This is a genomic window from uncultured Roseobacter sp., from assembly GCF_947495275.1.
GTDB lineage: Bacteria > Pseudomonadota > Alphaproteobacteria > Rhodobacterales > Rhodobacteraceae > Roseobacter.
In genome coordinates this window covers 111,075-168,258 of record NZ_CANLYL010000010.1, presented here as the reverse complement: position 1 = coordinate 168,258, position 57,184 = coordinate 111,075, and the positions used below count along the sequence as shown (strand labels likewise).

53 protein-coding genes and 1 tRNA gene (1 of these 54 running past the window's edge) are annotated in these 57,184 nt (G+C 57.9%); 25 read left to right on the top strand and 29 right to left on the bottom strand.

Translation table 11 applies throughout. The features are described from left to right. Both Q0802_RS17965 and Q0802_RS17960 read right to left on the bottom strand, forming a co-directional pair. Positions 1-990, bottom strand: the 5' portion of a protein-coding gene (locus tag Q0802_RS17965) for an iron ABC transporter permease (RefSeq protein ID WP_298920813.1). 1,224 nt of this gene lie to the left of the window's left edge; 990 of the gene's 2,214 nt are visible here — the first part of the coding sequence; it begins with the start codon at positions 988-990; its stop codon lies off the left edge, out of view. A 2-nt stretch (positions 991-992) separates the two neighbouring features. Then, a complete protein-coding gene (locus Q0802_RS17960) occupies positions 993-2,018 on the bottom strand; it encodes an ABC transporter substrate-binding protein (RefSeq protein WP_298920812.1) in 1,026 nt (341 codons plus the stop codon). 257 nt (positions 2,019-2,275) lie between these two features. Between Q0802_RS17960 and Q0802_RS17955 the strand changes: the two genes are divergently transcribed. Beyond that, complete coding sequence (locus Q0802_RS17955) at positions 2,276-3,367, top strand: hypothetical protein (RefSeq protein ID WP_298920810.1); 1,092 nt, start codon at positions 2,276-2,278, stop codon at positions 3,365-3,367. A gap of 99 nt (positions 3,368-3,466) precedes the next feature. Here Q0802_RS17955 and Q0802_RS17950 read toward each other — a convergent pair whose 3' ends face one another. From Q0802_RS17950 to Q0802_RS17940, 3 genes are read right to left on the bottom strand one after another with little or no spacing between them, the layout of a single operon-like run. Continuing rightward, positions 3,467-4,060, bottom strand: a complete 594-nt coding sequence (locus tag Q0802_RS17950; RefSeq protein ID WP_298920808.1) for a polyphosphate polymerase domain-containing protein — start codon at positions 4,058-4,060, stop codon at positions 3,467-3,469. Then, entirely contained in the window at positions 4,057-6,312 is a 2,256-nt protein-coding gene (locus Q0802_RS17945) for a hypothetical protein (protein ID WP_298920805.1), read from the bottom strand. The genes Q0802_RS17950 and Q0802_RS17945 overlap by 4 nt, the downstream gene beginning before the upstream one ends. Then, on the bottom strand, positions 6,312-6,950 hold the full coding sequence (locus tag Q0802_RS17940; RefSeq protein WP_298920854.1) for a DUF4956 domain-containing protein: 639 nt from the start codon (positions 6,948-6,950) through the stop codon (positions 6,312-6,314). Before Q0802_RS17940 ends, Q0802_RS17945 begins: the two co-directional genes overlap by 1 nt. Positions 6,951-7,532: 582 nt before the next feature. Here Q0802_RS17940 and Q0802_RS17935 point away from each other — a divergent pair. Continuing rightward, complete coding sequence (locus Q0802_RS17935) at positions 7,533-9,266, top strand: type I secretion system permease/ATPase (RefSeq protein WP_298920802.1); 1,734 nt, start codon at positions 7,533-7,535, stop codon at positions 9,264-9,266. Further along, positions 9,263-10,576: an HlyD family type I secretion periplasmic adaptor subunit gene (locus Q0802_RS17930; protein ID WP_298920800.1), complete on the top strand. Its 1,314-nt coding sequence runs from the start codon at positions 9,263-9,265 to the stop codon at positions 10,574-10,576. Before Q0802_RS17935 ends, Q0802_RS17930 begins: the two co-directional genes overlap by 4 nt. A gap of 276 nt (positions 10,577-10,852) precedes the next feature. Here the strand turns inward: Q0802_RS17930 and Q0802_RS17925 are convergent, their stop codons facing one another. Next, on the bottom strand, positions 10,853-12,979 hold the full coding sequence (locus Q0802_RS17925; RefSeq protein ID WP_298920798.1) for a BTAD domain-containing putative transcriptional regulator: 2,127 nt from the start codon (positions 12,977-12,979) through the stop codon (positions 10,853-10,855). A 429-nt stretch (positions 12,980-13,408) separates the two neighbouring features. Here Q0802_RS17925 and Q0802_RS17920 point away from each other — a divergent pair, with 429 nt between their 5' ends. From Q0802_RS17920 to Q0802_RS17910, 3 genes are read left to right on the top strand one after another with little or no spacing between them, the layout of a single operon-like run. Then, the gene (locus tag Q0802_RS17920; protein ID WP_298920796.1) at positions 13,409-14,050 is read left to right on the top strand and encodes a hypothetical protein; all 642 of its coding nucleotides are present in this window, start codon (positions 13,409-13,411) and stop codon (positions 14,048-14,050) included. Between the two features lie 24 nt (positions 14,051-14,074). Beyond that, a complete protein-coding gene (locus Q0802_RS17915) occupies positions 14,075-16,390 on the top strand; it encodes a hypothetical protein (RefSeq protein ID WP_298920794.1) in 2,316 nt (771 codons plus the stop codon). Further along, positions 16,383-18,464 carry a hypothetical protein gene (locus Q0802_RS17910; RefSeq protein WP_298920792.1) on the top strand — a complete coding sequence of 694 codons (2,082 nt, stop codon included), beginning with the start codon at positions 16,383-16,385 and terminating at the stop codon, positions 18,462-18,464. Before Q0802_RS17915 ends, Q0802_RS17910 begins: the two co-directional genes overlap by 8 nt. A gap of 227 nt (positions 18,465-18,691) precedes the next feature. Here Q0802_RS17910 and Q0802_RS17905 read toward each other — a convergent pair whose 3' ends face one another. Next, a complete protein-coding gene (locus Q0802_RS17905) occupies positions 18,692-20,392 on the bottom strand; it encodes a winged helix-turn-helix domain-containing protein (RefSeq protein WP_298920791.1) in 1,701 nt (566 codons plus the stop codon). Between the two features lie 186 nt (positions 20,393-20,578). Between Q0802_RS17905 and Q0802_RS17900 the strand changes: the two genes are divergently transcribed. Further along, positions 20,579-21,052, top strand: coding sequence for an SRPBCC family protein (locus Q0802_RS17900; protein ID WP_298920788.1), 474 nt, complete (start codon positions 20,579-20,581; stop codon positions 21,050-21,052). A gap of 127 nt (positions 21,053-21,179) precedes the next feature. On the opposite strand, the gene Q0802_RS24750 is transcribed toward Q0802_RS17900, so the two are convergent. Together Q0802_RS24750 and Q0802_RS17895 are read right to left on the bottom strand one after the other, a co-directional pair. Further along, entirely contained in the window at positions 21,180-21,836 is a 657-nt protein-coding gene (locus tag Q0802_RS24750) for a GNAT family N-acetyltransferase (protein WP_366523333.1), read from the bottom strand. Next, positions 21,769-22,959 (bottom strand): ABC transporter substrate-binding protein, encoded by a 1,191-nt coding sequence (locus Q0802_RS17895; RefSeq protein ID WP_298920786.1) that lies wholly within the window; start codon positions 22,957-22,959, stop codon positions 21,769-21,771. The genes Q0802_RS24750 and Q0802_RS17895 overlap by 68 nt, the downstream gene beginning before the upstream one ends. Before the next feature lie 423 nt (positions 22,960-23,382). On the opposite strand from Q0802_RS17895, the gene Q0802_RS17890 reads away from it, so the two are divergent. Further along, a complete protein-coding gene (locus Q0802_RS17890; protein ID WP_298920784.1) occupies positions 23,383-23,832 on the top strand; it encodes an Lrp/AsnC family transcriptional regulator in 450 nt (149 codons plus the stop codon). A gap of 106 nt (positions 23,833-23,938) precedes the next feature. Here Q0802_RS17890 and Q0802_RS17885 read toward each other — a convergent pair. Further along, positions 23,939-24,013: transfer RNA gene (locus tag Q0802_RS17885), tRNA-Phe, on the bottom strand. 127 nt (positions 24,014-24,140) lie between these two features. On the opposite strand from Q0802_RS17885, the gene Q0802_RS17880 reads away from it, so the two are divergent. Next, positions 24,141-24,365, top strand: coding sequence for a hypothetical protein (locus tag Q0802_RS17880; protein ID WP_298920855.1), 225 nt, complete (start codon positions 24,141-24,143; stop codon positions 24,363-24,365). Here Q0802_RS17880 and yacG read toward each other — a convergent pair. The 5 genes from yacG to Q0802_RS17855 form a co-directional block, all read right to left on the bottom strand. Beyond that, positions 24,279-24,479, bottom strand: a complete 201-nt coding sequence (yacG, locus tag Q0802_RS17875) for a DNA gyrase inhibitor YacG (protein WP_298920782.1) — start codon at positions 24,477-24,479, stop codon at positions 24,279-24,281. The two genes, Q0802_RS17880 and yacG, sit on opposite strands and share 87 nt — an antisense overlap. Continuing rightward, the gene (locus Q0802_RS17870) at positions 24,476-25,498 is read right to left on the bottom strand and encodes a ribonuclease E/G (protein WP_298920780.1); all 1,023 of its coding nucleotides are present in this window, start codon (positions 25,496-25,498) and stop codon (positions 24,476-24,478) included. The genes yacG and Q0802_RS17870 overlap by 4 nt, the downstream gene beginning before the upstream one ends. Next, positions 25,495-26,070 (bottom strand): Maf family protein, encoded by a 576-nt coding sequence (locus Q0802_RS17865; protein WP_298920779.1) that lies wholly within the window; start codon positions 26,068-26,070, stop codon positions 25,495-25,497. Before Q0802_RS17865 ends, Q0802_RS17870 begins: the two co-directional genes overlap by 4 nt. Positions 26,071-26,074: 4 nt before the next feature. After that, positions 26,075-26,293 carry a translation initiation factor IF-1 gene (infA, locus tag Q0802_RS17860; protein ID WP_005978431.1) on the bottom strand — a complete coding sequence of 73 codons (219 nt, stop codon included), beginning with the start codon at positions 26,291-26,293 and terminating at the stop codon, positions 26,075-26,077. Between the two features lie 79 nt (positions 26,294-26,372). Beyond that, a complete protein-coding gene (locus Q0802_RS17855; protein WP_298920777.1) occupies positions 26,373-27,248 on the bottom strand; it encodes a carbon-nitrogen hydrolase family protein in 876 nt (291 codons plus the stop codon). Positions 27,249-27,427: 179 nt separating this feature from the next. Here Q0802_RS17855 and Q0802_RS17850 point away from each other — a divergent pair, with 179 nt between their 5' ends. Both Q0802_RS17850 and Q0802_RS17845 read left to right on the top strand, forming a co-directional pair. Further along, positions 27,428-28,384, top strand: a complete 957-nt coding sequence (locus Q0802_RS17850) for a LysR family transcriptional regulator (protein WP_298920852.1) — start codon at positions 27,428-27,430, stop codon at positions 28,382-28,384. A 69-nt stretch (positions 28,385-28,453) separates the two neighbouring features. Next, positions 28,454-29,146: an NAD-dependent deacylase gene (locus Q0802_RS17845; RefSeq protein WP_298920775.1), complete on the top strand. Its 693-nt coding sequence runs from the start codon at positions 28,454-28,456 to the stop codon at positions 29,144-29,146. Between the two features lie 66 nt (positions 29,147-29,212). Here Q0802_RS17845 and rpmB read toward each other — a convergent pair whose 3' ends face one another. Both rpmB and meaB read right to left on the bottom strand, forming a co-directional pair. Then, a complete protein-coding gene (gene rpmB, locus Q0802_RS17840) occupies positions 29,213-29,512 on the bottom strand; it encodes a 50S ribosomal protein L28 (protein ID WP_298920773.1) in 300 nt (99 codons plus the stop codon). 139 nt (positions 29,513-29,651) lie between these two features. Continuing rightward, positions 29,652-30,641 (bottom strand): methylmalonyl Co-A mutase-associated GTPase MeaB, encoded by a 990-nt coding sequence (meaB, locus tag Q0802_RS17835; RefSeq protein ID WP_298920771.1) that lies wholly within the window; start codon positions 30,639-30,641, stop codon positions 29,652-29,654. 94 nt (positions 30,642-30,735) lie between these two features. Here meaB and hrpB point away from each other — a divergent pair, with 94 nt between their 5' ends. Then, positions 30,736-33,174 (top strand): ATP-dependent helicase HrpB, encoded by a 2,439-nt coding sequence (gene hrpB, locus Q0802_RS17830; RefSeq protein WP_298920769.1) that lies wholly within the window; start codon positions 30,736-30,738, stop codon positions 33,172-33,174. Positions 33,175-33,366: 192 nt separating this feature from the next. Continuing rightward, positions 33,367-33,822 (top strand): NUDIX hydrolase, encoded by a 456-nt coding sequence (locus Q0802_RS17825; RefSeq protein ID WP_298920768.1) that lies wholly within the window; start codon positions 33,367-33,369, stop codon positions 33,820-33,822. A 7-nt stretch (positions 33,823-33,829) separates the two neighbouring features. Here the strand turns inward: Q0802_RS17825 and argF are convergent, their stop codons facing one another. Both argF and Q0802_RS17815 read right to left on the bottom strand, forming a co-directional pair. After that, positions 33,830-34,756 (bottom strand): ornithine carbamoyltransferase, encoded by a 927-nt coding sequence (argF, locus tag Q0802_RS17820; protein WP_298920766.1) that lies wholly within the window; start codon positions 34,754-34,756, stop codon positions 33,830-33,832. A 51-nt stretch (positions 34,757-34,807) separates the two neighbouring features. Continuing rightward, a complete protein-coding gene (locus Q0802_RS17815; RefSeq protein WP_298920763.1) occupies positions 34,808-35,983 on the bottom strand; it encodes an aspartate aminotransferase family protein in 1,176 nt (391 codons plus the stop codon). A gap of 257 nt (positions 35,984-36,240) precedes the next feature. Between Q0802_RS17815 and Q0802_RS17810 the strand changes: the two genes are divergently transcribed. The 8 genes from Q0802_RS17810 to mdoH all read left to right on the top strand — a co-directional run bounded on the left by Q0802_RS17810 (position 36,241) and on the right by mdoH (position 47,020). After that, complete coding sequence (locus Q0802_RS17810; RefSeq protein WP_298920761.1) at positions 36,241-37,143, top strand: DMT family transporter; 903 nt, start codon at positions 36,241-36,243, stop codon at positions 37,141-37,143. A 111-nt stretch (positions 37,144-37,254) separates the two neighbouring features. Beyond that, positions 37,255-37,821, top strand: a complete 567-nt coding sequence (locus tag Q0802_RS17805; protein ID WP_298920760.1) for a GcrA family cell cycle regulator — start codon at positions 37,255-37,257, stop codon at positions 37,819-37,821. 145 nt (positions 37,822-37,966) lie between these two features. Next, a complete protein-coding gene (locus tag Q0802_RS17800; protein ID WP_298920757.1) occupies positions 37,967-39,589 on the top strand; it encodes a thiamine pyrophosphate-binding protein in 1,623 nt (540 codons plus the stop codon). Beyond that, entirely contained in the window at positions 39,576-40,781 is a 1,206-nt protein-coding gene (locus Q0802_RS17795) for a CoA transferase (RefSeq protein ID WP_298920755.1), read from the top strand. Before Q0802_RS17800 ends, Q0802_RS17795 begins: the two co-directional genes overlap by 14 nt. 172 nt (positions 40,782-40,953) lie before the next feature. Further along, positions 40,954-42,303: a tetratricopeptide repeat protein gene (locus tag Q0802_RS17790; RefSeq protein ID WP_298920753.1), complete on the top strand. Its 1,350-nt coding sequence runs from the start codon at positions 40,954-40,956 to the stop codon at positions 42,301-42,303. Between the two features lie 48 nt (positions 42,304-42,351). Further along, positions 42,352-43,593 (top strand): OpgC domain-containing protein, encoded by a 1,242-nt coding sequence (locus Q0802_RS17785; RefSeq protein WP_298920750.1) that lies wholly within the window; start codon positions 42,352-42,354, stop codon positions 43,591-43,593. Then, positions 43,593-45,116, top strand: coding sequence for a glucan biosynthesis protein G (locus Q0802_RS17780; RefSeq protein WP_298920748.1), 1,524 nt, complete (start codon positions 43,593-43,595; stop codon positions 45,114-45,116). Before Q0802_RS17785 ends, Q0802_RS17780 begins: the two co-directional genes overlap by 1 nt. Beyond that, on the top strand, positions 45,113-47,020 hold the full coding sequence (mdoH, locus tag Q0802_RS17775; RefSeq protein WP_298920744.1) for a glucans biosynthesis glucosyltransferase MdoH: 1,908 nt from the start codon (positions 45,113-45,115) through the stop codon (positions 47,018-47,020). Before Q0802_RS17780 ends, mdoH begins: the two co-directional genes overlap by 4 nt. A gap of 102 nt (positions 47,021-47,122) precedes the next feature. Here the strand turns inward: mdoH and Q0802_RS17770 are convergent, their stop codons facing one another. The 4 genes from Q0802_RS17770 to Q0802_RS17755 all read right to left on the bottom strand — a co-directional run bounded on the left by Q0802_RS17770 (position 47,123) and on the right by Q0802_RS17755 (position 49,944). Continuing rightward, positions 47,123-47,959, bottom strand: a complete 837-nt coding sequence (locus tag Q0802_RS17770; RefSeq protein ID WP_298920741.1) for a polyhydroxybutyrate depolymerase — start codon at positions 47,957-47,959, stop codon at positions 47,123-47,125. Continuing rightward, positions 47,960-48,454 carry a rhodanese-like domain-containing protein gene (locus Q0802_RS17765; RefSeq protein ID WP_298920739.1) on the bottom strand — a complete coding sequence of 165 codons (495 nt, stop codon included), beginning with the start codon at positions 48,452-48,454 and terminating at the stop codon, positions 47,960-47,962. A 2-nt stretch (positions 48,455-48,456) separates the two neighbouring features. Continuing rightward, the gene (locus Q0802_RS17760; protein ID WP_298920738.1) at positions 48,457-48,981 is read right to left on the bottom strand and encodes a YHS domain-containing (seleno)protein; all 525 of its coding nucleotides are present in this window, start codon (positions 48,979-48,981) and stop codon (positions 48,457-48,459) included. A 168-nt stretch (positions 48,982-49,149) separates the two neighbouring features. Beyond that, positions 49,150-49,944 (bottom strand): SseB family protein, encoded by a 795-nt coding sequence (locus Q0802_RS17755; protein WP_298920736.1) that lies wholly within the window; start codon positions 49,942-49,944, stop codon positions 49,150-49,152. A gap of 302 nt (positions 49,945-50,246) precedes the next feature. Here Q0802_RS17755 and Q0802_RS17750 point away from each other — a divergent pair, with 302 nt between their 5' ends. Beyond that, on the top strand, positions 50,247-50,687 hold the full coding sequence (locus tag Q0802_RS17750; protein WP_298920734.1) for a cupin domain-containing protein: 441 nt from the start codon (positions 50,247-50,249) through the stop codon (positions 50,685-50,687). Between the two features lie 18 nt (positions 50,688-50,705). Here Q0802_RS17750 and Q0802_RS17745 read toward each other — a convergent pair whose 3' ends face one another. Further along, positions 50,706-51,083, bottom strand: coding sequence for a hypothetical protein (locus Q0802_RS17745; protein ID WP_298920732.1), 378 nt, complete (start codon positions 51,081-51,083; stop codon positions 50,706-50,708). Positions 51,084-51,167: 84 nt separating this feature from the next. Between Q0802_RS17745 and Q0802_RS17740 the strand changes: the two genes are divergently transcribed. Then, a complete protein-coding gene (locus Q0802_RS17740) occupies positions 51,168-51,896 on the top strand; it encodes a Crp/Fnr family transcriptional regulator (protein WP_298920730.1) in 729 nt (242 codons plus the stop codon). A 141-nt stretch (positions 51,897-52,037) separates the two neighbouring features. Then, on the top strand, positions 52,038-53,162 hold the full coding sequence (locus Q0802_RS17735; protein ID WP_298920850.1) for a beta-ketoacyl-ACP synthase III: 1,125 nt from the start codon (positions 52,038-52,040) through the stop codon (positions 53,160-53,162). Positions 53,163-53,169: 7 nt separating this feature from the next. On the opposite strand, the gene Q0802_RS17730 is transcribed toward Q0802_RS17735, so the two are convergent. After that, a complete protein-coding gene (locus tag Q0802_RS17730; protein ID WP_298920728.1) occupies positions 53,170-53,634 on the bottom strand; it encodes a hypothetical protein in 465 nt (154 codons plus the stop codon). A gap of 286 nt (positions 53,635-53,920) precedes the next feature. On the opposite strand from Q0802_RS17730, the gene Q0802_RS17725 reads away from it, so the two are divergent. Continuing rightward, complete coding sequence (locus Q0802_RS17725; RefSeq protein WP_298920848.1) at positions 53,921-54,502, top strand: thymidine kinase; 582 nt, start codon at positions 53,921-53,923, stop codon at positions 54,500-54,502. A 4-nt stretch (positions 54,503-54,506) separates the two neighbouring features. On the opposite strand, the gene Q0802_RS17720 is transcribed toward Q0802_RS17725, so the two are convergent. Genes Q0802_RS17720 through Q0802_RS17705 form a run of 4 tightly spaced genes read right to left on the bottom strand, consistent with a single transcriptional unit; the run spans position 54,507 to position 57,145 of the window. Continuing rightward, complete coding sequence (locus Q0802_RS17720; RefSeq protein WP_298920726.1) at positions 54,507-55,460, bottom strand: D-glycerate dehydrogenase; 954 nt, start codon at positions 55,458-55,460, stop codon at positions 54,507-54,509. Further along, a complete protein-coding gene (locus tag Q0802_RS17715; RefSeq protein ID WP_298920724.1) occupies positions 55,457-55,795 on the bottom strand; it encodes a tRNA-binding protein in 339 nt (112 codons plus the stop codon). The genes Q0802_RS17720 and Q0802_RS17715 overlap by 4 nt, the downstream gene beginning before the upstream one ends. Beyond that, complete coding sequence (gene proC, locus Q0802_RS17710; RefSeq protein WP_298920723.1) at positions 55,788-56,603, bottom strand: pyrroline-5-carboxylate reductase; 816 nt, start codon at positions 56,601-56,603, stop codon at positions 55,788-55,790. Before proC ends, Q0802_RS17715 begins: the two co-directional genes overlap by 8 nt. 41 nt (positions 56,604-56,644) lie before the next feature. After that, the gene (locus Q0802_RS17705) at positions 56,645-57,145 is read right to left on the bottom strand and encodes a YbjN domain-containing protein (RefSeq protein WP_298920721.1); all 501 of its coding nucleotides are present in this window, start codon (positions 57,143-57,145) and stop codon (positions 56,645-56,647) included. Positions 57,146-57,184 lie beyond the last annotated feature (39 nt).

Genomic DNA, 57,184 nt, shown 5'->3' with positions numbered 1-57,184 from the left:
CAGAAACGCGATGGGTGTGAACGCCAGCGTCTGGGCGATGAGCACCCCCGGCAGACCGTAAAGCCACCGCGTCGGCTGAATGCCAAAAACGTCGGAGAAAAACACGGTGACGGACCCCGACAGCCCGAAGAGCAGAATAAGCGCGAGGCCGATCACGAAGGGGGGCGTGATGATCGGCAGGACCGTGAGCGCCCGCAAGGCGCGTTTATAGCGAAAGCCCGACCGGGTCACCACCAATGCGAAAATGAGGCCCAGCACCGTTGTGATCAGCCCGACAAGCACCGCAAGGAAAAGCGAATTCCACGCCACGCCACAGCGCCCGCCCGAGAGGCACCCCAACCCCCAAAGACGGTCATCAAAGAACTTGGCAGCAAAGACGCTGGCGGAATAGCCGCCCTCTTCCGTGATGAATGCGGCTGTCAACATCTTGGCGATCGGGAAGAAAACAAATGCGGTGACAATTACGATCACGCCGCCGATCGCACTGACAACAAAGACGTCGCCATTGATCGCGCCGCGCGCAGCAATGCCTTGCGTAAATAGAAACAGAAAAGCCGAGGCACAGATCAGCGCGCCATATCCCATCCCGAACTGACGGTCGCCCAAATCGCCAAAAACCGCTTCGGCCCAGTCGAAGTTCCAGCCGCGGATACCAATGCTGAAGCCCTGAACAATCAACCACCCAAAGCCGAAAGCCCCTGCAAGGATCAGTACTTTGGCATAAAGAGGATCGGTTTTTCGCTTTTTGATCACCCAGAGCGGGGCTAGAAGCGCCACAAACATTGGCGCAAGCCACAGCTTTTCGCCCTGGCCGATCAGAAACGCCGCAGGTGCGTAATCCGTGTCAAACGGGTAGCCATCTAGCAGCCATTCAAACGCAAAAAATTCCTCCACCCCGTACCACGGGAGGAGGAAGAAACCGACCCATCCGGCGATGATCCAGAAGATCAGGACCGGATGAGTTGTTTTCTCAGATGCCAGCTGGCGCATGTTTATTGCGGCAGAACTGACACCTCATCATCCCACTTCTTCAGCAGGCGTTTGCGCTCATCGGACGACCCGTATTTCTTGAAATCGTAGTCAATCAAGGTGATCTGGGACATATCAGGCGCAGAGGCGGAAGTTTCAGCGCCCTTGTTCGACGGCACCTGGAACGCATTAACCTGCAGCGCGAGGTTTTGCGCTTCGGCACTTAGCGCCCAATCATAGAACTTTTTAGCTTCGTCCATGTTACGCGCACCGTCGATGATCGACATGGACCCGATCTCATAGCCTGTCCCCTCACAGGGTGCCACGACCTTGACCGGGAAGCCCGACACAGCCTGTTTGACAGCGTCATGCATGAACACGATGCCAATGGTGTTCTCGCCGCGTCCGGCCGCTTTGATGGGGGCGGATCCGGATTTCGTGTATTGGTTGACGTTGGTATGCAGGCCTTTCATGAAATCAAAGCCTTCGTCTTCTCCAAAGAGCTGCATCATCGTGGCCAATGTTGTATAGGCCGTACCGGACGAATTGGGGTTCGCCATCTGAACATGGCCTTTATATTCAGGCTTGAGCAGATCCTTCCAGCAGGCTGGTTCCGGTAGGTTGTTCGCCGCCAGCAAATCAGCGTTGTAGCCGTAACCCAAGGCGCCGGAATAAATCCCAATGGTTTTGTTACCGGCACTTTCGGCCTGTGAGATCGCCCAAGGATGCAGTTGGTCCCGCATTGGTGACAGGTATTCCGCGGTCAGCCCTTCCTCAGCGGCCTGAAGATGCGGGTCACCCGTGCCGCCCCACCAGACATCGCCCTTTGGGTTGGCGCTCTCCGCCTTGATTTGCGCAAAGGTTTCGCCTGACGATTTGCGCGTCATTGCCACGTCTATGCCCGTGGCATCCTGAAAACTGTTGGCCATCAACTGGCACCAGTCCTCTTGCGCGGAACAATAGAATGTCAGCTTATCCGCTTGCGCGGCACCGGCTGCGGCAACCAGTGCAAGCGCGGATGCACCGCACAGTGTCTTTAATGAAGTCATGTAATCCCTCCCAGAACCATCTGCTTTGTAACAGTTTTGTAAAACAAGCCTAGAAAGGGAATTCTGTTCTTGCAAATGAATTCGCGCCCCAAGGTGACCCGGCGCCCCTCTTTTGAAACGATCTGGAATGCGGCGCATGGGGTCCGGCCTTCGCAAAGGATCACAGCGGGGTCGACAAATGGTTGGACAACTGCAACCAGAGGTTTAGGCTAAACCGTCAGAAAGCTGCATTGGCACTTGGATATTGCGAGCGTTTGATGATGTTGAAACCCCTCCTGATCGCTTGGTTGTTTACAGTATCCACCGGCTATATTTCAGCCATGTATTTCATGGCCGATATGCTCCAGACGAGCAAAAGCAACGCACAGCAGGAACACCGTGCCCGGCTTGACCCGACGGCTGATGAAACCGGCCGCACGGGCGTTGATGCGCGCGCACTGGACGGCATCGATCATTCCGAGCAAATCTCCGTCGAAACAGGTATTTACGTGGACCGTATCCCACGTCTGTCGATGCCGGATACCAATTGGACCGTTGATTTCTACCTATGGTTTCGATGGTCAGATCGCGAAATCTCGCCCGGGCAAAATTTCCACGTCATAGATGGCGAGATTCTCAAAAAGGAACTCAAGACGCGCTATGACGATAGCGTGACACGTTACGAACTCTATCGTGTCACGGCACGCATCTCCAAGTTTTTCAATGTTGCCAGGTTTCCGCGGGATGACCATTTGCTGGCGCTTCGCATCGAAGACGCGCAAAACCAGATTGGGAAAATGATCTTTGTGCCCGATGTCAGCGGCAGCGCGGTCAGTTCCCGAGTTAAGATTCCGGGCTACGAAATCTACGACAGCACAATCGTCCAGAAACCGCATTCCTACAAAACCAGAAGAGGCGACCCGCGCCTCGCAGAAGGCTACCAGGCGACCTACTCGCAGCTCGTCTACGGGATCGCCATAAAAGAGCCCGGTTGGGCGCTCTACATCAAGATGTTTCTCGGAACATTTGCCTCCGTGGCCATTTGCCTTTTGTCATTTCTTATTGGCCCCGCACATACCGGGCCTCGCTTTTCGGTCAGTATCGGTGCCTTCTTCGCAGCGATCGCAAGCACCTATGTGGTCTCGCGCCTTATCCCCAAAACCGGCACTGTCGGCTTAACCGATTTCGTGACAGGTGCTTCATTGGTGACTATTTTCCTCGCGGTCCTGACCTCTACGATGACGCTGAAAATTGGCGAGGTGACCGGCGAAGCCCAGTTGCAACGGCGTTTTGACATCGCCGCGCTGCTGGTTTTCCTGATCGGCTACATCTCATTGAACATCGTGATCGCGCAAGCGGCCTCAATCTGATCGTCCACATGGGCAATTCAGGCTAGTTTTCCCGATCACGCAAATTCGGGTGGCCAGGATTGCTCGATGCTCACTTTTGGAGAATCCAGGGAACGGTTGTCAGATCGCGTTTTCTCGGTGCAGGAAAGATCGCGCATACTTTGAAAACCGGGACGAAGGCACCGGCACGATGGTTTCAAGATAATTGTCCGGCACCTCGAAGGGTGCCTTGATCTCAACCACCTCCTCCAGATCGCGGAACTGCCTAGCGCTGCCACTGTAGCGGTATCGAATATCGCTATCGAAGGTTATTCTAAGGTCTTCGTAATTGAAGTAGGATCGCCGGTATTCGATGCAAACTGAGGGAATTAGGTTTCCATAAGACTGATCCACGATGCCATTTCTTATGAAATTAGCGAATTCTTCCGCTTTAACTGCCTTGGTCGTTTTGAAACGCCCTTCGACGGAAGACGTTTTTCGCTCCAGCGACAGACTCGATTGATCATCATTGTACCAGCGAACCCTGATTTTGAACCGTGGCAATACGCCTTCTTCGGAGTCGCGAAAGGCTTGAAGATCCCGGGTATCAAAATATTGGCTGGCAATCTTGCGATTGGGATGCAGCAATGACATTCCTCGCCCCAAAAGAAGCGCTCTGAACTTCTTTGCATCGCTTGAGGTCAACCGAAATTTGCGTTCTTTCCGAAAGCTCATTGCGTGAGTTCGTTAACAGCGATGTCTGAAAATGCATCCACGTTGACATCCCCCTCGCAATCGTAGGCATCCAGTTTCAGCGTCCCACCGCCATATTCCTGCTTTTTCTGGAACGCCTCAGCACAGATCGGGATTTCCTTACCCACGAAGCGAACAACATGAGAACGGGAAAAGTCTTTTGATGATACGCCTATCGCGGCTGTGTCGATGACAACGTCATCCGCTTCAAACTGAGAATTTTCCCCGACCGAAATACCTTTATCGCCACAGTCCTCGAGAACAGCCGAGGTAATTTCGAATTTGCCCGAAGACACATCAAAGCAATCATTGCCCGTGCGCGTCACCTTGAGGTTACCAATCGAGATCTCAGAAAAATCAATATCGATCGCGTCGGCGAAGCCATCCTCTACCGTCAGGCTGGTGAGGACTCCCTTGGACGAGACGATGTTGACACTGTCTTCGCACTGCCCCCCCGCGCCGGAAACCGTACTCGCATCGAAAGTCACATCAAAGAAATTCAGACATCCGGTCAGCCCAAACTTGTTAAATCGCTGTGTGCTGAGTATCGCCGTGCTTTGCGCATTCCCATCGAATTCGATCGTCCAGCCTTGAAGATGCACACCGCGCACAAGAACCCAGTCATCAGCTTCGGTTTGCGTGACAATCATTTTGCTTGCTGCAAGGTCGAGATCAACCTTGGCACCGGTCGAAAGAACCAGTTCCCCACTCAAAAACGGCAGTATTCGGTACTCGTCCTCGATTGCCTGATCTGGCTCAGACAAGAGCAGCAGCCGATCATCTTCGAATTCATTGTCGCTGATCAGATCGATCAACTCAGTAGACGACAGCGAGACCCTCTCAGCCTCCCCAGATGCCGATACCCGTTGCCCGATGTAATCCCCAGTTTCGGTGCGTCCTTCGAGATCAAAATAGCGGTAGTTAAATCCGAAATCGGCCGCACGATCTGCCAGTCTTTGACGTTTTTCCGCAAAGGCAAGAACCACTTTCTGATCAGTGTCCTGCGCATATGGACGCTGCATCTCCCGAAGGGTGGCAATTCCCGAGAGCATCGCTTCAAGGCTTTGGTTCATCATGGCATCTGCGGCCTCTCTCTCCATCCTTGCCCGCTTGAAAAAGGCCTCCTTGAATGCATCATCGTTTTGCAACGCCTCAACTCGTGTCGCCATTTCCTCAATGGCTTCTGGGGATGCATGTTTGAGAAAGAACTCCAGCGACTTGGCCTCACCAAGACGCTCGAAGGGTTTTAGCTCATTGAGAAACTCAAGATTGCCATCATAGTAGATCGGTTCAAAGGTCTGCGTGAAACTATTGAAGTAAAACTTGCGGTTGTGGGGCCGCAATGCGTGCCGACCGGTCATCGCCAGCAAGGCGATCGCATATGTTTCGAATACGTGATCTTCAGCGTTTGGGTTTGGCGCCAACTGCATGCCATAGTACCTGAATTCGACATCGTCCGCGTAAGCTAGGAAAGCAGCTTGCAGCCGTTTGAAAGCCTCCAGCGAGATCTGCGTCGAAATCTCGCCCTTCTCGGCCCATTTCCCATTGGTCAAACGGGCCAGAGAGACACTTTCCAGCTCCAGATTGTCAAACCCGTCGACATCCCACGTCAGGTCTTCATCCCCTTCAAAAATCGGACCTTCGCGGCGGTTGTTCCGTTCCAAAAGTTCTTTCTGAGCGTTTTCCTGAAACAGCAATTGAACCGAAATTCCATTGATCGACGCAGGAACCATGAATGTCTCCGGCGCGATGAACCCAAGTTCGCGCAAGATCAACGTGCCCAAAACCTCATTCACACCCATGCGCGTGTGCGGCAGTAGCAGTTTGAACCGCGTAGCGTTCAGGACATTCCCTTCCCGAAGCCGGACATCGAGACTGGAGATGATATTGCCGCCGGGCAGCAAATTTATGTGGTCCTTGATGTCACCGCTCTGCCGGACCCGTGCTTTGTAGCTGCAGTTTCCAAACGGATAACGGACCAGCAGGGTCGCATCCACCTTACGCTTGAATTCATCTCCTATGGTGATCTTGTCGGTCGCAAGGATCGAGATACTATTCTTGAACCATTTCCTGCTTTTGCGAATCTCGACATCAATGCTCTCGATCTGAGCAGGATTGGCAAGTTCATCGCGGTAAGCGTAGGTCGCAAAATCGCAAGCTGCCATCGACGCGGTGGCAAAGCCGCAGAAGCACAAGGCCCAGATGATAACTCTTTTGAACGGTCGTCCCAGCATCACTTGTTTAAGCGCGCTTCGATGACAGACGGATTGCCCTCTAATTTTCGCAAATCGCCTTGGAGGACCGTAAACTTGTTAGATGCAAGAATGTAGGAATAGGCGCCGTCGCGGCGCACTTCGGAAATCAGATCTTCGCTATCCTGAAGAGCATGCAAAGCGGCACTGGCCTCAACCTCCAGCGTACTCAGGCGATTGCCCTCGCTAAAAGACGTCTCAAAATAGGGCCGTCCGAGAATGCGCGGAGCAAGGATGCTCGCAACCACCATCACCACGAGTGCCAGTCCCATGGCGGCAACAAAAAAGACGAGCCACTTGACTGAAACCGATGCGGCAATCCCCATGGTGATCGCTGCAAAATAGACGGAAAGCTCAAAGGGCGATTTCACCGGATTTCTGAAACGAACGATAGACAAAGCGCCGATCATGCCCAGCGACAAGGCGATATTACCGGAAATGACCTTGGTGATCACAAACGTAATAATCGGCAATGTGGTAAGCGTGGCGGTATGCGCGAAGGTCCCAACCCATCGCTGCCCCGCCATGATGAGAGCAGCCCGCCCAGCCAAAGAAATGGAAATCAACAGGCAGACAATAAGAACTTCTTGAACAATAGACTCGAACATAATTGACAGCATTCCCAACAGTTAACACTCCTAAACAGCAGATTTTTTTCCTTATATCAAGTGACTTACAACTCCTGGGCGATTTGCCTGATGGAAAGACCGGGCTTAGCACAGGCGCCCGGAGCGGCAGTCTGTTGCCCTTGAATGGTCTTTTGATCGCCCGTTGAGGTAACGCATCTGGCCACAGCTTTGGCCTCCAACCGGTGGCGAAACACTCGAAAGAAAATCGCAACATCCGAGTGTGCTTCTGGCACTTTAGCGAAATCTCGTGCTGCCGAACGATCCAAGGCTTAGCGCTAAATTTGATGCGCGGGCATCAAAAATTCGCCCTAGAGTATCGGCATCACATTTCTTACTGTTCGGAAAATTCACCTCAACTAACGACCGCCGGTTGGGTGGCCTTCTAGTGCAATCGGTGGTTTACCAAATGGGCTTCAACTATCTTTGCGCAGGTTCAATGGAAGCGAATGTGTGACATGAAACAAATGCCGACTCTCGAAATAAGTCGAGCAGACGCTGAACTGGTACTCTAAATATATCCGTTCATGGAGGATTGAGAATTATTTTTTCCGCTCATTTTCAAGGTGTTGAAGGGTGACCGACAGAACTCAACCTGGTCTTCAGGAGCTGCGCCGCGCGCGGCGGGCTGGCGCTTGGCTTTTGTGGGCGGTGTTTGGGTTCAGCATCTTTGTGAACCTTCTGATGCTGACCGGGCCTCTTTTCATGCTTCAGGTGTACGACCGGGTTTTGGGGTCTCGTTCGGAAGAGACGCTTGTCGCGCTTTTTCTTTTGGTCGCAGTACTCTTCGCTTTGATGATGGTTCTTGATTATGCGCGCGGCCGGGTGCTGGCGCGGTTTGGCGCGCGGTTTCAGTCTCAAATGGATGATCGGGTGTTTGAGGCCATTCTCAGGCGCGCAGTGGTCCCGTCCGAAAGGGCGGCCCCCGCCAGTGGGTTACGGGACCTCGAAACGGTTCGGACGCTCTTCGCCTCGCCGGTGGTGATCGCGCTTTTCGATATTCCCTGGACCCCTGTCTTCCTTGCAGCGATTTTCATCTTTCATCCCTGGTTGGGGTGGCTGGCGGTTGTCGGTAGCGCGACACTGGCGATCATCACGTTGCTGAACAATTGGCTGACGAAATCCAAAACGCTGGAAGCACAAGTCGTTTCGCAACGCGCCCAAAGCTTCGCCGAACAAGCGCGCCGCGCGGCAGAAGTCGTGCGCGCGCAGGGCATGAGTGCGTCGGTCGCAGACCGTTGGCATGACCTTCGGGACGCATCGCTTGAAACCTCCATGCGCGCCAGCGACTGGACGGGCATTTTCACCGCAATTTCGAAGTCCTTCACGCTGTTTCTGCAATCGGCGATGCTGGCGTTGGGAGCCTATCTGGTATTGCAGGGCGAAGTGACCGCCGGTGCGATGATTGCCAGCTCGATCCTGATGGGACGCGCCCTTGCCCCGGTCCAGCAGGCGCTAGGACAATGGAACATGGTCCAGCAGGCGCGCGCGGCGTGGTACTCCTTGGCTCAATTGCTGGAAAAAACGCCGGAACTGCGTGAGGCTCATGCGCTCCCGCAACCCCATGCCAACATCTCCGTTGCCGGGGTTTCCGTGATGGCAGCTGGTGCAAAATTTCCCACTTTAAAGGCGGTATCCTTTTATCTGGGCGAAGGGGAAGCTCTCGGCGTGATCGGCAAAAGCGGATCAGGCAAGACAACACTTGCAAAAACCCTCTTGGGCCTCACACGGATCACCGCAGGAGAGGTTCGGTTTGGCGGCGCAACGCTGGATCAATATGACCCTGATGCTTTGGGCTCTTACATCGGCTACCTGCCGCAGAATGTCGTGCTCTTTTCCGGTACGATCGCTGAGAATATTGCGCGCATGTCGACACAGCCGGATGATGCAAAGGTGGTTGAAGCCGCCAAGCGTGCCAATGCGCACGAGATGATCCTTTCACTCCCCGATGGGTACAAAACAATTGTCCATGGCGATGACGGACAACTGTCGGGTGGGCAACGCCAACGCATCGCTCTGGCGCGGGCGTTCTACGGAGACCCCGTTCTGCTCATCTTGGATGAGCCAAATTCTGCATTGGACAATGATGGCTCAATCGCCCTGAATTCGGCAGTACGTGACTTCAAAGCCAGAGGTCGCGCTGTGGTGATCATGACCCACCGCCCCTCAGCCATTTCCGAATGCGACCGGTTGCTGGTCATCGAAGGCGGTCAGATCAAGGCAGATGGCGCGCGTGACGAAGTCCTCAAATCGATGGTGAGCAATGTGGAAACGATCAAGCAATCGCTCACCCAGGCGAAGTCATCATGAGCAAGACACGACGTAAAGCCCGTAGATGGAAAGCAACAGGCCCGTTGTTGATCGGGATGGCTGCCTTGATGGTTCTCGTGGGTGTTTTGGGTGTTTGGAGTGTTCAGGCGCGGATCGCGGGTGCCGTGATCGCCTCTGGAATGATCCAGGTGGAATCCAACCGTCAGGTACTGCAACACCCGCAGGGCGGTGTTGTTGGTGCGCTGCTCGTGAAAGATGGTGACGTGGTATCCGCTGGCGACGTTGTGCTGCAGTTTGATGACACGCAACTGCGCTCGGAACTTGCCATCATCGAAGGGCAGCTTTTCGAAATCCTGGCCCGCAAGGCCCGCTTGCAGGCGGAACGCGACGGTCTGGATGGTCTTCCGATCTCCGATGACCTGCGCGAAGAAGCCGCGCGGGATCCGGCGGTCCAGGCATTGATCGACGGACAGACCAGACTTTTTGGTGCGCGTGCCGCCTCGCTTGAACAGAGTTCAGAACAGATCGCCGAACAAATTGCCCAGGCCGAGAACCAGATCCTGGGGGCTACTGCCCAGCTCGCGGCACTCGAAACCCAGGAAGCGTTGATCGAAACGGAATTGCGGGATGCACAGTCGCTACTGGAAAAGGGGCTTGCCCAAGCCTCGCGTGTTTCGGCGCTGCAACGGGAACAGGCGCGTCTTTTGGGGGAGATTGGCAACGTAACGGCCAATGTCGCACAACTACGGGGGCAGATCGCCGCTCTCAATATCGAACGGATCGCCTTGACAACGCGACTGCGCGAAGAGGCAATCACGACACTGCGGGATTTGCAATTCCAGGAAGTGGAACTGGTCCAGCGCAGGCTCAGCACCAAGGACACGTTGTCGCGCATGGACCTGCGCGCGCCCGTGAGCGGCGTCATCTACGGGTCAAGGGTTTTCGCCCTGCAATCAGTTGTTTCTCCCGCTGAACCGATCATGTACATCATCCCGCAGGATCAGCCGATGGTGGTTTCCGCCCGCGTAGATCCAATTCACGTGGATCAGGTTCATGTGGGACAGGCCGCCACCTTGCGTTTTGCCGCCTTTGATCAACGTTTGACGCCTGAGATAACCGGGCGGGTCACCAAGCTCTCCGCCGATATCTTTACCGACGAGACCACGGGCATGTCCTATTATCAGGCGGAACTGATCCCTGTTCAGGGTGAAATGGAAAAGCTGGGAGGGCAGGTTCTCCTCCCCGGCATGCCTGTGGATGCGTTCATCAAAACCTCCGAGCGCTCTCCCCTAAGCTATCTCGCAAAACCCCTCACCGACTACTTCACGAAAGCCTTTCGGGAAGGGTAAATCTGCTCGGTGATGCGCACTACATTGACCCGCAATCATTGCGACCAAACCCAAATCTGTCCTGATAGAAATTTCCTGAGACACAGCTAAGTTGCAGAAACCATGGTCGGATTGAATCCAGACAAGCGAATAAACCTCTCCAAAGTCTGTAGCGCCAAATGCCTGAACGCGCCAACATCAGCCTGCTCAGGGCCCCGCACCTTGAAGGGGCTTGAGCAAAACTGCGATGAAATGGTCAGACCCAACCCCGCAAGCCAATTTACATCCAACTACGGCCTATAGTTCGCACCCATCGAACTCCTCCATGAGCGCCTTGAAAGCCTGACTTTCGCGCAAAATCGCAAAATCCAAATCCGTTGCAATCCAAGCGATCAAGCGCCGCCGCACAAGGCTTGAGGTTTTTGAGAGACGGGCCAAACGTTCTATCGCTTCGTCGGCTTGGCCCATAAACACAAATGCGCGGGCAAGATTGTAGTTAAATTGTACCAGGCCATCGTCATCGCCAAGGATCATGGCCCAACGACACCACTCTCGGGCCTGATCAATCCGACCAAGCTCAGCGTAGACAGATGCCCCAAACGCGAGGGCGTCGGTGTTGTCAGGGTGTCGTTCTACCGCCGCTTCGAGCCGGCGTCCCGCCTCGCGCAGAGCCTCGGTCGCCTCATCATGACGGCCCATTGCGCGCAGCTCTTCGGCAAGAAGACCTGAAGAGCGATAATCCTCTGAGCGCAAAGATGCCGCTTGCGCATAAAGGCGCGCCGCCTGGGCACGGTCGCCGCGAACGCGGTGGTTCCGGGCCAGGAAAAACGGCGGCTCATAGAGATCTGGATCCATCTGCGCCGCGATCGCCAGTTCTCGTTCGGCTGCGCCATAGTTGCCTTTGGCGTAGTGCCCGAGGCCCACGGCGGCCCTGACCTCCGCCAACTCATCATCCAATCCATAAGCCTTGCGCGCCAATTCGCTGCAGCGCGAAAACCCGGGATCGCCCCCTCCACCGATTGATCTGATGGATAGATAGAACTCGCACAGAGCCAGAAGTGCAAACGCCTCTGCATATTTGGGATCACGTTCAACCGCCTGCGTCAGCAGGAGCTTTGCAGTTCCAAGGCTGCGGTGATCGAGACCACGGAGGTAAAAGGAACGGGCTTTCAGGAAGAGTTTGTAGGCTTCAACATCCTTTGTACCTCTTTTGAACTCTGCATCGGTGTCCGGAAACAGGGCACCGCGCAGGGCTTTAACGACGCGGCGTGCGAGCAGGTCTTGCAACAGGAAGATGTCGGTCAACGGATGGTCGAAGCGGTCGGCCCAGATTTGATCCCCTGATCCTCCGTCAACGAGCCGGGCGGTGACACGCACCGATTGTCCGTCCTGCCGGACGCTGCCCTGTAGGATATGGCTTGCTCCCAGACTTCTCGCGACCTCGATGGTGCAAACGCTTCTGTTCTTGAGTGCGAATGCCACGCTGCGTGCTGTAACACCGATGTCACGAACCTTGCCCAGATCCGTAATGATGTCTTCGGTCAACCCATCCGCAAAGTAATCTTGCGTTGGATCGCCCCCCAGGGTGGCGAATGGCAGAACGGCTATCATTGTTGTGCCGGTTGGAAGCGCGACGGCATCTTTTGTCCCAACTGTGTCAGCCGATCTAATCCGATCTGCAATCTCGGTCGTCTCTTTCTCGGGTTCTATTCCGAGGTTTTCAGCAAGCAGTTCGCGCGCCGCCTCGTAGCATCGCAACGCCTGGCTTCGCTCACCTCGTTCGACGTGCCCGTGCATGAGTGTCCGCACCGCCTCTTCGTTGAACGGGTCGACCGAAAGCAGGCGGCGTGCCGCATAGGACATCGCGCTGGAGTGCCTGGTGGCCTCCCCGCGGCGCATAAGGCGCAAAGCCAGACCTGCAAAGACGGCATCAAGTCGCGCGCGTTCAGCGAGAATCCAGTCTCGAAAAAGCGGATCAGATATCTGCAAGCGTTCCAGAAAAGGACCACGGCGCAGCTGTAAAACATCCTCTGAAAGGTCATCCGCAGCATCCAAAAGATCGAATACATCGACAGACAAATCGGGTCCGAGCCGTACCGATTGTCGATCTGCCTCGATGAGGCAGATACCAGCCTCTTCGGACAACAACTTGAGCCGACGCAGCGCTTGTTTCAGGCTGTCACGGGCACGTAGTTCGCTACTCTCGCTCCAAAGAACTCCCGCGAGTTGGTTACGCAGCATGCACTTGTCGGCGGAAAGGGCGAGGAGACCCAGCAATCCACGGTCTTTACGGGCTGAAACGGATAGGAACTGATCGCCGCAGCGCAATTCGAAGGGCCCAAGTAAATTGAGCCTAATGCCATGTTCCAACAGAAATCCGTTCATACGACCTTCAGTCTGCTCAGTGATGAGCCATGGATTCACGATTTTTTCCCGAAGGGGTTCCCGAATCAATTCCCTCCAGGCGTGCACAATACCACGAATCAGGACCGTTGATCTGTGATGCAGAACCCACCGCATGGGTTCGGCAATATTTTGTAAGAGGTTATTTCAATGCGAGATAGACGCCCCCCGAATAGTATTTCTCCCTGGCCCGCACACCCGGCCACCGTCTTTTGGACCCACCCGCAATTGGTACATCCGCCGACACGACAGCGTAGGCGCAGGGTTGGTTTTGGCCAGCGATCGTATTGGAGTGTCGTTGGCATTCTGCTCACCATCGCCCTCTTGCAAAGCGTCGCACCGACGCAAGAGACAGTTGCAATCCGCTCCGACGATCCGGGCCGCATCGCGATACCGAGACCCGGTACAGCAAACTGAGCACTTCTTTTCCGACACGTGAGGATCGCCGACATGTCAGAGACCACTCTGGAATTCATTACACTGAGACAGCCCGAACGCATCCGGCAAAAACTGAAACGCCTGCGCTATATCCGTGACCTCAGAACGGATACACAGGCACCACTGCGCGAGCAACTCATCGGGACCGACAATTATTTGCAGAAGGTGGTTCTTGCCAGGGCCATGATGGAAGGCCCTCTCTTCTTTAGCGCAGAGCGATATTATCAACTGCAATTCGAGACGGTGACCGACACCCTGCGTTCTGAGCTGCGGGGGCCGGTTCACAACCGGGACGGCAGCACTACGGAAGGCGTAGAACTGGCAAGCATCATTGCCCTGCTCGAAGACCGCATACCCGCGCTGGCGACTTCGAATTTTTTCCATAATCCAGTGCTGCCGCCACCTGCGCTTTTGGTCCTGTTTCTGGAGTACTCTGTGATCTGGGAGTCGCTTTACGCGGTCTGTGTGATGGCGGGTATCCATCAGGTCGAAACGAACCATCACATCGATGCCATTCGCGGGATGCATCTTCTGACCCTGCTGCGCATCGAAAACCTGAAGCCCACGCCGCCGATCACATGGCCATACTACGACTTCGATGCCTACGAGGCGACGTTGCCCAAAAATCTCCTGAGCTACGACAACCTAGCCTAGCAGCCGATGAAACGGAGAGCCAAAATGAAAAGAACGAAGACATCACAATCCGGGCGTTCGGATACCGCCGCCAACAAGACCGCCGCAACAACCACTGCTGCGCAAGATACCGCAACCGACAAGCCACTGACATCTCTGAACTCAGTTCTACCGATCTTTGGAGGTGACGACGATCTGCTGCAACCGATCAAATCATGCATCCATTTCCGGCCCTTGCGGCAAAGCTGCCTTGCGCCCGTGACCGTCGGCGACCTGCTGGTCGTTGAGCAAAACTTGTGCGGTTACAAGATGGGTGAGATCGCGCAGATCGAAAATGTCATGGCCCGCGAGCGCCGCGAATTCAGCAGCCGTGACCTCAATAGCATCACGGATACCACCGAAAGTTCCTTTGAACGTGAGATCGAGGAAACCCAAACCTCCGGGTTTGAGGAACGGTTTTCCCTTTCGGTCCAATCGCAGGAGGCGCAAAGTCAGCAGACATCTGTCAGCGGCAATATCAGCGCATCCTACAATGCGCCGGCCTTCTCAGCGACCATCGGTGCCAATGCTTCCTACACCTCTTCCAAGGACGCGTCGCTCACAACATCGCAGGAATACGCCAAAACGGTGACAGAAGAAGCCACCAAGCGCGTGCGCGAGGCGGTGAGTGAATCCAAAAAAGTCACCATCGTGACAGAGTCGGTGAAAACCACGCTGCAAGGCTTCAACAACACCGAAAGCGATACCCATATCACTGGCATCTACCGCTGGATCGACAAATACTACAATGCGCAGCTTTTCGACTACGGCAAACGATTGTTCCTGCAATTCTATGTGCCTGAACCCGCCTTCTTTCTGCGCGACCTGGCAAAATTGATCGACCGTCAGGAACTTGCGGACATCGACCCGCCCGTCCATCCGCGTGATCTTTCACCGCCCATTAAAAGCTATCAGGACGTTACCGAGGCCAACTATGCAAGCCTCGCCGCAACCTATGACGCCACGGATATCGCGCCGCCGCCGCCCCTGACTCTTGTGAAGGGCAAGGGCATTTCGCACCCCGACGCTGATCCCGGCACTTCCGACAATGGTGTGCAGGACCACAACGAACCAACCCTCGCCAAGACGATCGACACGGTCATTGTTGACCAAGGATATCACCTGGTGGAATGGCAGGCCAATATCCCGATGACCCAGATCGGTCGACCCGACAAGAACGGCACGAACACCGATGTCAAATACGGTTACTACACGACCATCGGCTTTTCCGACACGTCGTCGGACGTCAATATGCTGCTGGTCAACGTGATGGGTGTGACCTGTTATTACCTGACCCACAACGATGGTGCCGACAACGACAAGGACATCATGGTCAGCACCAATCGTTTCGACGAATGGCATCCCTCACCAGACCCGCTCGAAGGCGAAATTCCAATCACCATCGGGGCGGAATTCGAAGGCAAATTCTACTTCAATCTGCTCTACAAGATGGAACGTAACGATGAGACGTTGCAGCAATGGCAGATCGATACCTATGCCAAGATTCTGCAGGCCTACACCAATAAGCAAACCGCTTATGATCAGGAGCTTCAGCAGGCAGAGTCGTCCCGCGACAATCAAGTCGGTGCGCTCAAGGCACAGCCGCGCGAGGAGACCTACCGGCGGATCGAGGCCGAAGAGCTGCGCAAGCACTGTATCGACATTCTGACCCGGCACACCTCCTTCGCAGAGCAGCCGCAAAAGCTGAACGAGTTGCCCGACGGGCGGATGGAGATCAATCTGTCCGGGCTCTTTGGCATTCCCAACTGGCAAGCGAACAACGTCAATGGTGTCACGGCGGCCTTTGCCGAGGAAGCGTTCGAATGGGAAATGATTACTTACAAGCTCTATCCCTACTTCTGGACAGATCGTCAAAGGTGGGACGAACTTTTTCGCGAGGCCGAAACAGGTGACGCGCTCTTTGATCAGTTTCTCAGATCCGGTTTTGCGCGGGTCGTCGTCCCGCTGCGCCCGAACTATGAACGGTCTGTTCTATATTTCTTGCGCACAAACATGATTTGGGCAGGTGGTGAAGTGCCGGCCTTTGACGACGATACGCATCTTTCGCTTCTCGAAGAACTGCACGCTTCAGTGCAGCTTGGTAAGGGTGACGGGATGCCCGTGGACGCGCCCTGGGAGGTCAAGGTACCAACCAGCTTCGTCTATCTTCAAGAGGGGTCGGAACTGCCTGAGTTTGACTGTTCCTTCGGCGCCGATACGGATGGCGCGGTCGAATTGCCCAGCGAGGAAGAGATCGAGGAGCAGGAGACCGCCATGGCCGCACTGATGACATCTGGCAGCAAGGCCAGCGCCGATGGATGACACATCCGGGACCAGCGAAGAATTTGCCTATGATATGTATGCCGAGCTTTTTGGCGCGCTTAACGAAGCCCCGGAAAAGGATCAGGCACGGATTCTGAAATCGTTCCTGCTCGGCAACATCGATACGATGCGCGAGCATACGGTGTTTCAACTCGATCTCATCGAAAAGCTGGCCTCCATTGCGCTCAACAACGTTCAGGACGTCCGCCTGCACAGTCTGGAAGCCAGAATGCGCGAGATTGAACAGGGCAAGCCAGTCACCTTCGGGCAGATCATGGGGGAATTGTTCTTTGCGCTGGCCATCGAAGTCGTGGTGCTCACCGGGGTGACGACTGCGGCTCCGGTGGTGGCCGGAGCCGGTGCGCTATTGTTGACGAGTATCAAGACGTCTGCGCGGTCGAAGGTGATGCTGCGGCGTGTGGCCACGGCCGACCGAAAAACAGCAACGCTTGCGCGAATGCGCTCGGATTTGGCGGGACAAGAGCTGCGGCTCCTAAATCGCCTGCACATGCGCCGCCCACCAAAATCGCGCAAACGTGCGTGGCGGGCGCGGAAGAAAATGAACCTTGTAACCAAGGAAGAACTGGCCCGCGTGCGTCATGATATTGAATACCTCGATCAAAACCTTGCCTTTGCCATTGACGCCATGGGGACTGATTTGCCCTCCATGGACGCACTGACCGTGCGCTATCAGGACCTTGCTACAAAGCGCCTGTCCAACAAGGTCCAGGGATTGATTGACGATTACGCGCATCACGTCGATGCCGGGAAGGCCGCCGTCAGATCGTTTTCCCAGATCGCGTTGCAAGACCACCCCGGTGCTTTTGCAGAGATGACGCCGACGCAAACGGACAGCGCGTCGTATGAATCCGCATTCACAACCACCGGGGCCATCACCGAGATGGTATCGGAATGCGAAGCGCTCAAGCTTGACGTGATCGAACACTACGCGCAGATGCAGGCCATCCTCGATAACGTCCCAGAAGATGATATCTTTTCAGCCTTTGAGACCGTGCTCGTCATGGAGGAGATTGAAAACAACCTTTTTGACATGATCGATCTTTCCGACACCATTCTGGCCGATCTGGACGCTTTCGTAGTACCTATGGAGTTGGCGGTGTGGCTGCTTTATCTCGAAACAAACAACGTCCTTGAACGCGAGCACACCCCAAGCAGGAAATCCCTGAGGATTGGCGGGTATCCTGCCGCGGAAACGCGCTTTATTGACGACAATTTCGTCGATCAGGTTCTGAGCACGACCACTGGTCTCACCGACTCTCCGAATACACTCTATGAAGGTCGGCACTATCCCGGCCTGCGATTGCTTGACGAACACCAAGCCTACTACCTGTTTCACCGATTTGCGAAACCCGCTTTCGGCCAGATAGCTGATCGGGTGCCGGTCAGCGCGACCAAAGAGCTTTCGAATTTCATCCACAGGGACGTGAACGAGCGTGCGTTTGACAACGTTCTGTCATTGGAAAAGGTCTTTTTCTGGAGCGGTGAAAATGAACGGCGACGGGATTTGGTCAACGAGATGCGCTTGGTCGTCATCGAGTATTTCAACTTTGTGCGCGAAAAGGTGGAGCAGCGCGAGACAGTTGGCTTTTCGCAGGCTGTGCCCGAGGGCACGATGATCGGGCAATTGCTTGGCAGTATCGAAAGGCCGATGCTGCCGGATGTCCCTTCGCAAGAACAGCCCGGGCTGACCGCTCAGGAGCTCTTGCTCGAACTGGACGCAGCACAATCGATGGCCTGGGAAGAGCGCACACTCACCACGTTGGACAATCTCGACGCCGCCTATGAACGCGCGCTCGAATTTTTTGCGCACACTCAGGCGATGAAAGAAAAATACAAAGAAGATTTCGCAGAATCGACCTTCAACGACCTTTTCTTACTCCAGGCAGAGGCTCAGTTGCTATCGACCCGAACAGCCATCGAGGGGCAGATTGGGATGATCCAGTCGGATGAGAAGCATAGCTCAAGCAAAGTCGACAACCGGGTCGATGCGCTTATGCGAAAACTACTGCAATCACCCGTCGAGAAAGAAATGTTCAGTACATTCGAACGTTAGCAATCTCTACAATTTGCTCAAACCGCCACTGCGTTTCTTCACATGCCACCATGGCTGAGGTGCCTCCTAACGCTCGGCATTTGGTTGTGGTCTGCATGCTGATGTTCTGTGAAATCGCCCCTTAGAACGAAACGCCAGTCTTGATCTGCGAAGTCGCTGGACAGACGGAATGCGGTACACTGAAGTTCTCACGGCCGATCCATTGATCTCTGGTTTGGGACGTGAAGCTACTCTGGCAACCCTGCGTCTCGGAGGTTGCTCAATACTCGTTCGAAGTCTGAAATGTTCTTGTATTTTCCGTCGTAATTATGGCGCACTTGCGCGAGCGAATACTGCGGGTCGAACTGTAGCAGACGTCCAACGGCCTCGTTGGCTTCGTCGGTCCTGCCGCGGCAAATCTGGATGATCGCCAATACGCGAAGTGCCATCGGCGGTATCTCGGACATCGCGTTCATGGTTTGCAGCGCGTCGTCGCAGTTCCGTGTGTGCCACTGAACCCAAGCCAGGTTCCACTTTATCCAGTCCTGATGCAGCGGATCGAGACGGATAACTTTCAGCATGAGGTCTTCCGCGTCTTCCGCCAGCCCACCATAGGTCAAAGCTTCCGCCAGAGAGGCCATTGCACCTGTGTCGTTCGGGTTCAGTTCCAGGGCCTGCTTGTAACGTGCAACCGCTTTTTCGAGATCGCCTTCCTGAATATGCAGGTATGCCATCGCCGAATGACTATCATAGTAATCCGGGGCAATTTCGACCGCCTTCCTCGCGTACTCTCGCGCAGCGTTCAATTCCAAAATGGGGTCGCGATCCGTCCACCCCCACCGGTACTTGTTGATGTGGACAAAGGTCAGTCCGACGTAACCGAAGGGCGCCATCGGGTCGGCCTTTATTGCGGCAAGATTAGCCTGCCGCGCTTTTTCGTTCCCTTCGGGTGTGAAATCGAAAAGATGTTGGCGCGCTTTCAGATTGAGTAACAAGGCCGTCAGCGTGGCTTCGTCTGAAGCGATGACCTTCTGGCCTTCAAAGTTCATGACCTTTTGTGCCACCGTGGCTGCGGTTTTGCGGACGATCTCATCTTGAACAGCGAACACATCGCTCAAATCGCTGTTGTAAACCTGTGACCAAAGGTTGTGCCCCTGGACCGCATCAATAAGCTGGATGGTTACGCGCAACCGGTCGTCGCTTTTTTGCTGACTCCCTTCAAGCAGGTATCGAACACCAAGCGCCTTGGAAATTGCCTTCACGTCGGTTGGCCTGTTGCGAAAGCTGAAACTCGAATTGCGGGCTATGACGAAAAGCTCGGGAAACCGCGAAAGATCGGCAATCACCCCCTCTGCAATTGCATCACTAAGATAGCCCACATCGTCGCCGACACTGTGATCTTCAAACGCCAGGACGGCGATGGACGGCTTGGCGGGGAGTGGTAGTTCTGTCGAAGTTGCATCAATTGGATCACCGTCATTTGACGCGATCCAAAAAAGGCCAAAACCCAGCAAGACAATGGTCAACACAAGGCCAATCAAGCCAGCTCTTGACGTTGGATAGTGACGGATTTTCTGTGCTTGATGCGGCGTGCCGTCTGATGTTGCAATCAGTCGATACCCCTTTTTGGGCAGCGTCTGGACAATGCCGTGATCCGTATCGTGCAGGGCGCGCCTGATGTCCGCGATACACTGTGTAAGACTGTCATCCGTGACAAACTTCTTGTCCCAGACGCTTTCGAACAATTCTGCCTTGGAAACAGTCTCGCCATGGCGCGCTGCAAGGTAAGCGAGGACTTCCGAGCTCTGACTGCGCAAACGTACCACATCGCCCAATCCATCGCGCAACTCATTTGTTTGCAGTGAAAAGACGAAGTCACCCAACAAGACCGTCCCGGACGATTTCATATCTTTTTCAGGATTTACTCCGGACATTTCAGGTGCCTCCATGCCTTCCTACCTTTGCGAAGAGGCACGCCGGGAGGCAAGGAAATTCTCCCGTTCTCGACGCACTCGCGCATGTGGACCCACCACCTGCAACAACACACCCTTTAACCAGAAAGTCGCCGCTACATGGTTCAGGAAATTCAAAATTCCAGGCCCTGTACCAGTGACACGGATACGTAAGGAAAGAACATGAACTTCACATTGAAGAGTACGGTCACCGCCATTTGTGCGCTTTGCGCCTCTGCCGCCGCGTCTGCGGACTATCACGTAAAGCGCTCGCTTGAACTGTCGTCTCCGGCCGTTGAGGTCTGGCATCTGATCGGCGACTTTTGCGACATTGATGATTGGCACCCAGGTGTGAGCGCCTGTTCGCTAAAGACCATCGACGGGTCGCTTGTCCGTGTGCTGACCACGGTTTCAGGGAACGAAATCGTGCAAAAACGTATCGCGGAAGAACCCGGCCTGTCCTACACCTACAAAACCGTCAGCTCGTCTTTGCCGATCGAGAATTTCACCGCGACCTTGTCGATTGAACCCTTTGGTACCCCGCTGGTCATGTGGTCAGGGAGTTTTTCGTCCGATGACCCGGCAATGGAACAAATCATTGTCGAGGATATTGAAACTGGGATGTCGGCCATCGAAGACGTTCTCAAAGCTCGGTAGTCATACGGGCTCGATGATACAAAAGCAGTAACTGCCTCTGTCTGAGGCAATTGCTGGGCCTCATCGGAATATACGTACGCCCGCATTAACGACCATTTGCACCACTTCGTTTCTTGGCAAATGCGCGCTAAACAGAGCTGGTGTTGCTGGGGCCGGGTTCTTTCCTATGCAAGAATTTTTGCATTCGAAACACTGAATACGTGACACCCTCGTCGACTTGTAGCTTTTTGCATTCGAGTGTTTCAAATCCACAAGAGAGGTACAGGAACTTGCCCACAGGCGTTGCGAGAAGTTCCAGACGATGGTGACCGGAAAGCCGGGCGGAGACTTCGCAAACGGATAAAATCACCCGACCCAAACCTCGGCGCGCATATATCGGTTCGGTATACATGGCCCGGATGCGCGCGGTGCCTGACGGATCGGGCTTAGGGTATTCAGCTTCGGGTGTTGATTGATGGATCAATGATGGGCGCCGGCTCCAACCACCCGACGCTCTGATGACCCCATCCAACTCGACGACAAAGTAGGTGCCGTCCGTGATAAGCCAGGGGTCAAACGGCGTGAAGGTTGATGCATGCCGACGCTGTGCAGGGTTGAGAAAGGGTCCAAGCAGATCGCGCGTAGCGATGTCCGCGAGTTGAGCCAGCGCGGGTAAGTCCGCCTTGTTTGCCGGGCGCAAGGTCGGGACGACAGGCGGATTTCGCAAATCGCATGAACTACCGTATGCCAACGGTCTCGAACCCGTCAGCCGAGAAGATGACTTCACGGTAGGTGCCGGTGGCATCTCCGTCCGGCGTGAACTCGACAGCGCTGGCGCCGACATAGTCGATTTCGCGACCTTCCGAAAGAATCTCAAGCCCAGTTGCGATTTCGCCTGGACCAATTTCGATACCGGGCGCATTTGCGACCTGCATCAGCGCATTTGAAAGCGATTGATCACCGGAGAGATGCTTTGCCTGGATGGCAAGTGCGAGCAGTGCAGCGGCATCATAGGCTTCGGCGCGATATGGGGCCTGACCCGGGATACCCCGCGCGGTGAGCATACGGTCAAAAGCTGCCACAGTGTCGTTGTCACTCCCAGGAAGTGTTCCGATGGCACCCGTCAAGGCGTCTCCAAAGGTTTCAACCAAAGATGTAGCCACCATGCCGTCTGGAAAAACGAAGCGGTCGAACGCGCCCAGATCAAGGGCCGAACGAACGATCGCCTGACCTCCTTGGTCGGCATATCCAGCAACCAACAAAACATCGGCCCCACTTGCCGCCAGCGTCGCGACTTCGGCGGTATAGTCACCCGCACCATCGACATGAGGCAGCTCTGCAACCACCTCTCCCCCTTTCTTGGTAAATGACTCCGAGAACGATACAGCGAGGCCTTTTCCGTAGTCGTTGGCTGTATACGTCACCGCAACCGATTGGATTCCGTTGGCAATCAGTACATCCGCCAGTACCTCACCCTGTCGCCTGTCCGAAGGCGCTGTCCGAAAGAAAAGACCGTTATCTCTCAGGCTGGTAAGGTTTGGGGATGTGGCGGTAGGTGAAATGGACACGATGCCGTGAGGTACGGTAACCCCGCTGGCCACGGCACCGGCGACACCAGAACAATCTGCACCGATCAGCGCTTCGATCCGCTCTGCGGTCACCAAGCGCTCGGCCGCCGCCACCGCATGCCCTGCATCCACACATGTGCTGTCTGCACGAATGGGCTGAATACGCCGCCCCCCCAAGAACAGACCCGATTGAGTGGCTTCTTCAAGTGCAAGCTCTGCGGAGGCTGCGATTTCCGGGGCCATTGACTCGATTGGCCCAGTGAACCCGAATAGCAGCCCGATCCGAACAGGATCATCTGATGCGGAAGCAGCACTCGCAAAGCACGCGCAGAATGCAGTTGTTGTTACCAGTCTAAACATAAAAACCTCGCTCGATTGGATCCAAATATTGGGAAACTTGCCGAGGATCGCTTGCTATCTTGACCGCCGGCGCGGACGGTGCTGTTCGAAGGGCTTTCGAACTACCCAATCTATGTCTGGGCGTCTGAGCCCGACATCTGACAACAGATAGCTCGGCAATCCGCGCAGATGCCGGGCATCCCGACGACGGCGCCTGATCAAGGCGATCCGCCCGGCCAGGCGCTGCATAACTGCAACTTTGGGGTTTTGCTTTGGTCTGGGCATTGTGGCCTCCTTCTTCGGTAAAAACACCCCAAGAATACCGTGATCAAGAACGCCCAGTTCGCAAAACACTCCTTAAGCCTGCGGAAGTATCGCAAAACGTAGTCAATAATTGCGAAAATTCCGTGCTATGCGAGGATATGCTCAATCAAGGAGCGTCCAATGCAAAATCTAGACTCATTTGACCGCCAGCTACTGGAGCAACTGCAGATCGACAGCCGCCAAACCGGCCGTGACCTTTCCCAGAAAGTCGGATTGTCGTCTGCCGCTTGCCTGCGACGCGTCCAAAGGTTGCGCAAAATCGGTGCGATCGAGCGGGAGGTTGCTGTGATTTCCCCGAGTTTTCAGGGGCCAGCCACGCGCGTGATCGTGCTTTTGAGCGTTGCGCGAGACAACCCACAGCGCATCGATATCTTAAAGCAAAAGCTTCGTCGCCTGAAGGAGGTCGAGCGTCTATATTATGTGACTGGCGATGCTGACCTTGCGGTCATCGTCAGATGTGCCTCGATGGAGGACTATGCCGCCTTCACTGAAACACATCTCTTTGATCCACCTTTGACAGGCTTCGAAAGCCTCGTCGTTCTCAGGGAGTATCCGAAGGAAGCAGATTAACCGTGAGCGGCGGGATTGAACACGAGCAGCCGTTGCAAGCGTCTTCGACTAATTGGGGGAATTTCCTCATTTTATCCGATAAGAGTATTTACTTGGTCATGAGAAATGGTGCCCGGGGGCGGAATCGAACCACCGACACGAGGATTTTCAATCCACTGCTCTACCCCTGAGCTACCCGGGCATGGGTTGTCAATTGAATGACTGGGTGGGCGGTTTCTATGAGTTTGCCGAAGGGCTGTCCAGTGCCTTTTTTGCAAGAATTGCAAATGCCTGAGGATTTCCACATTGGTGAAACCTTAGTGGCTCCAATGACGAAATTTATCCGGCACGCCGCCACATTGAAATCCGGGAACGATCCTGCGTCAATCGCCCGATCTGCCCATTCAAAACTTACCAAGGAACTACGCGCCGACCCGGCTCAATACGTCGGCGATTGCCGGTTCATTCTAATGCGGTTTTGCCGGTCTGTCTGGATTTCGCGCGGCTTCTTCCATTGCGTTCTCGATGTCATCGGCGTCGTCGGCGTCAACTGACGGGACAGCATAGCTGCCGTTGAACCAGCGGGCGAGGTCCCGGTCGGCGCAGCGCTTGCAGCAAAATGGCCGGAACTCGATCTGTGTTTTCTTGCCGCAGATAGGGCAATTCATCCCAACAGCTCCTGCAGGGGCAATCGCGCGCGCTTGCGTTGGAGTTCGTAGTGACCCAGCGGCGTCCAGCCAACCAAAGCAGTTTCAACATCATCCTGTTTGAAGTTCTGACGCAGCGCGGTCTCAAACGCGCGCCGGTCCTTTTTCGGCATGGGGGCAAGGTCAAGTACGATTTGCCCGCCCAAACCCTTGAGACGCAGAGCGCGGGGCAAGGCCCTGGCGCAGGCCATATTCGCCTTGATGCCTGCCGCCAGCGACGCATCGGCCCCTGTGTTTACATCGACAGCTACCAAGGCACGTGTCGGCTCCACGAACAGATGCGCGCCAGCTTCCAGCGAGACCCGCGCATGACGCACCAAATCCAGTTCCTCAAGAATGCCATGGACATCAAAACTCCCGGGTTCGGTCACGACCTCAGCCGGTTCGACCCAATCGCGCCAAGCCAGAAGATGGGGCCCGTCGCCTTCGGCCAGAACATCCATATCGTGGCTCTGATCTGAAAGGACACGCTGGGCCAGATCAGCCATCTGTGAAATATCGTCAGCAATCGCGTCGGTGTCAGCACCCATACAGCAAGACCTCAGGATCAGCCCTGTTTGGCCGCCCGAAAAGGTGTCATGCGCGATTTCGAGAAGCCGGTCGCGTTCATCCTCATCCTTGATGGAACGGCTGATATTGATGCCGGGCGCGCCGGGCGTCACGATCGCATAGCGGCTTTTGAACAAGAGCTTCTGCGTGACAGGCAAAGCTTTGCCGGGCTCGGCATATCCTGTCACCTGCACCAGTAGAGATTGCCCGGGGGAGAGCCCCTTGACCTGTCGCAGGAACGCAGGTCCGTTGTGTGTTTTAAGGAACATCCCGCCCTGCCCTTTGACCGGACGGTCGGCAATCGCACGGTAGATCGTTCCCGGGGCGGGCGCGTCTGCGCCGATCAGAAAATCCTCCAGACGTCCATCGACCATAAGGGCAGCGGCTTCGCGACCCTCATAATGATCCAGAATGATGCTACGCCCTTTCATCCGCCAGCCCCAACCCCAGACAGCCCTGCCGCGCGCAAAAGGTTTGCGGTTTCAGCCAGTGGCAGGCCGACAATGCCGGTGAATGATCCGCTGATCCAGGGGATTAATGCGCCCGCGGGTCCCTGAATGCCATAGCCACCCGCTTTGCCGCGCCAATCCTCGGTGTCGAGATACCCGTTCAACTCTGGCAACGAGAGGGATTTCATCCGCACGGTGCTCACCACATCTTTCTGCCAGACGCTCGCACCCAAACGAACGGCCACCGCTGTGATGACCCGGTGCCGCCGCCCCGACAGCAGCTTCAGAAAACCCGCTGCTTCATCCCGGTCTCGCGGTTTGCCCAGAATGCGCCGACCCAGCGCAACTGTCGTATCCGCGCATAGCACAATGTCGTCCGCGTCAGCCGTCACCGCCTCAACCTTTTCGCGCGCAATACGCACACAATAAGGACGCGGCAACTCGCCTTTCAACGGGTCTTCATCAATGTCCGGCGCGCGAACAGCGTCCGGCACAACGCCGATTTGCGCCAGCAATTCCTTGCGGCGCGGCGATCCGGACCCCAGAATAAACAAGGGCTTATTTGAAGCGGTAGTTGATCCGACCCTTGGTCAGATCATAGGGGGTCATCTCGACCTGCACCTTGTCGCCAGCCAGAACACGGATGCGGTTCTTGCGCATCTTGCCTGCCGTATGGGCGATAATCTCATGGCCGTTTTCAAGCTCGACCCGGAATGTCGCATTCGGCAGGAGTTCCTTCACGACACCGGGGAATTCGAGCGTATCTTCCTTGGCCATGGTTTCTCCTTGATTGCACGCCCGCCATTTTGCGGACGCCGCTTAAATGCGCGCATTCCGGGGGTTTTTCAAGGGGGATTCAACGCATGTTCACAATTGGGGCCGCGTTTTCACGGCCTTTTTGCTCAGTCCAGTGTCGGCGGCCCAGGACCCTGCCATCCGTGCGCACATTGGCGATGGAGGCTAGGTCAATTTCTGCAAAGGTCCATCCCGGTGATCCAATCTCGCCCAAGGCAATGATTCCATCCGGTGGAAACCCCACATCCGGTGGGCCGAACACGCCACCGGTGCCGGTTGTAATGTTGACCGCTTCGGACCAGGGGGCCTTTCCCACAAGCGATGACATGATGGCCACGCATTGCGTCTCAAGCGCGCGGGCCATGGCCCCAATTCGGACCCGCCAATAGCCTGAGAGCTGCTCTGTGCAGGATGGCACCAGCAAGAGATCGCAGTCAGCGAGTGCGCGACCCAACAGTGGAAATTCGGCATCATAACAGATGAGGACGCCGATTTTGCCCAGATCCGTATCGAAAATCTGCAAGGGGCCACCGCCCTGGATGCGCCACACGTCCCGCTCAAAACGCGTCATGATCTGCTTGTCCTGAACGCCTTTCCGGCCACCCGGCGCAAAGAGCCTCGCGCGGTTCACCGGTCTGGTTTGTGTGGCTGCCGGACCGGAGGCTGCCAGAATATGCAGCCCATGCGACGCCGCCAGTTTCTGGTGCAGGGCATCCGCATCGGCCAGCCGGTCCGACACGGCGGAAAGCGATTGTTCCAGATCCGCGGCGACGTCGCGCCCGGATAATGTGGCCAGTTCCATCGCCCCGTATTCGGGAAAAACCGCCAGATCCGCGCCCGCACGGGCCGCCTGCCCGACCCAGGTTTCAAGCTTGTCTTCGTATTGCGCCCAAGAGGTCAGGAAATCCATCTGGTAGGCGGCGGTTGCAACTTTCATCCCTGACTCCGGTGTATTTTTGGCCATCGTGTTGAAAAACAGAAGCGCCCGCAAGAGCTTCCTGCCGCCTGTCACAGATTTGCAATTTCTTCATCTATATGTCTCGAAACCGCTATATTCATCCAGGCATTCCTGGATTACCTTGAAAAAACCAAAACTGCGGGGAGCATGTTACGATGATGAAAGGGATCACGTTACGCGGCCTTGAAGTCTTTGAGGCCCTCGCGGCGTCGGGGTCGGTGGCGCAGGCGGCTGAGCAGACCGGTCTCAGTCAACCCGCGGTCAGCCAGCAGTTGCGAAACCTCGAAACGGCGCTCGAAACCGATCTGGTAGATCATGGGCGTCGCCCCATGCAATTGACCCCTGCCGGCACGCTTTTTCTGGCGCGTGCCGAGGCGGCGCTGGCGGAACTGCGTCTGGCGCAAAGTGAGCTGACGGTCATGGATCTGGCGCATGTCAGGTCCTTGAGCATTGGTATCATTGATGATTTCGACGACAACCTGACCCCTCGGCTCACCACCATTCTCGCGGATAGCCTGACGGGCTGCCAATTCCGAATGATCACCGCCTCCAGCAACGATCTGACCGATGCGATCGCCGAAAAGCGGCTGCACCTTGCGATTTCTGCCCACACCGGACGCGCGCTGGACAATGTTGTGGAATACCCGCTGGCGCAGGATCCGTTCATGTTGGTTGTACCCCGTGGCGCGCAGGTTGACGCCGACGCCCTTCCCGACCCTCGGGGCCTGCCGTTTCTGCGTTACGACGCAGATCAGCTGATCCGGCAACAGATTGAGGATCATCTGGGCCCCCATATTGACGATCACCCCAAACGGTTTGAAATCGGCAGTCATCTGGCGCTCATGGCCATGGTCGCCCGCAAGATTGGTTGGACGATCACGACCCCGCTTGGTTATATGCGTGCTCACCGTTTTCACGAAAACATCACAGCGCACCCGCTGCCATATGCCCTCTTCTCGCGTCGCATATCGCTCTTTGCGAGCGACGATTGGGCCGATGATGTGCCCAGAAATATCGCGGCTACCATGCGTCAGCTGATTGGTACGCAGATGATTGACCCGGCTTTGACCGAACTGCCCTTTCTGAGAGATCAGCTGCGCATCTTGCGCTCCTGACCCCCATCCACTTTGACATCATCCGCCCGGCGCGGCATGAAAGCAGACGAGACTACAAGGGGCCTGCCCATGAAAAAGATCGTGATCCTGACCGGTGCCGGGATATCCGCGGAAAGCGGTCTAGGGACGTTCCGGGCCGAAGGCGGGCTTTGGGCGCAGCACAGGATCGAGGACGTCGCAACGCCTGAAGGCTTTGCCCGCAATCCCAAGCTGGTGGTTGACTTTTACAATGCTCGGCGCGCGCAGGCGGCGGAGGCCGCACCCAATGCTGGTCACTTGGCCCTGGCGAAACTGGAGGCCGAATTCGCAGGCGACGTCGTGCTGATCACCCAGAACGTCGATGACCTGCATGAACGGGCGGGCATGGCGCGTGTCATGCACATGCATGGGGCATTATCGGGCGCACTTTGTGCCGCCTGTGATCATCGCTGGCCTGCGCCCATGGTGATGGCGCCGGGCGATCCTTGCCCAAACTGCGAGGAGCCTGCCGCACGGCCCGACATCGTCTGGTTTGGTGAAATGCCCTACGACATGGATGAAATCTTTGACCATCTCACCGGGGCGAATCTCTTCGCAAGCATCGGTACATCCGGAAACGTCTATCCAGCAGCGGGGTTTGTGGCCGAGGCCAGACGCCACGGGGCGCAAACGGTCGAATTCAATCTGGAACCATCGCAGGTCGGCAGCCAGTTCGACGATCTTCGGATCGGCCCTGCAACACAGACGCTTCCCATTTGGGTTGATGAAATTCTCGCCGGATAGACACCCCAAAAAGAAAAACCCCGCCTGAAGGCAGGCAGGGCAGTATTCTTACATTTTCAGAAAGGCTTAGCTGAGCGCGTCGGCCGTGTCGGAGGCTTTTGCGATCGCTTTCTTGACCTTCAGCGCGTTCGCGGACAATTCACTATCCTTGGCTTTTGCAAGGAACTTGTCCAGACCGCCGCGGTGATCAACCGTGCGCAAGGCAGCGGCGGAAATGCGGAATTTGAACGCGCGGCCCAGTGCTTCGGATTGCAGGGACACATCGTTCAGGTTCGGCAAGAAGCGCCGGCGGGTTTTATTGTTGGCATGGCTGACGTTGTTGCCAGTCATCGGGCCTTTTCCGGTCAATTCGCAAACGCGCGACATGGGGTCATCCTTTTTGTCTCAGGTCGCACCGGCGGTCCGGTAAACGACAAAAGGGGGCAGCCTCAGGCCACGCCCCTGAATTTCGTCTCCGCGCTTTAGTGGGAATCGCAGGATTGGTCAACCCAAAGGGCATGCGATTTCACCGATTTGCCGCATCCCCTTGGGACAGCCCCTGAAGAAACTGCACTGCCGCCGCTGCCGGGGCCATATCACCAGCGGCAACCTGACGGCTCAGCGTTGACAGCAAGGCGCGCGCCTGAGGGGTTTCCAGTTGTGACAGCAACGCATTTTTCACTTCCTGTTCAAACCAATACCGGGCCTGATTGGCACGCGCTGCTTCCCAGAAACCGTTGTCCTTGCGCCAATCGATCAAGGTGTTGAGATCGGCCCAGACCTCCGCCAACCCATTCTCCTGCAAGGCAGACACCATCATGGCCTTGGGATAGCCTTTCGGATCCTGCGGACGTTTGCGCAACAGCCTGAGCGCACCGGCGTAATCCGCGCAGGTGCGGGTCGCGGCGGGTTTGAGGTCGCCATCCGCCTTGTTGATCAGGATAATATCAGCAATTTCCATGATCCCGCGTTTGACCCCTTGCAGCTCATCGCCGCCCGCCGGGGCCAGCAGTAACAGAAAGATATCGGCCATCTGCGCCACCACGGTTTCGGACTGACCGACGCCGACAGTTTCGATCAGGACCACGTCGAACCCGGCCCCTTCGCATAAGGCGACCGCTTCGCGAGACCGGCGCGCCACACCGCCCAGATGGGTCTGGCTTGGCGATGGGCGGATGAAGGCCCCGGGCGCGCGCGACAGGCGGTCCATCCGGGTCTTGTCCCCCAATATGGAGCCGCCGGAACGGGTAGAAGAGGGATCAACCGCCAGCACTGCCACCTTCAGGCCCTTTTCCACCAGCATCATTCCGAAGCTCTCGATAAAGGTGGATTTACCCACGCCGGGCGTGCCGGAAAGGCCGATGCGTAACGCCTGACGGTCCTTCGGCAGCGCCTCCAGCATCTCCGCAGCCTGCGCCCGATGATCTGCCCGCGCACTTTCCGCCAGCGTGATCGCCCGCGCCAGCGCACGGCGTTCGCCCTGTCCCACCCGTGCAGCCAGATCGGCGATATCCATGCGTTCTGCTCCCCTTCTTTCCTCCGGTTTTCAGGCACATGCCCGCATTTGTCCAGTGCTTGGCGCGGGCCATTCAATTCGCTAAGCACGGGCCATGGATGACGCCCTTCCCATCGATGCCGCATTGCCTGAGGTCATCGCGGCCCTGCGCACGTCTCGCAGACTGGTCCTGCAAGCGCCCCCCGGCGCGGGCAAAACCACGCGCGTGCCGCTTGCGGTGCTCCGAGCCGGACTGACTCAGGGCCGTATTCTCATGCTGGAACCGCGCCGCCTCGCAGCCCGTGCCGCAGCGGAACGCATGGCGGCGACCTTGGGGGAAAAGGTTGGGCAAACGGTGGGTTACCGCATTCGCGGCACCACAAAGATTTCTAAATCCACGCGCATCGAAGTGGTCACCGAAGGCATCCTGACACGCATGATCCAATCGCAGCCCGACCTGCCGGACGTCGGTGTCGTGATCTTTGACGAATTCCACGAACGCTCTCTGAATGCCGATCTGGGGCTTGCCCTGTGCCTTGATGTGGCGGGCGCTCTGCGCGAGGATCTTTCGCTCATAGCCATGTCGGCCACGCTGGATGCCGATCCCATCGCCGAGTTGATGCAAGCGCCCATTGTCACGTCACAGGGCCGCGCCTTTGAGGTGACGCCCCATTGGCTGTCGCGCCCCGTCGCCAAAACCCAAAAGCTGGAGCAAGCGGTGGCTGATCTGACCCTCAAGGCGCTGGAGGAACATGAGGGCAGTGCGCTGGTCTTTCTGCCCGGTGAAGGCGAAATCCGCCGTACCGAAGCCGCTCTGCGACCGCATCTGCCAGCGGGCACAAGTCTGCATCCGCTTTTTGGGGCCATGGCGTTCAAGGATCAGCGCGCAGCCATTGCGCCTGCCGCATCGGGGCGCAAGGTGGTTCTGGCCACGGCGATTGCGGAGACATCACTGACCATCGAAGGCATCCGTATCGTGGTCGACGCAGGCCGCGCGCGCCGGGCTGAATTTGATCCGGCCTCCGGCATGTCACGCCTGATCACCACCCGCGTTACGCGCGCCGAAGCCACCCAACGTGCGGGGCGCGCCGGACGGGTTGCGCCCGGTCATTGTTACAAGCTCTGGACCAAGGGCGAAGAGGGCGCGCTGGCCAGCCATCCCCCCGCAGAAATTGAGGTCGGTGATCTGACCGGGCTGGCGCTGGAACTGGCGATGTGGGGCAGTACCGCCGATCAGATGCAGTTTGTCACCCCGCCCCACGCAGGGCGTTTTGAGGAGGCGCAAACCGTGTTGCGCATGTTGGGCGCTCTGGATGAAAAAGGCCGCATCACTCCGCACGGAAAGCAGATTTCACGACTTCCGCTGCATCCGAGACTTGCACATATGGTTGCGAAAGGAGGTAGTAATGCGCCCTTGTTGGCCGCATTATTATCCGAACGCGATATTTTACGAAATGCACCCACAGATCTGGCTTTGCGTCTGGAGGCTGCCAAAGACCCACGCCGATTTCAAACCAACCACCCTTGGGAGTTGCACAGACCGACCCTCGCACGTGTCCATGAAGAAGCCAAGAGATTGGCCGCCTCTCATAAAGGCACTGGTCCGAACGCCACCGCGGTTTTGGCCGCTCTCGCCTATCCCGATCGCATCGGGCAGCGGCGTCCGGGCGAGGCATCACGGTTTATTCTGTCAGGCGGCAAAGGGGCCGTGATGCCAGAGGTCGACCCCCTGGCCGCCACGCAATTTCTCGTCGCAACCGACCTTGACGGAGACCCGCGAGAGGCGCGCATCCGTCAGGCAGTGGCCCTGCCCATCTCTGAGCTGCGCGAGGCATTTGCGGATCAGATCGGATGGCATGACGTCTGTGAATGGTCGCGCCGCGATGGCCGGGTGCAAACCCGTCAGCAGGAACGCTTCGGCGCGCTGGTTCTGGACGACAGGATCTGGCGCGATGCGCCCGCCGGCGATATTGCCAATGCCATGCTGACCGGCGTCCGGCAATTGGGGCTGCAACCCGACCCGAAAGCACAACGGTTTCTGGCCCGCGCGCAACTGATGCGACAGAATACGCCCGATTTCCCGGATTTTTCAGACACCGCCCTGCTGACCACACTTGAAGACTGGTTGCTGCCGCATCTGCACGGCATCAAGACAACGCAGGACTGGAAACGCTTTGACCTTCTGCCCGCCCTGCAAGCCCGTCTGACATGGGACCAGCAACAGATGCTGGACAAGGCTGTGCCACCTCATTTCACCACGCCGTTGGGTCGCAAGGTGCCGATTGACTATGCGGGCGCGCAGCCCCGCATCGCCCTGCGCCTGCAGGAGATGTTCGGTGTGACCCGCCATCCGACTGTTGCCGGAACACCGGTTCAGGTGACCCTGCTCTCTCCCGCCCAGCGCCCGGTGCAGGTGACCGAAGATATCCCGGGGTTCTGGGCCTCTTCTTATGCAGATGTGCGCAAGGACATGCGCGGGCGCTACCCCAAACATCCCTGGCCGGAAGACCCCACCGAGGCCGATCCCACGCTGCGCGCGAAACGTCGTAAATGACCCGCGCCCGTTCTGGGGCCTGAAGGTCGGCGGATAACCGCCTGAACCACAATCGTGTTTACCGAAAATTGTAATTTTGCTGAGAGGTTGACGGGGCAGAAGGTGACAGGTCGCCCGCGCGCCCCGGCAAGCTGGAGAGACGTGCAGGAGCAGCCACCCTGAGATGTAAAACGGATTGAGGAAGGCAAGGTCATGCTCATCACGGAATTTTTGCAAAAGAAACGCCCCGAGCTTACCCCTCCGCCTTTTCAGCAACGACAGGTCGCCGCACTTTGTTATCGCAACACGGATACGGGCAAACGGATCTTGCTGGTGACAAGCCGTGGTTCCGGCCGTTGGATCCTCCCCAAGGGCTGGCCAATCGATGGCCTTGAAGATCCGGACGCGGCCCTTCAGGAAGCCTGGGAAGAAGCGGGCGTCAGAACGGCCTACGTGCGATCAACGCCAGTCGGGCACTATGACACCTACAAGAAACTGGCGGGCGGAAAGGTGGCTTCTATCAAGACGCAGGTCTATATCGCACAGATCGAGAGCCTCGCCGATGCTTACCCCGAAGATCACCAGCGCAAACGCCGGTGGTTCTCTCGGGATGAAGCGGCGCAGCAGGTCCGCGAACCGGCCCTCAAAGCGATCTTGCAGGCGTTCTGAACAGGGCTCAGACCTGCAAACACCAGCGCAGGATTGCCTTTTGTGCATGAAGCCTGTTTTCGGCCTCGTCAAAAATCACCGAATTCGGACCGTCCATGACCTCCGACGTGACCTCATCATCGCGATGCGCAGGCAGGCAATGCATAAAAAGCGCGTCCGATTTTGCCTTTGACATTAAAGCACTATCGACACGGTAGGGGCGCAGCTGGTTATGCCGCCGCTCCTTGGCCGATTGTGCATCATGCATGGAAACCCATGTATCGGTCACCACCAGATCAGCGCCTGCGACCGCCTTGGCCGGGTCACGCTCAATCTCGACCTTGACCCCTTTGGAGCGCGCAAGATCAACGAATTCCCGCTCGGGGTCCAAGGTCGGCGGCCCGGTAAAGGTCAGATCGAACCCGAACTGACCCGCCGCATGCAGGAAGGACGCACAGACGTTATTACCATCGCCCGACCAGACGACCTTCTTGCCCTTGATCGGGCCTCTGTGTTCCTCAAAGGTTTGTACGTCAGCCATGATCTGGCAGGGATGGGTCCGGTCGGTCAGCCCGTTGACCACGGGTACGGAGGCAAATTCCGCCATTTCGGTCAGCACCGCCTCGTCGAAGGTCCGGATCATGATCAGGTCCACATAGCGGCTGAGCACGCGGGCGGTATCGGCGATGGTTTCGCCATGCCCCAACTGCATGTCTGACCCGGACAACACCATGGTTTGCCCCCCCATCTGCCGTACGCCCACATCAAAGGAAACGCGCGTCCGGGTTGAGGGTTTTTCGAAGATCAGCGCGACCATGCGATCCTTGAGCGGCTGGTCGTCATCCAAGGCGCCGCGCGGGCGGCCCGCGCGCGCCGTTTTCATCGCAGCTGCGTTATCGATAATCTGCCGCAGATCGGAGGGATCCGTGAGGTGAATGTCGAGGAAATGATTCATGTCGTATTTCTTTTTTGGATTGAAAGAGGCCTAAACGCTCAAAACAAAGGATCAGGCGGCTGTCAGCGCCGTTGCGGCAGCATCCAGTCGCTCAACGGCTTCGGCAATTTCCGCCTCCTCAATGGTCAGCGGTGGCAGCAACCGGATGACATTATCCGCAGCCGGGACCGTCAGGACCCTTTCCTTGTAGCCGGCCTGCACCACATCTGTATTTGTCGCCTTGCATTTGATGCCCAGCATCAGGCCCGACCCACGCACTTCTTCGAAGACATCAGGATGCGCGGCAATCAGCCCTTCGAGCTTTTGACGCAGCAGGCCCGCCTTGCGATTCACCTCGGCCAGAAAATCCGGATCGGTCACGTGATCCATGACCGCGCAGCCCACGGCACAACCCAGCGGGTTGCCGCCATAGGTCGACCCATGTGTGCCCAGCGTCATGCCGTTGGCAGCCTCTTCGGTGGCCAGCACCGCACCGATGGGAAACCCACCGCCAATACCCTTGGCCACCATCATGATGTCGGGTGTGATCCCGGACCATTCATGGGCGAAAAGCTTGCCCGTCCGGCCCACACCGCATTGCACTTCATCGAAAATCAGCAGGATACCGTTTTCGTCGCAAAGATCGCGCAGACCTTTGAGGCATTGATCCGGCACCGGGCGAATACCGCCCTCCCCCTGCACGGGCTCAATGATGATGGCCCCCGTGGTTTCCGAAATTGCCGCCGTCAGCGCCTCGTGATCGCCAAATTCAAGGTGCGTGAACCCGGGCAGAAGCGGCCCGAACCCCTTGGTCATCTTCTCGGAGCCCGCAGCGGCAATGCCCGCCGAAGAGCGCCCGTGAAAAGACCCGGTGAATGCAATGATCTCGGATTTTTCGGGCTGACCTTTTTCTGTCCAGTATTTACGCGCCATTTTAACGGCCAACTCGCAGGCTTCCGTGCCGGAATTGGTGAAAAACACCGTATCGGCAAATGTGTGCTCGGTCAGCTTGTCGGCCAAGGCCTGTTGTTGCGGGATCTGGTAGAGATTGGAGGTATGCCACAGCGCGCCCGCCTGATCGGTCAGCGCCTTGACCAGCGCGGGATGCGCGTGCCCCAGCGCGGTCACGGCTATGCCTGCTGCAAGATCCAGGAAACGTCGCCCATCCGCCTCGATCAGCCAAGTGCCTTCGCCTTTGACAAAGCTGAGCGGTGCGCGGGCATAGGTGGGCAGAAGGGTCGGGATCATCGGATCGTCCTTATCGGGGGTCTGCGGCAAGAGCACGGAAAGTGCATGAGGCTGGCAGACAGGTCAATATGTTTTGGAAGGGGTGTAATGCGCACAATTGGCGCAGGATCACGGGGAGCGGGCTTAAGCGCTTGTGCGTCGTCGGAAAGATATATGCGCGAGTGTGATCATGGGAGTGCAATAGACCAGATGGCGCGATTTGCAAAGTGGTTTTTGACCACTTGCGGGCCCCCTTCAATCCGGTCATAGCCAACAGCATGTTCCAACCCAAAGCGCATAATCCCGGGCTGGCGGTTCTGCTGATGGTGACCGCCACCGCCTTCATTGCGGCCACCACGCTTTTTGCCAAGGCGCTGGGTGGGCAGACATTGGGCCCTGCGCTGCACCCACTGCAAGTCAGTCACGGACGGTTTGTCTTTGCCTTGCTGGGTATTTCGGCGGCTGTCGCGGTGATGCGCCCGACACTGACACGACCCAGTTGGGGGCTGCATTTTGCGCGCACCTTCTTTGGCTGGGGTGGGGTCACGCTAATGTTCGCCGCGGTGACCTTCATTCCGCTTGCCGATGCCACGGCGATCGTCTTTCTCAACCCGGTGTTTGGGATGATCCTCGCGATCCCCCTGCTGAGCGAAAAGGTCGGGCGCATTCGCTGGTCTGCCGCAACCATTGCCTTCGCAGGTGCCTTGATCCTCTTGCGTCCGACGCCGGAGAGTTTTCAGATTGCCAGCCTTCTGGCCCTTGCTGCGGCCCTGATCATGGGGTTCGAGATCATTTTCATCAAGAAACTCTCAGGTCGGGAACTGCCCATTCAGGTCTTGCTGATCAACAACTTTCTGGGCGTGATCATTGCCTCCGTCGCCGTGCTTGGCGTATGGCAAATGCCAACGCCCGCGCAATGGGCCATGCTCGTGGCACTGGGCCTCTGTATGGCGATGGCGCAGGCCTGTTTCGTCAATGCCATGGCGCGGGCGGATGCCAGCTTTGTCGCCCCTTTCAGCTACGGCACGCTGATCTTTGCCACGCTCTATGACATCGCGTTTTTCGATCAGATTCCGGATGTCGTGACGCTCACAGGCGCTGGCATCATCCTGTCAGGCGGCGTATTGCTGGCCTGGCGCGAGGCGCGGCTACGACAGCGTGCGAAAAACACAACGTCATGATAGGGCGTTCACCGCTTGTAACTCCGCCCTTAGTGATTAAAATAGGGCGCTGACGAAATTGACAGGGCGGTCCTCAGACAGCGGGGCCGCTTTTAAATTAGGGAATGGCTGATGTCGTGGACTGACGATCGCGTGGAACTGCTCAAAAAGATGTGGGGTGAAGGACAATCCGCCAGCCAGATTGCCAAAGAACTCGGCGGTGTGACACGCAATGCGGTGATCGGCAAAGTGCACCGGTTGGGCCTGTCCAATCGCGCCACGGCTTCGGCCACCGCCAAGGCCGAACCCAAAGCCAAGGCCGCGCCAAAGGCCGAGCCCAAACCCAAGCCCGCGCCAAAACCGGCGGAACCGGCCTCCAAAGCTCCCGCTGATGCGGCCCCCAAGCCGCTGCCTGCGCGCAAGCAGATCATTCCCGCAGGTCAGCCCCTGCCGCCGCAACCGTCGGCCAATGAGATCAGCCCCGAAGCGCTTGCGAAAGTCTCCGAGATTGAGAAAAAGGCCAAGAAGCTGTCCCTGATGGAATTGACCGAGCGCACCTGCAAATGGCCCGTCGGCGACCCCGCAACGGAGGATTTCTGGTTCTGCGGCCTGCCGGTGCAGCAAGGCAAACCCTATTGCGAGGCCCATGTCGGCGTGGCGTTCCAGCCGATGTCCTCCCGGCGCGACCGCCGCCGCTGACTACACAGACAATGCAAATCAAAAGCCGCCCCTTTTCGGAGGCGGTTTTTTTCATGCCTGAAACGTTTCGAACGCAATGGTGAATTGCACTGCGCTCTGCATCGGTTATGACCATGCGGAGTAATTTCTGGCGGGAGGGGCGCGCATGCCCACAGCGACAACCATTCGGGCGGCAGATGCCTTGGCACGGCGGCTCTATGCAGAAGGCTGCCGCTATGCGTTTGGCATGCCGGGCGGCGAGGTTCTGACGCTGGTCGACGCGCTTGAAGATGCGGGCATTCGGTTTGTCCTTGCCAAGCACGAAAATGCCGCCGCTTTCATGGCCGAAGGGGCCTACCACCGCACGGGGGCGCCCGGCATTCTGGTGGCGACCGTCGGCCCCGGCGCGCTGAACGGGGTCAATGCCGTGGCCAATGCGCATCAGGACCGGGTGCCGATGATCGTGTTGGCCGGAGCCGTTGATGCCGATGAGGCGCAAAGCTACACCCATCAGGTGCTCGACCAGCAGGCGGTTTTCCGGCCCATCACCAAGGCCAGCTTTTCACTGGTGCCCGGTGCTGCGCACATCATTGCCGACAAGGCCATCGCCATCGCCACCGAGGGCCGTCCCGGCCCGGTTCATATTGACGTGCCAATCACCGTGGCCGACAGCCCGGTGCCAGCCGCAGCCCCGCCCAAACGCGCAAAGGCCTCGCCCACCGCGCCGGGTGGGGTCGATTTGCAAACTGCCCGCGACTGGTTTGCAAATTCGCAACGCCCTGTAATCATTGCTGGTTTGGATGCAATGAACCAGGGCGCGGGTGACGCCTTGACCACATTTGCAGAGACTTTCAACGTTCCCGTTGTGACCACCTACAAAGCCAAGGGCCTGCTGCCCGAAGATCATGCCCTCTCCCTCGGGGGTGCCGGTCTGTCACCGCTGGCGGACCGGCATTTGCTACCCTTGATCGACAAGGCGGACCTGGTCCTGTGTGTCGGCTATGACCCCATCGAAATGCGCGTCGGCTGGCGCAATATCTGGAACCCCGAACAACAACGGGTGATCGACATTACGGCAGAGCCCAACCACCACTACATGCATCAATCTAGCCTGAATTTCATTGCTGACTGCGCCGCCAGTCTGGCAGCCATATCCGACGGGATCACGCCGCAAGCCACATGGTCCGGTGGCGAGGTGGCAGCCACAAAGCAAGCACTGGCAACGGCCTTCCCAACCGAGGAGACATGGGGTCCTGCCGCTGTCATGGAGACGTGCCGGCAGGTTCTGCCGCGCGACACGTTGGCGACCGTTGACAGCGGCGCGCACCGGATTCTGCTCAGCCAGATGTGGCAATGCTACGAGCCGCGCGGGCTGACGCAATCCACCGCCCTTTGCACCATGGGATGTGCCATTCCATTGGCCATGGGGACCAAGCTCGCAGATCCGGACCGTCCGGTCATCGGGTTTTGCGGGGATGCGGGCTTCCTGATGGTCGCAGGCGAGCTTTCGACGGCGGCAGAGCTTGGCCTGAAACCGATCATTCTAGTCTTTGTGGATGCCTCTTTGTCATTGATCGAGTTGAAACAGCGTTCCCGCCAGATGAAAAATCGCGGCGTGGATTTCGCCAAACATGACTTTGCCGCCATGGGCGTGGCCTTCGGTGGCGCCGGGCACACCGTGACCACCCGCGAAGAGCTCACAGATGCCTTGAACACCGCCATGAAAGCCGACACCTTTACGGTGATTGCCGCCGTCATTGACCGGGGGGCCTACGATGGCCGCCTCTGACACACCTGCCGCTCTGCAAGGGCTGGTGGTCCTTGATCTCAGCCGCATTTTGGCCGGACCCACCGCCACACAATTGCTGGGGGACCTCGGGGCCACGGTCATCAAGGTCGAAAACCCCAAGACCGGCGGCGATGACACCCGTGGCTGGGGGCCCAATTATGCCCTGGACCGGGATGGCAATCGCACGGACCTCTCGGCCTATTTCATGGCCGCCAACCGGAACAAACTGTCAATTTCGGTCGATCTTTCAACCGAGCAAGGGCAAGAAACCGTGAAACATCTGGCCGCCCGTGCCGATGTAGTAATCGAAAACTACAAACCCGGCGGGCTGGACAAATACGGACTGGATCACGCCACGCTGCTCAAGGCGCATCCGGAACTGGTCTATTGCTCGATCTCCGGATTTGGCCAGACCGGCCCGAACCGCGACCAGCCCGGCTATGATCTGATGGCGCAGGGCTACGGTGGGATCATGTCGCTGACGGGCGCTCCGGACGGCCCGCCGATGAAGGTGGGCGTTGGCATTGCCGATGTCATGTGCGGCATGTATGCGGCCATCGGCATTCTGGCCGCCCTACGGCACCGCGACGCGACCGGCGAAGGGCAGCATATCGATCTGGCTTTGGTCGATGCGCAGATGGCCTGGCTGATCAATGAGGGCACCAATTTCCTGACTTCCGGGAAATTGCCGGAACGGCGTGGCAACGCTCATCCCAACATCGTGCCATACGATGCCTTCCCCTGCGCAGAGGGGCATTTCCTGCTGGCCGTCGGCAATGACGCGCAATTTGCGCGGTTTTGCGATGCTTTCGGGCTGGGGGAGCTACCGGAAGATCCCGATTACACAACAAACCTCGCGCGGATCGAGAATCGCGTCCGGCTGACGGAAATCCTGTCCGAGGCGCTGGCCCCCTTGCCGCGCGACGAGATACTGGCGCGCTGTCATCGCGTTAAGGTGCCCGCAGGGCCTATTCATACCGTTGAAGAGGCCCTCACATCAGATCAGGCAGAGGCCCGCAACGCGGTTGTCTCCGTCGAAACGGCTGATACTGCAAAAGGCACAATTTCCCTGCTGGGCAATCCGTTGAAATTTTCCCGCACGCCCGTGACTTACCGCCGCCCGCCGCCCCGGTTCGGGCAGGACACCGGCATGGTTCGTGAAATGTTTGGTATCAAACCCAAAGCGGATTGAAACAACCCCCGCCCATCGGCCTTATTTCGCCTGTTTCGGGAGCGAAATCCTGAAACATAGGCAGAATCCCAACACGGCACTTCACGTTGGCGTGTAACGGCACGCCAGAACCTTCGCGGCCCCCGATATTGCGTTAAACAATTCCCAGTTTGATGAAAAAGGCGCGATCCCAATGATGTATGATATCTGTCACAGCCCTGTTACGCTTTCCACGCCAGAGGCTCTGGATGAATGGAACGGCATGATCCGCGCCTTTCTGGCGCATGGGACTGCGACGCCTACTCATTTGGGCGCGGTGCTGTCCAGCCATCCTGATTTTGCCATGGGCCATGCCGCGCGCGGGCTGTTTTCGCTGATGCTGGGCCGGGCGGAGATGGTGAGCGTCGCGCATGAGGCGGCACGACATGCCCGGGAAGCGCAGGCCGCGACCTCCCTGACCCACCGCGAAGCGCTGTGGGTCAAGGCGCTGGAGCACTGGCTCGATGGGCGTCCGTCCGGAGCTGTTGCCGCCATGGAATGCGCTCTGGATGCTCATCCCGCCGATACGCTTTCGGCCAAGGTCAGCCACGCCATCCGTTTCATTCTGGGAGATGCCGCAGGCATGCGCCGCTCGATCGAGCGAGTTCTGGAGGCACATGGTTCCGATCACGCCTGCCGGGGATTCGCACTGGGATGCCACGCTTTTGCGCTTGAGGAAACCGGCGACTATGACCGCGCGGAGGCCGCCGGGCGCGAGGGTCTGCTACTGGCCCCGGACGATTCCTGGGGTCTGCATGCCATCACCCATGTTTACGACATGACCGCGCGCCCGGACATGGGCATCAAGCTGATCGAAAGCCACGTAAACGCCTGGGATCATTGCAACAACTTCCGCTATCACGTCTGGTGGCACAAGGCGCTCCTACATATGGATCAGGGAGAAATGGACGTGGCGCTGGGCCTTTACGATGCTCAGATACGCGCGGATAAAACCGATGACTACCGCGATATTTCCAACGCAACCTCATTGCTGGTGCGGCTGGAGCTTGAAGGCATCGACGTCGGCCCGCGTTGGGAAGAACTAGCTGACCTAGCACAGAACCGCACAGATGACGGATGTGTCGTTTTCGCAGATTTGCACTATATGCTGGCATTGACGGGGGCTGACAGGGGGGAGGCCAAAGACGCCATGACACAACGTTTTGCCAAAGACGCCGCGAACACCGGCGAGATGCCGCAGCGCTATGCGGACCCCGGTGTTGCAGCGCTTTCCGGCCTCAACGCCTTTGCTGAAGGCCGTTATGACGCCGCCTTCGGGGATCTGATCGCCGCACGCCCGGCGATGCAGACCATCGGTGGCAGCCACGCCCAGCGTGATGTCTTTGAACGCATCACCATTGATGCCGGTCTGCGCGCAGGTCGCTATGACCAGACAGAGGCCGTCATTCAAGACCGCCTGACACGCCGTGCAGGCCGCCGCGACCGGTTCACCAACACACGCCTTGCCACCATCGATCAGGCTCGGCGCATTCCCGCACAGTAACGCGTTGCCCCTGATGACAAATCTTTTCACAGAGCATAAAGACCGGCCATGACACTTGCCGATCCCTCTCACCTTGCGCCCAGCGCTACGGTTGCTGCCTCTCAGGCGGCCCCGGTGGCGAAACAGCGCGATCTGCGTCTGGATTTTTTCCGGGGCATCGCGATGTTCATCATCCTGTTTGCGCATACGCCCGGCAACTTTTTCACCTCCTGGATTCCGGCCCGTTGGGGATTTTCGGATGCCACGGAAATCTTTGTCTTTTGTTCGGGCATGGCCTCGGCCATCGCCTTCGGGCGCGCCTATGACACCGTAGGCTGGAAGCTGGGCACCGCGCGCGTCAGTTTCCGGGTCTGGCAGGTCTATTGGGCGCACATCGGGCTCTTTTTCGCCGTGGCTACCCTGCTCGCCGCCATCGACATGACCGGTGCCTATGACAAGGTCTATATCGGCACGCTCAACCTGTGGAAGTTCTTTGAAGAACCCGGGCCCCAGCTTGTTGGCCTGTTGACGCTCACTTATGTCCCCAATTATTTCGACATCCTGCCCATGTATATGGTCGTGCTGGTGATGATGCCGCTGATCATGGCGCTGTCACGGGTGCATCTGGGACTGGTGGTGCTGTTTGTCGGTGCCGTATGGCTTTTCGCCCAACGCCGCATTCTGGCGGAGATCGGACTGGGCGAGTATCATCTCGGCCTGCCCGCCGAACCGTGGTCAGAGCGTAAGTGGTTTTTCAATCCCTTCGGCTGGCAGCTGATCTTTTTCACCGGTTTTGCCTTCATGCGGGGCTGGTTGCCGAAACCACCCGTGACGCCCCTGTTGATCGGTCTGGCGACGCTTCTGGTTGTGGCGAATATTCCGCTCTCCAACATCGGCGTGCGTGAATTCGGGTTTGACTGGGCGCGCGACTGGCGCATTGCCAACCGCATCTGGATCACCAAATCCGATTTCGGCCTGCTGCGCTATGTGCATTTCCTCGCTCTTGCCTATCTGTGCTGGGTGGCCGCAGGCGACAAGGGAGCGCGGCTTCTGGCCGAAGGCAGCGGGATGCTGGCGCGGCTTTGGCAGAACATCCTCGCGATCATCCTCAAGGTCGGGCAGCAATCGCTTGCGGTCTTCATCGTCAGCATGTTCACCGCCCGAGTCAGCGGTTTCGTGATGGACAACATCGGGCGCGATACATGGACGGTCGTTGCCGTGAATTTTGCCGGTATGACCGTGCTGGTGCTCGCAGCTTACGGCGCAGGCTGGTACAAGAGCCAGCCCTGGCGCAAGAAGGTGGGCCGCTGATGCTGCGACGTGATGTGCTCAAATCGCTGGCCGCACTGGCCGCCGTTCCATCGGCTGGATTTGCCGCAGAACCAGGGTTGCAACTGGGCGATGCCCAACCCTTTGACGCGGAAACCGTGCGGATGCGCGCCATGGAACTCGCGCAAAAAGACTACATGCCCCGTCCGCTGATCCCCGAAAGCTGGCGCAATCTGACCTATGACCAGTATCGCAAGATTTGGTTCGATGGCCGCAACGCGCTTTGGGAAGACAGCGACAAACCCCAGCGCGTGGATGTCTTCCCGCCGGGGCTTTATTTCCCCCAGGCGGTCGAGGTCAATGTGGTCGAGGACGGCACCGCGCGCCCTCTGGCTTTTGACATGGGCGTTTTTGACACCACTGATAAGTTCCCGGATGTGGAGATCGACGCGACGCTTGGCTATTCCGGGCTGCGTCTGCGGGCCGAACTGGAACAGGCGGGCATCTTCCAGGAATACGCCGTGTTTCAGGGCGCGAGCTATTTTCGCGGCATTGGCACCGGCGAAACCTACGGGTTGTCCGCGCGCGGTCTGGCGCTGAAAACCGGTGATCCGATGGGTGAGGAATTCCCCGATTTCACCGCCTTCTGGCTGGAAACGCCGCAACCGGGCTCGGGCTCGGTGGTGCTCCACGCGCTGCTCGACAGCCCCAGCTGCACCGGGGCCTACCGGTTTGACATTGCCCATGGGGACACCCTGCGCATGGCCGTTTCGGCAGAGATTTTCGCGCGCAGCGATATGAGCCACGTCGGTATCGCCCCCCTGACCTCCATGTTTCTTTTTGACGAAACCATGCGGCAGCGGTTCGATGACTTCCGCCCGGCGGTTCACGACAGTGACGGGCTGCTTATTCACAATGGCGCAGGCGAAGTGATCTGGCGTCCGCTGGCCAACCCGCTGACCCTGCAGATCAGCGCCTTTGCCGACACCAACCCGCGCGGGTTTGGCCTGATGCAACGGCCCCGCGCCTTCCGCGATTATGCCGATCTCGAAGCGCTCTACCATTCGCGCCCTTCCGTCTGGATCACCCCGCAGGAAGACTGGGGCCGCGGGTCGGTCACCCTGGTGGAAATCCCCGCCGATCTGGAGATTTACGACAATATCGTAGCCTATTGGCGACCATCGGAACCTATTCTCGCCGGGACCAGCCACAAGATGAGCTACCAGCTCGACTGGGGCGCAGACCCTGCGCCCAATGCCGATATGCCCCTGCGCGTGTTGAACACCGCTATTGGCGGACGCCCTGAGGGCGGCAATATCGTGGCCATTGATTTCGAAGATGGCGCACTGGTGCCCGAAGATCTCGCCCGCCTCGATATCGTATTGCGGGGCAGCGCCGGAACCGTGAGCCCCGGCCTTGTGCAAAGAAATCCTGAAACCAATGGGCCGCGTCTGGCGTTTACCTTTCAGCCCGAGGATGCCCGCTACATCGAATTCCGGGCGCAACTGCGTCTGGATGGCGCCCCCTTGAGCGAAGTGTGGCTTTACCGTTGGACAACCGGATGAGAGATTTCAACGCGCATATCAGTGACACGACCCCCCCGGGTATGCCGCCGCGCGCACCGCTGAACATGCGCGTGCAGGACTTGACCGCCCCGCCGGTGGCGCATGAAAACCTGTCGGATCAATCGCCACGCCGCACGCTGCTGTGGCGGCTGGCACTCTTTGTCCCGGCCCTTCTGGGCACCGCCCTGCTGGTCTCCGGTCTTTACGGCTGGCTTGCGGAGACCGGCATGACGGGACTGGAATGGGCGCTGCTGGCGATGATCGGCATGACCTTCATCTGGGTCACCCTCTCGGTCAGCACCGTGGGCGTGGCCATCGCGGGCCTTCTGGCGCGCGAAAACGCCCAGCAACGACCGCGCGCGGATGTCAAACCGATGGATGTGGCCCTGCTGGTGCCCATCTACAACGAAGTGGCAAGTGACGTCTTCGGCAATGCCACGGCGATGCTTGATGATCTGGCCCGACGCGATACACGCCACCACTACACGCTCTTTGTGCTCTCTGACACGCGCGATGACGCCATCGCTGCGGATGAGGCACGGGCCTTTGAGGCGCTGCGCGCCAATGCGCCCGAAGGCATGGATGTGCACTACCGCCGCCGCGCTGACAACACCGACAAAAAAACCGGCAACCTGGTGGATTGGATCACCGGTTGGGGTGCAGCCTATGAAGCCATGGTGGTGCTGGACGCCGACAGCCTGATGACAGGCCGCGCCATTGACCGGCTGGCCGATGAGCTTAGCGTTGATCCGCGCGCGGGGTTGATTCAGACCTTCCCGATGCTGATCGGCGCGGAGACGCTTTTCGCCCGGTTGCAGCAATTCTCCAACATCGCCTATGGCTGGCTGCTGGCCGAGGGTCTCGCAAAATGGGCACGCAGTGAAGGCAACTACTGGGGGCACAACGCGATCATTCGCACACGCGCTTTCGCCGCCTCTGCCGGTCTGCCCTATCTGCAAGGGCGCAAGGGGCGCTCGGAATTGATCCTCAGCCATGATTTTGTCGAAGCAGGCCTCTTGCGCCGTGCCGGTTGGCGGGTGCGTTTTCTGCCCCGCGTCTCAGGCAGTTTCGAAGAAACCCCCGGCACCCTGATCGATTATGTGCTGCGTGACCAGCGCTGGTGCCGCGGCAACCTGCAACACCTGCGTCTGCTGCGCACCGCCGGTCTGCACCCGGTCTCGCGGTTTCATCTGCTGCACGGGGCTGTCAGTTACCTTCTGTCGCCCGCATGGTTTGTGCTTCTGGTGATTTGGGCCTTGCTGGGCAAGGATTCCGAAACCAACATCGTGCGCTATTTCAACGAGACCAACCCGCTCTTCCCCGACTGGCCACCGGAAATGAGCCACATCGATTCCGCCGTTTTCCTGATCATCATGTATGCCATGCTGCTGGCCCCCAAGATGGTCGGCGCGGGCATCATTTCCCTGCACCCCAAGGCAACGCGGGTCTACGGCGGGCGTGCCGCGTTCCTGATGGCTTTCGTGGTCGAGATTATCCTCTCCATCGCTTATGCGCCGGTGATGATGATCCAGCAGACCCGCGCCGTGCTGCGGGCGGCCTTTGGCAAATCCGACGCCTGGGCGGCGCAGTCACGCAATGCCAACGCCTATCCGCTGAAAACGCTGATCCGCTTTCACTGGATGGAAACCGTGCTTGGTCTGGTCCTGCTGGCGGGCTTGCTGTCAGGTCTCGTCTCGCTCTGGCTTATTCCGATCGCCGCCAGCTTATGTCTGGCCGTACCTTTGTCCGCGCTCAGCGCCTGGCCCCTGCCCCGCTCCCTGCCCGGTGGGTTGCGCATGCAAAGCCCGCATACGCTGCGCGAACCGGCCATTGTCGCGCGCGCGCGTGTCGCCCGCAGCCAAATGCGCACCGTGTTGGGCAGCAGCCAGATCCCCGCTGAATAGAACGGTGTTTCCGGCGGAACAGCGTCTTCACGATCACGATGGAACGGCAGTTCAAGGGGTCTTTTGAACTGTGCAACCCCTCCGAAAAAACCGGCGTGGCGATTATAGTCCTTCGTACCAGTCGAGCATCATCTCCGCCCAACCGTCCGGCACCACATGGCCACCCGGAAAGAGCGCGAATTCCAGCGCAGAGCCATCGGCGCAGCGATCCCAGGCGCGGCGCATGAAGGCGCCTTTGGTCACGAAACGGTCCGCGCGCAACTGGTTACAAGCGTTCACCTCGCGCCACATGCGCAGCGTGTAGAAGATATCGCCCTGCATCAGCGCGCCCGGGTCGGTGGCGTCTTCACCGCGCAGCACCCGACCTTCCAGCGGCACAGTGCCATCTGTCCAACCGTGGGTGTGCAACAGCCGGACAGCCCCGGCGCATTCGGTCGGATGGGGTCGCCAGAAGCCGCCCGCCACCGGCGCATAGGCAGCAAAGGCGTCGGGCTGCTGGCAGGTCATGTAGGAGGTCATGGAACCGCCAATGGAAAACCCGCTCAAAATGACCTGATCGGGATCAAAACCAAACCGCCGGGCCGCGTCATCGCGCACCGCCGCCAGAAAAACCGGCTCGTCGCGCAAAATCCGGCGTCCGGGGATGAAGGACCAGCCGCGCCCGCGCCCTTCGGCATAGGGGATACCGTCCGGCGCAATCAACGCGTAGCCGCGTGCAAGCGCCGTATTGACCCAATCCTTGGGCCGTAGCGCGCCCGCGCCCGAGCCGCCGTAGCCGTGAATGTACAAAATGGCACCCTTGATCTCTCCGTCCGGCAGACGGACGTGATAGGCACCCAAATTGATTTCGCAGGGATCCGCACTGGCCCCACATCCCGCAGTGGCAGCCCCCGTCCAGCCCAGCCACACAGCGGCCAGCAGCGCAAGCAGTCTTGTCATTCAGCTCTCCTTGCGCACCGGCAGGCCGCGTTTGAGCCATCCCGGTCCCGCGCCGGAGCCCAGCATGCCTTCGGGCACGTCGATGATGCGGGTAAAGCCAGCCTCGAAGAGCTTGGCAGATTGTTTGCGGGAGCGCACCCCGCGCGCGCAGATCAGCGCCACGGGCCGCGTGGTGTCATTCTCAACCGCTGCCGTCAGCACCGCGATGAAATCCTTGCGCCGCATGTCCAGCGGCATGGCACCCTCGCCAACACCTGTCAGCGCCCATTCATCCGGGCGTCTGATATCGACCAGCAGGATATCCCCGTTGGTGGCTGCGGAATGGGCATCCGGCGCACTCAGAGCATTCTCGCCGTTTTCTGCCCAGATATTGAACCACCGCGCGGCAAAACCCCCGGCCGTGGCCACGCCGATCACGCCCAGCGCCAGAAGGCCCCGCCGCGTGTAGCGGTTTCGGGGGTTGCCGGGTGCGGGGCGTGTTTCGGGGTCAGACATGGCTACGGCACCGGTGCGGTGCTTTCATAGAGCGGGATCGGACGGTCTGAGGCCGCGTCACCTTCAATGCTGACCCAATTTGCCTCGGACAATTGCAGGTTGCCCGGGATGTCTTCTTCCCAGAACCCGACCACATTTGGCGTGATGTTGAGATAAAGTTTGCCATCAAGAATGCGCCACAAATTGGGGTTGCCCGGAACCTTCCCGCCCTGTGCCACACCATAAGCGCAATGCCCGTCGTACTGGGGGACGAATTTCTCAGGATCCGTCAGAAACTTCGCTTTGTTGGCCTCGGAGGAGAAGGCGAAAACCGCGCCATTGTAGGAGGCGGTGATGTCTTTGTCACCCGGCACGGCCTGAGGTTGGTCTGCACCCACCGGCGATTGCGTCAGGTCAAAATAGGCCACCACGTCAAACCCTGAAACCGCATAGCCCGTGGGGTCGACATATTGTTGACCCGCAAGGGCCGCGGAAGCAAAGGTCAAAGCGGTTGCCGCACCGGCAATTAGTAACGAAAAACGGGTCATTTCAGGCTCCTGTCAAACATATGGGACGCGGTGACCGTGGCCACGTTATTCCATTTAGGCGCAGGAAACCCCCTTTGGCACCCCCATGCGCCCCGCTCTCGCAGCGTTGTGATGAGGCAAACCCGTGATGTGAACAAACGTGTGAAAAATTAGGCGTTTCGGGCGCGCTCAGCGCAGCTTGGGCGGGGTTTCGGGGTCGCTGCCGGGCGGGATCACCGCCGTAGGCGCGCGGGCCTGCAATTGCGGCAGATCAAAGCGCAGCCCTGCGGTTTCCATCCGACGGGCCATGGGGTCAGAGGCCCGAAAGAACCCCACATCCATCGCGCCCGCTTCCAGACCTGAAAAGGTCAGGGCCTCGGCGGCAGCGCGGGCCAGCGCGTCCTGAGCCTCCGGAATGGCCCCCAGAAACCCCAACAGATGACCCCGCTTGCCCGCATCATCCGTTGTGCCGACAAGATAGGCACATTGCGCGAGACCCATCGCGGTTGCCAGTTTGCTGTCGATGGCGGTGATCAGGGCCTCGGGCAACCCGGTTGGTGGATGCACCTGCGCGATGGTTGCCTCCACCTCATCCGGCAAATGACCCAGGGTTTCATGCAGCCATGTCACAGCGCTCTCAGGCAACAGGATGGCCGAAGGGGCCACTTCGAGATTGACCCCAAGCCCCAGACCCTCACCTGCCAGCATGCCAGACAAAACCCGCCCCGACAGGGCCACATAAGGCACCACCTGACCCGCAAACTCGGCCAACCGGTCCTCGCGGTCAAACACCAGCACATAGCGCGCCTCGCCAAGATCAAAGACCTCCGGGGAAATCTGCTCGTCGCCTACAGCTTCCTGCGCCAGCATCAGGAACAATTCCGATGCCGCCAGACGTTCGTAAAATCGCAACCGCGCCGCATCATCTGCGGGGGCAGCCTCCATGGCGGCATGGGCAAGGTCCAGGGGTGTTGGTGCGCTCATTCGGGAAGGACCCTCTGCATCAGCGCCGTGATCAGCACTTCCGTTGACATCTTTCGGGTTCTTGCCTGAGCATAGCCGCCCCGCGGCCCCCGCGCGTCTTCTATAGACAGGGCTGCGACGATGGCCAAGCACCATCGCCCAGGAGGATCGGCAACCGACGCGGCCGCACGCTCTGGGCGCCAACTGTTGTGCTCAATTCCATGGTAGACGAAGGTCGCAGTGTCCCCCCGTAGACAGCCCAGCGCCTGAACCCTACGCTTTGGAGCTACCACCAACAAATTACCAACTTGGGAAGGAAGACCATGCGCCTTGCTTACTGGCTAACGGGCCTGACAATGTTGTCGGCAACAATGGGGAGCGCGGAAACGGCACCGCCAATTGCGATTGTCGACAGCGCAACGCCGACCGAAGAACTCCCCGTCAAACCCGGCGTCTATGTCGGGCAGAAAATTACCTTCGACGATACCCATGCGGGTGAGACGATCGTGCGCGTCGGGGTTTGGGAGGCGGACGTCAGCCAGACCCGTCTCATCGATTATCCCTTCACCGAATATGTGCTGATGATCAGCGGGCGGCTTGTGATCACCAACGCGGATGGAAGCACACAGGAATTTACCGCCGGCGACACCTTTGTCATGCCCAAGGGCTGGACCGGCATCTGGGACGTGCGCGAACGGATGAAAAAGCAAATGGTGCAGATCGGTGACCCCACCGCCGTTCCAAAAGGGGAGCCGGTCAAGTAGCAAAAATCCCGCGCGGCCCTATCCCGTGCGTGACTGGTTTACAGCTTCCGGCTTCAATAATTGTTGCGCTGCCTGGATCACCTGTTCCTGCGTGAAGGGCCGCGTCAGATGCCGCCAATGGGGAAAATGGGTGTTTTCCTTCACGTCGAGCGTGATGACGGCACGCTGTTGCAGCCACAGAAAATCCTTTGGGCCGACATCTAGGTATCCGGCCCTTGTCGCTGCGATGAACACCAACCCGGGATTGAAATCATTGGGTGGTAGTGCGCGCAACGCGTCGATCGAGCCAAACACCCGGCAAACAGAACCCGCCCGCCAGAAGGCAAAAATGCCTGCGATGTCATGAGATATCAGTGGATCGCTCACGACGATGCCGACGAATAAGGTCTGTTCCAATGCGATGCTCCCGGATTTCGAACCTCATCATGGAACCCTTTGCGGCTTCCTGCATTAATCTATGACATAGCAAGAGGAATATTTATGGTCACCGACTGCAAAGCATGCCCGCTTCGCAGGCAATCCTTTTTTGACGACATGACGCAGGACGAGCTGGAAAAGACCCAGCGGTTCAAATCCGGTGAGTTATCCGTTGATCCGGGGACGCCGATCCTGATGGAAGGATCAAACGCGCCACAACTCTACACGGCGTTGCGCGGGATGGGACTGCGGTACAAGACCTTGCCGGATGGTCGCCGACAGGTCGTCAACTTCATCTTCCCGGGCGATTTCATTGGCCTTCAGGCGGGGATGCTGGGAGAAATGGGGCACTCAGTAGAGGCCACGACCAACATGACGCTTTGCGTTTTTGATCGGGGGGACTTCTTTGATTTTTTTCGCAGCTCGACCTCCCGGGCCTTTGACATCACCTGGCTGGCCGCCACAGAGGAACATTTTCTCGGTGACACGCTGACCACCGTGGGCCAGCGTGATGCCCTCTCAGCGGTGGCCTGGGCGCTGGTGCGGATGTTTCAGCGCGGTGACGCCCTTGGCATGGTTCAGAACGGCACCATGCCTTTTCCCTTCAAGCAACAGGATATCGCGGATGCTTTGGGACTGTCGCTGGTGCACACCAACAAAACGCTGGCCCGCCTGCGCGAGAGGCAACTTGCTGTCTGGGCAGATCGCGAGTTGAAAATCCATGATCTGGGAGAGCTGGCCTCCGTTGCACAGCTGGAGCTGGAAACGCTCAGAACACGACCGCTCATATGAAGGCCGCCACTTGCCGTCCACGGCCTGCACCGCGCGGTGTACGGTCTGTGCACAGGTTGTGCACGCATGTCACGCGCCGTCACACTTGACCCCGGGTCGCATTCCCGGCCATATTCCGCGACCCCGCAGGAGCTTCTGAAAATGCACATACCCGCGATCACCGGCACCGGTGTCTTCACCCCACAGAACGTCATCACCAACGCAGAGCTGGTGGCGGCTTTCAACGCCTACGTCGATCTCCACAACGCGGAAAACGCAGAGCAGATCGCGGCGGGTGAGATCGCGGCAAAGGAGTATTCATCCGAGGAGTTCATCGTCAAGGCTTCGGGCATCAATCAGCGCTATGTCATCGACAAAGAAGGTGTGCTCGACCCGACGGTCATGCATCCGCTGCTACGTCAACGCCAGGATGACGAACCTTCGCTGATGGCAGAGATGGGGCTGGATGCAGCGCGCAAAGCCCTCGATATGGCCGGTAAATCCGCCTCGGACGTTGATCTTGTCATCTGTGCGGCTTCCAATATGGAGCGCGCCTACCCTGCCGTTGCCATCGAAATTCAGCAGTTGCTTGGCATTCGGGGCTTTGCATTCGATATGAATGTGGCCTGTTCCTCTGCGACTTTCGGGATACAGGCGGCCGCCGATATGGTGAAATCCGGCAGTATTTCCAGTGCCTTGGTCATCAACCCCGAGATTTGTTCGGCGCATCTGGAATGGCGTGATCGCGATTGCCACTTCATCTTCGGTGATGTCGCGACAGCCACCCTGATCGAACGTGCAGAAGACGCGCGCGGGCCTTATTTCGAAATCAAATCAACGCGCTGCGCCACCGATTTCTCAAACAATATCCGCAACAACAACGGCTATTTGCGGCGCTCGCGCCCGGCAGGAATGGCAGATCGCCGCGATATGCAGTTCATGCAAAACGGGCGCAAGGTTTTCAAGGAAGTGCTGCCGATGGTGTCCGATCACATCGCCGCGCACATGCAGGAGGACGGCGTGGGTGCAGATGATCTGAAACGTCTGTGGCTGCATCAGGCGAACAAGACGATGAATGACTTCATCGGGCGTAAAGTTCTGGGCCGCACGCCAGCGCCATCCGAACAACCCAATATCCTACAGGATTATGCAAATACCTCGTCGGCCGGTTCCATCATCGCTTTCTCCAAGTACTCCAGCGACCTGGAAGATGGCGACAAAGGTCTGATCTGCTCTTTCGGCGCGGGGTACTCAGTGGGCTCAGTGCTGGTCGAAAAACACGGATAGCAGCCGGTCAGACAGCCCCGTGATCATTTTCCAGATGCAGTTTCATATCAATCAGAACCTGCTGTAGCAGACCGGTTTCCCGCAGCAGCCGCTTGGCTTCATTGACCGTGATCTTACCATCTTCCATGGATTGCTGATACTCACCCATCAGCATGGCAAATCGCTGGCTCAGCGCAATGACATCCGCATTGACACCCCCTGGGCGCTCGTCATTTGGACGGCGCTCGTCGTACTGAAGGGAGGTGCCCGACAACTCAGCCAGCGCTCCCGTGACATGCGGGTACTTCGCTGCCTGCTCCAGCAGGGCAACTGCCTCGATCGGCATGAACCGATCAGCATGTTCATCATGGTCCGAATAATAGCGCCCGAGCGTCGCCTTGGATTTACCGGTCAATTTGCAGGCCTGTTCAATCCCGACATCTTTCACCAGCGACTCAGTGTGCTTCTTCAGGTATCTCCCGATGGCCGTCATATGAACCTCATCCAACTCAAATTTTACGCAATTTCCACAAGGGGGAAAACGGTATCGGTTTTTCCATTAATCCGATGTCAGGGAAATGTCATTTATAAAAACACTCCCATTGTTCGGGGGATTAGCGAGTGGCCGACGTTCCCAGCGTCGGTTTCGGGTTGGAGCCTAGTTGCGTTCTGCCGTTTTGGGATTGGCAGGCCGACGTCGGGTCGGCAGTTGCGCGCAGGCTCCTGCAATGGGTTCAACAGCACTTGCGGGTTGTGAACCTCCGGAATATCAAGCCGCCATGGCCAAGCTCTATTTTCATTACTCTACCATGAATGCGGGCAAATCGACCGTTTTACTGCAAGCGGCCCACAATTACCGCGAGCGCGGCATGGTACCCTATCTGCTCACCGCGCAATTTGACAATCGTGCAGGCGACGGGCGCATCGCGTCGCGCATCGGGATTGGGGAAAAAGCGGATACATTTGCATCAGACGACGATCTTTTTCAGCGCATCGCAGAGCGTTTGGAGGCGGGACCCGCGGCCTGCGTATTTGTGGACGAGGCGCAGTTTCTGACCGAAGCGCAGGTTTGGCAGTTGGCAAGAGCTGTGGATGATCTGCACGTGCCGGTGATGTGTTTTGGTTTACGGGTGGATTTTCGGGGCGCACTTTTCCCGGGATCAGCGACGTTACTGGCTCTTGCCGATGAGATGCGTGAGGTCCGAACGATCTGCCACTGCGGCAAGAAAGCCACGATGGTTGTTCGTATGGATGCCGATGGCAAAGCCTTGCGAGACGGCGCGCAAGTCCAGATTGGCGGGAACGAAACCTATTTATCTCTGTGCCGCCGCCACTGGCGTGAAGCGGTTGGGGATGGCTAGAGTCTCAAACCGCGTTCGGTAGCGTTTCGCCCGCAAAGAACGCCCTGAGGTTCTCAACGCTCATCATCCCCATGTCTTCGCGCACCTCCAGGGCCGCCGTCCCGATATGGGGCAGCAGGACAACATTCTCCAACATCCGCAGCGCCATCGGCACATCCGGTTCAAACTCATAAACATCCAGGCCCGCGCCGCCGATCTTCTGCGCTGTTAACGCGTCGATCAAAGCGGCTTCTTCCACGACATTGCCGCGCGCGATGTTGATCAGATGCGCGTGGCTCTTCATGGCGTCGAGAACCCCCGCGTTGATCAAATGGTGGGTGGCGTCTCCTCCGGGGACGGCAATAACAAGCACATCTACAGCGCCCGCGAGGGCCAGAAGGCTGCTCATTTGCTCGGCAGGAAAATCAAGCGTCTTGGCCGATCGGCTATGGTAGGCCACGTTCATGCCAAAGCCGAAATGGCACCGCCGTGCAATGGCTTGACCGATCCGCCCCATACCCACGATACCGACGGTCTTGCCCCCCAGATGCATGCCCAGGAGTTGCGTGGGATGCCAGCCTTCCCAACGTCCCGCGCGCAAAAGACGTTCACCCTCGCCCGCCCGCCGGGAGCTCATCAGCATCAGGGTCATCGCGGTATCTGCGGTGGCATCGGTGACCGCGCCGGGCGTGTTGGTGACAGCTAGGCCTTTGGACCTAGCTGCTTCGACATCGATATGATTATAGCCAACGCCGAAATTCGCCAGGATGCGGCATCGCCAATCAAGCTGTGCCGCAAATATCTCCGCGGAAAACATATCACCCAATGTCGGGACAACACCGTCGAAATCAGACAAGGCAGCGCGCATTTCTTCAACCGTTAGCGGTGATGTCAGCGACCGAACGGTCAGATCAAAAAATTCGGCGGCCTTGGTTTGCACCGCCTCCGGCAGGGGCCGTGTCATCAAAACCTTTGTCAATGCATGCGTCCTCCGGCGGGCACCTGCATATCAGGTGACAACAATACGATTTCGCCCGCATCATCAGGCACACCCAGTACCAGAACCTCGGAGATAAAGGGGCCGATTTGGCGCGGCGGAAAATTCACAACGGCCATGACCTGCTTGCCCACAAGCGTTTCGGGCGCGTAATGCGCCGTGATCTGCGCCGAGGTTTTGCGCTCTCCGATCTCCGGCCCAAAATCCACCCACATCTTGATCGCGGGTTTGCGGGCTTCCGGAAAAGCTTCGGCCCGGATCACTGTCCCGCAGCGAATGTCGACTTTCAGGAACTCATCAAAGCTGATCTCATCCATTGGCTAGCTCCCTTGACCTTTGGGTTGCGGCTGCCACTGCCCGGTTCATCAAGGCCGGAAAGCCTTTCTCATCATCCATCAGCACCTCAAGGGCCGCCTGTGTTGTTCCATTGGGAGAGGTCACATTGATGCGCAGTTGCGCCGGGGGGTCAACGGCCTCCTGCGCCAAAGCCCCGGCACCCGCGACTGTCGCTGTCGCGAGCTTCAGAGCCAATTCCGGATCGAGCCCCTGGGCCTCACCCGCTGCGGCCATGGTTTCAATCATGTGAAAAACATAGGCCGGACCTGAACCGCTTACACCCGTGACCGCATCTATCTGGGCCTCATTTTCCAGCCTGACGACCTCGCCCACCGCTGTAAGAAGCGCCTCCGCTTCCCCCAGCGCCGCTGAACCCGCAATTGCGTTGCCGATAATCGCGGTAATCCCTTTGGAGATCGCAGCAGGCGTATTTGGCATCGCTCGAATAATGGGTGTCTGATCGCCTAAAATCTCTTCAAATCTTGCAATGGTAACGCCCGCAGCCACACTGACGAACAAGGTATCGCCATTGCCCATGGCTTTGAGCGTCGGCAAGGCCTCTGCCATCATCTGCGGCTTTACCGCCACGAGAACAATGGCGGGCGTCTTTGGCAAGGTTTCGTTGACATGCACGCCCGTCGAGGACAGCCAATCCGAGGGGTGAGGATCTACAACCCAAACTGAACCAGCCGGAAGCCCCCTTGCCATCCAACCCGCCAGCATGGCAGATCCCATCTTTCCGCATCCCAAAAGAACCAACCCTTGGTCCGCAATACGCCCGGTTTTCATTTTTAGGAGCCCCCGAAATCCATCTGTCCCGGGGCGAAGTTTTACGCGCGACCGTAGGCCTCTGCAATGGCGACTTGCAGCGCCTGCTCGGGCGACTGGTTACCCCAGACCAGCAACTGCATGGCTGGATAATAACGTTCAGCGCTCATGACGGCGGCCCCGATCATCGTATCGATCTGATCTGCACTCGCAACATGCCCGCCTGCCAAAACAAGGCCGTAGCGATACACCATCAGTTTCTGTTCAGCCCAGAACGTGAACGCACCCGCCCAACACTGGTCATTCACATGATTCAGAAGCTCATAAAGTTCTGGAAGCTTCTCAGACGGAGGCTCCATGTCAAAGGTGCAGATCATCCGGAGCGTTTCGTCAAATGCAGACCACGCCAATGTCAATGAATAGGTACGCCACTGACCTTCAACCGCCATGGCGATCTGCTCGTCCGAGATACGGTCGAAATCCCACTCGTGATGGGCTGCCAGATGCTCAACAATGTCGATGGGGTGAATGTCGTCTTCCAAATACTGCTCGGACAAGGCCATGGTGTCACCTTTTATTATCGTGCTAGCGCTGCGGACCGG

Coding starts and splice junctions, on each gene's coding strand:
- Q0802_RS17960 (WP_298920812.1), bottom strand. CDS start 2,018: ATGACTTCATTAAAGACACTGTGCGGTGCATCCGCGCTTGCACTGGTT.
- Q0802_RS17955 (WP_298920810.1), top strand. CDS start 2,276: ATGATGTTGAAACCCCTCCTGATCGCTTGGTTGTTTACAGTATCCACC.
- Q0802_RS17950 (WP_298920808.1), bottom strand. CDS start 4,060: ATGAGCTTTCGGAAAGAACGCAAATTTCGGTTGACCTCAAGCGATGCA.
- Q0802_RS17945 (WP_298920805.1), bottom strand. CDS start 6,312: ATGCTGGGACGACCGTTCAAAAGAGTTATCATCTGGGCCTTGTGCTTC.
- Q0802_RS17940 (WP_298920854.1), bottom strand. CDS start 6,950: ATGCTGTCAATTATGTTCGAGTCTATTGTTCAAGAAGTTCTTATTGTC.
- Q0802_RS17930 (WP_298920800.1), top strand. CDS start 9,263: ATGAGCAAGACACGACGTAAAGCCCGTAGATGGAAAGCAACAGGCCCG.
- Q0802_RS17920 (WP_298920796.1), top strand. CDS start 13,409: ATGTCAGAGACCACTCTGGAATTCATTACACTGAGACAGCCCGAACGC.
- Q0802_RS17915 (WP_298920794.1), top strand. CDS start 14,075: ATGAAAAGAACGAAGACATCACAATCCGGGCGTTCGGATACCGCCGCC.
- Q0802_RS17910 (WP_298920792.1), top strand. CDS start 16,383: ATGGATGACACATCCGGGACCAGCGAAGAATTTGCCTATGATATGTAT.
- Q0802_RS17905 (WP_298920791.1), bottom strand. CDS start 20,392: ATGGAGGCACCTGAAATGTCCGGAGTAAATCCTGAAAAAGATATGAAA.
- Q0802_RS17900 (WP_298920788.1), top strand. CDS start 20,579: ATGAACTTCACATTGAAGAGTACGGTCACCGCCATTTGTGCGCTTTGC.
- Q0802_RS24750 (WP_366523333.1), bottom strand. CDS start 21,836: ATGCCACCGGCACCTACCGTGAAGTCATCTTCTCGGCTGACGGGTTCG.
- Q0802_RS17895 (WP_298920786.1), bottom strand. CDS start 22,959: ATGTTTAGACTGGTAACAACAACTGCATTCTGCGCGTGCTTTGCGAGT.
- Q0802_RS17890 (WP_298920784.1), top strand. CDS start 23,383: ATGCAAAATCTAGACTCATTTGACCGCCAGCTACTGGAGCAACTGCAG.
- Q0802_RS17880 (WP_298920855.1), top strand. CDS start 24,141: ATGACGAAATTTATCCGGCACGCCGCCACATTGAAATCCGGGAACGAT.
- yacG (WP_298920782.1), bottom strand. CDS start 24,479: ATGAATTGCCCTATCTGCGGCAAGAAAACACAGATCGAGTTCCGGCCA.
- Q0802_RS17870 (WP_298920780.1), bottom strand. CDS start 25,498: ATGAAAGGGCGTAGCATCATTCTGGATCATTATGAGGGTCGCGAAGCC.
- infA (WP_005978431.1), bottom strand. CDS start 26,293: ATGGCCAAGGAAGATACGCTCGAATTCCCCGGTGTCGTGAAGGAACTC.
- Q0802_RS17855 (WP_298920777.1), bottom strand. CDS start 27,248: ATGAAAGTTGCAACCGCCGCCTACCAGATGGATTTCCTGACCTCTTGG.
- Q0802_RS17850 (WP_298920852.1), top strand. CDS start 27,428: ATGAAAGGGATCACGTTACGCGGCCTTGAAGTCTTTGAGGCCCTCGCG.
- Q0802_RS17845 (WP_298920775.1), top strand. CDS start 28,454: ATGAAAAAGATCGTGATCCTGACCGGTGCCGGGATATCCGCGGAAAGC.
- rpmB (WP_298920773.1), bottom strand. CDS start 29,512: ATGTCGCGCGTTTGCGAATTGACCGGAAAAGGCCCGATGACTGGCAAC.
- meaB (WP_298920771.1), bottom strand. CDS start 30,641: ATGGATATCGCCGATCTGGCTGCACGGGTGGGACAGGGCGAACGCCGT.
- hrpB (WP_298920769.1), top strand. CDS start 30,736: ATGGATGACGCCCTTCCCATCGATGCCGCATTGCCTGAGGTCATCGCG.
- Q0802_RS17825 (WP_298920768.1), top strand. CDS start 33,367: ATGCTCATCACGGAATTTTTGCAAAAGAAACGCCCCGAGCTTACCCCT.
- argF (WP_298920766.1), bottom strand. CDS start 34,756: ATGAATCATTTCCTCGACATTCACCTCACGGATCCCTCCGATCTGCGG.
- Q0802_RS17815 (WP_298920763.1), bottom strand. CDS start 35,983: ATGATCCCGACCCTTCTGCCCACCTATGCCCGCGCACCGCTCAGCTTT.
- Q0802_RS17810 (WP_298920761.1), top strand. CDS start 36,241: ATGTTCCAACCCAAAGCGCATAATCCCGGGCTGGCGGTTCTGCTGATG.
- Q0802_RS17805 (WP_298920760.1), top strand. CDS start 37,255: ATGTCGTGGACTGACGATCGCGTGGAACTGCTCAAAAAGATGTGGGGT.
- Q0802_RS17800 (WP_298920757.1), top strand. CDS start 37,967: ATGCCCACAGCGACAACCATTCGGGCGGCAGATGCCTTGGCACGGCGG.
- Q0802_RS17795 (WP_298920755.1), top strand. CDS start 39,576: ATGGCCGCCTCTGACACACCTGCCGCTCTGCAAGGGCTGGTGGTCCTT.
- Q0802_RS17790 (WP_298920753.1), top strand. CDS start 40,954: ATGATGTATGATATCTGTCACAGCCCTGTTACGCTTTCCACGCCAGAG.
- Q0802_RS17785 (WP_298920750.1), top strand. CDS start 42,352: ATGACACTTGCCGATCCCTCTCACCTTGCGCCCAGCGCTACGGTTGCT.
- Q0802_RS17780 (WP_298920748.1), top strand. CDS start 43,593: ATGCTGCGACGTGATGTGCTCAAATCGCTGGCCGCACTGGCCGCCGTT.
- mdoH (WP_298920744.1), top strand. CDS start 45,113: ATGAGAGATTTCAACGCGCATATCAGTGACACGACCCCCCCGGGTATG.
- Q0802_RS17770 (WP_298920741.1), bottom strand. CDS start 47,959: ATGACAAGACTGCTTGCGCTGCTGGCCGCTGTGTGGCTGGGCTGGACG.
- Q0802_RS17765 (WP_298920739.1), bottom strand. CDS start 48,454: ATGTCTGACCCCGAAACACGCCCCGCACCCGGCAACCCCCGAAACCGC.
- Q0802_RS17760 (WP_298920738.1), bottom strand. CDS start 48,981: ATGACCCGTTTTTCGTTACTAATTGCCGGTGCGGCAACCGCTTTGACC.
- Q0802_RS17755 (WP_298920736.1), bottom strand. CDS start 49,944: ATGAGCGCACCAACACCCCTGGACCTTGCCCATGCCGCCATGGAGGCT.
- Q0802_RS17750 (WP_298920734.1), top strand. CDS start 50,247: ATGCGCCTTGCTTACTGGCTAACGGGCCTGACAATGTTGTCGGCAACA.
- Q0802_RS17740 (WP_298920730.1), top strand. CDS start 51,168: ATGGTCACCGACTGCAAAGCATGCCCGCTTCGCAGGCAATCCTTTTTT.
- Q0802_RS17735 (WP_298920850.1), top strand. CDS start 52,038: ATGCACATACCCGCGATCACCGGCACCGGTGTCTTCACCCCACAGAAC.
- Q0802_RS17730 (WP_298920728.1), bottom strand. CDS start 53,634: ATGACGGCCATCGGGAGATACCTGAAGAAGCACACTGAGTCGCTGGTG.
- Q0802_RS17725 (WP_298920848.1), top strand. CDS start 53,921: ATGGCCAAGCTCTATTTTCATTACTCTACCATGAATGCGGGCAAATCG.
- Q0802_RS17715 (WP_298920724.1), bottom strand. CDS start 55,795: ATGGATGAGATCAGCTTTGATGAGTTCCTGAAAGTCGACATTCGCTGC.
- proC (WP_298920723.1), bottom strand. CDS start 56,603: ATGAAAACCGGGCGTATTGCGGACCAAGGGTTGGTTCTTTTGGGATGC.
- Q0802_RS17705 (WP_298920721.1), bottom strand. CDS start 57,145: ATGGCCTTGTCCGAGCAGTATTTGGAAGACGACATTCACCCCATCGAC.